52 protein-coding genes and 1 riboswitch (1 of these 53 running past the window's edge) are annotated in these 57,671 nt (G+C 47.0%); of the genes, 3 read left to right on the top strand and 49 right to left on the bottom strand.

All coding sequences use genetic code 11. From position 1 onward, the window contains the following. Positions 1 to 185: 185 nt before the first annotated feature. From KB186_RS21165 to KB186_RS21245, 17 genes are all read right to left on the bottom strand, one after another. Positions 186 to 1,496 carry a nucleobase:cation symporter-2 family protein gene (locus KB186_RS21165; RefSeq protein WP_173610792.1) on the bottom strand — a complete coding sequence of 437 codons (1,311 nt, stop codon included), beginning with the start codon at positions 1,494 to 1,496 and terminating at the stop codon, positions 186 to 188. 32 nt (positions 1,497 to 1,528) lie between these two features. Then, complete coding sequence (locus tag KB186_RS21170; RefSeq protein WP_015892653.1) at positions 1,529 to 2,119, bottom strand: xanthine phosphoribosyltransferase; 591 nt, start codon at positions 2,117 to 2,119, stop codon at positions 1,529 to 1,531. Positions 2,120 to 2,350: 231 nt separating this feature from the next. Next, a riboswitch (purine riboswitch) is annotated at positions 2,351 to 2,452 on the bottom strand. Between the two features lie 136 nt (positions 2,453 to 2,588). Beyond that, positions 2,589 to 3,674: a ribosome small subunit-dependent GTPase A gene (rsgA, locus tag KB186_RS21175; protein WP_221868043.1), complete on the bottom strand. Its 1,086-nt coding sequence runs from the start codon at positions 3,672 to 3,674 to the stop codon at positions 2,589 to 2,591. 243 nt (positions 3,675 to 3,917) lie between these two features. Further along, the gene (locus KB186_RS21180; RefSeq protein ID WP_221868042.1) at positions 3,918 to 4,184 is read right to left on the bottom strand and encodes a hypothetical protein; all 267 of its coding nucleotides are present in this window, start codon (positions 4,182 to 4,184) and stop codon (positions 3,918 to 3,920) included. A gap of 95 nt (positions 4,185 to 4,279) precedes the next feature. Continuing rightward, positions 4,280 to 4,501 carry a WYL domain-containing protein gene (locus KB186_RS21185; RefSeq protein ID WP_232774313.1) on the bottom strand — a complete coding sequence of 74 codons (222 nt, stop codon included), beginning with the start codon at positions 4,499 to 4,501 and terminating at the stop codon, positions 4,280 to 4,282. 166 nt (positions 4,502 to 4,667) lie between these two features. Further along, the gene (locus KB186_RS21190; protein ID WP_232774314.1) at positions 4,668 to 5,909 is read right to left on the bottom strand and encodes an MFS transporter; all 1,242 of its coding nucleotides are present in this window, start codon (positions 5,907 to 5,909) and stop codon (positions 4,668 to 4,670) included. A gap of 294 nt (positions 5,910 to 6,203) precedes the next feature. Next, positions 6,204 to 6,827, bottom strand: coding sequence for a YcnI family copper-binding membrane protein (locus KB186_RS21195; RefSeq protein WP_173610787.1), 624 nt, complete (start codon positions 6,825 to 6,827; stop codon positions 6,204 to 6,206). Between the two features lie 15 nt (positions 6,828 to 6,842). Beyond that, positions 6,843 to 8,129 carry a copper resistance CopC/CopD family protein gene (locus tag KB186_RS21200; protein ID WP_232774315.1) on the bottom strand — a complete coding sequence of 429 codons (1,287 nt, stop codon included), beginning with the start codon at positions 8,127 to 8,129 and terminating at the stop codon, positions 6,843 to 6,845. 152 nt (positions 8,130 to 8,281) lie between these two features. After that, entirely contained in the window at positions 8,282 to 9,115 is an 834-nt protein-coding gene (locus KB186_RS21205) for an alpha/beta fold hydrolase (protein ID WP_173610785.1), read from the bottom strand. A gap of 66 nt (positions 9,116 to 9,181) precedes the next feature. Continuing rightward, on the bottom strand, positions 9,182 to 10,285 hold the full coding sequence (locus tag KB186_RS21210) for a Ger(x)C family spore germination protein (protein ID WP_221868038.1): 1,104 nt from the start codon (positions 10,283 to 10,285) through the stop codon (positions 9,182 to 9,184). After that, positions 10,282 to 11,385, bottom strand: coding sequence for a GerAB/ArcD/ProY family transporter (locus tag KB186_RS21215; protein WP_173610783.1), 1,104 nt, complete (start codon positions 11,383 to 11,385; stop codon positions 10,282 to 10,284). The genes KB186_RS21210 and KB186_RS21215 overlap by 4 nt, the downstream gene beginning before the upstream one ends. Before the next feature lie 17 nt (positions 11,386 to 11,402). Next, the gene (locus tag KB186_RS21220) at positions 11,403 to 12,878 is read right to left on the bottom strand and encodes a spore germination protein (protein WP_221868037.1); all 1,476 of its coding nucleotides are present in this window, start codon (positions 12,876 to 12,878) and stop codon (positions 11,403 to 11,405) included. Positions 12,879 to 13,030: 152 nt separating this feature from the next. Further along, positions 13,031 to 14,086, bottom strand: coding sequence for an ABC transporter substrate-binding protein (locus KB186_RS21225; protein WP_173610781.1), 1,056 nt, complete (start codon positions 14,084 to 14,086; stop codon positions 13,031 to 13,033). A 61-nt stretch (positions 14,087 to 14,147) separates the two neighbouring features. Next, entirely contained in the window at positions 14,148 to 14,945 is a 798-nt protein-coding gene (locus KB186_RS21230; protein ID WP_173610780.1) for an ABC transporter permease, read from the bottom strand. Further along, positions 14,942 to 15,745 (bottom strand): ABC transporter permease, encoded by an 804-nt coding sequence (locus tag KB186_RS21235; protein WP_047072025.1) that lies wholly within the window; start codon positions 15,743 to 15,745, stop codon positions 14,942 to 14,944. Before KB186_RS21235 ends, KB186_RS21230 begins: the two co-directional genes overlap by 4 nt. Positions 15,746 to 15,789: 44 nt before the next feature. Beyond that, positions 15,790 to 16,776, bottom strand: coding sequence for an ABC transporter ATP-binding protein (locus KB186_RS21240; RefSeq protein WP_173610779.1), 987 nt, complete (start codon positions 16,774 to 16,776; stop codon positions 15,790 to 15,792). A gap of 153 nt (positions 16,777 to 16,929) precedes the next feature. Then, on the bottom strand, positions 16,930 to 17,877 hold the full coding sequence (locus KB186_RS21245) for a DMT family transporter (RefSeq protein WP_232774316.1): 948 nt from the start codon (positions 17,875 to 17,877) through the stop codon (positions 16,930 to 16,932). 136 nt (positions 17,878 to 18,013) lie between these two features. Between KB186_RS21245 and KB186_RS21250 the strand changes: the two genes are divergently transcribed. Both KB186_RS21250 and KB186_RS21255 read left to right on the top strand, forming a co-directional pair. Next, entirely contained in the window at positions 18,014 to 19,363 is a 1,350-nt protein-coding gene (locus tag KB186_RS21250) for an aminotransferase-like domain-containing protein (protein WP_232774317.1), read from the top strand. Between the two features lie 337 nt (positions 19,364 to 19,700). After that, complete coding sequence (locus KB186_RS21255; protein ID WP_232774318.1) at positions 19,701 to 20,324, top strand: YqaA family protein; 624 nt, start codon at positions 19,701 to 19,703, stop codon at positions 20,322 to 20,324. A gap of 57 nt (positions 20,325 to 20,381) precedes the next feature. Here the strand turns inward: KB186_RS21255 and KB186_RS21260 are convergent, their stop codons facing one another. The 5 genes from KB186_RS21260 to rbsK all read right to left on the bottom strand — a co-directional run bounded on the left by KB186_RS21260 (position 20,382) and on the right by rbsK (position 25,864). After that, on the bottom strand, positions 20,382 to 22,520 hold the full coding sequence (locus KB186_RS21260) for an ATP-dependent Clp protease ATP-binding subunit (RefSeq protein WP_221868033.1): 2,139 nt from the start codon (positions 22,518 to 22,520) through the stop codon (positions 20,382 to 20,384). A 118-nt stretch (positions 22,521 to 22,638) separates the two neighbouring features. Beyond that, complete coding sequence (locus KB186_RS21265; protein WP_232774319.1) at positions 22,639 to 23,778, bottom strand: MFS transporter; 1,140 nt, start codon at positions 23,776 to 23,778, stop codon at positions 22,639 to 22,641. A 65-nt stretch (positions 23,779 to 23,843) separates the two neighbouring features. Further along, positions 23,844 to 24,440 (bottom strand): TetR/AcrR family transcriptional regulator, encoded by a 597-nt coding sequence (locus KB186_RS21270; protein ID WP_173610773.1) that lies wholly within the window; start codon positions 24,438 to 24,440, stop codon positions 23,844 to 23,846. Positions 24,441 to 24,587: 147 nt separating this feature from the next. Next, complete coding sequence (locus KB186_RS21275; RefSeq protein ID WP_217367201.1) at positions 24,588 to 24,950, bottom strand: cupin domain-containing protein; 363 nt, start codon at positions 24,948 to 24,950, stop codon at positions 24,588 to 24,590. 11 nt (positions 24,951 to 24,961) lie between these two features. Further along, positions 24,962 to 25,864: a ribokinase gene (gene rbsK / locus KB186_RS21280; RefSeq protein WP_173610772.1), complete on the bottom strand. Its 903-nt coding sequence runs from the start codon at positions 25,862 to 25,864 to the stop codon at positions 24,962 to 24,964. Between the two features lie 166 nt (positions 25,865 to 26,030). On the opposite strand from rbsK, the gene nfi reads away from it, so the two are divergent. After that, positions 26,031 to 26,717: a deoxyribonuclease V gene (gene nfi / locus KB186_RS21285; RefSeq protein WP_221868031.1), complete on the top strand. Its 687-nt coding sequence runs from the start codon at positions 26,031 to 26,033 to the stop codon at positions 26,715 to 26,717. On the opposite strand, the gene KB186_RS21290 is transcribed toward nfi, so the two are convergent. The 27 genes from KB186_RS21290 to KB186_RS21420 all read right to left on the bottom strand — a co-directional run. After that, on the bottom strand, positions 26,714 to 27,352 hold the full coding sequence (locus tag KB186_RS21290; protein ID WP_173610770.1) for an immunity protein Imm33 domain-containing protein: 639 nt from the start codon (positions 27,350 to 27,352) through the stop codon (positions 26,714 to 26,716). The two genes, nfi and KB186_RS21290, sit on opposite strands and share 4 nt — an antisense overlap. 146 nt (positions 27,353 to 27,498) lie before the next feature. Further along, positions 27,499 to 27,774 (bottom strand): hypothetical protein, encoded by a 276-nt coding sequence (locus tag KB186_RS21295; protein WP_173610769.1) that lies wholly within the window; start codon positions 27,772 to 27,774, stop codon positions 27,499 to 27,501. 39 nt (positions 27,775 to 27,813) lie between these two features. Further along, positions 27,814 to 28,095, bottom strand: a complete 282-nt coding sequence (locus KB186_RS21300) for a hypothetical protein (RefSeq protein WP_229088133.1) — start codon at positions 28,093 to 28,095, stop codon at positions 27,814 to 27,816. 26 nt (positions 28,096 to 28,121) lie between these two features. Further along, a complete protein-coding gene (locus KB186_RS21305) occupies positions 28,122 to 28,751 on the bottom strand; it encodes a hypothetical protein (RefSeq protein WP_232774320.1) in 630 nt (209 codons plus the stop codon). After that, positions 28,748 to 29,269: an imm11 family protein gene (locus KB186_RS21310; RefSeq protein WP_173610766.1), complete on the bottom strand. Its 522-nt coding sequence runs from the start codon at positions 29,267 to 29,269 to the stop codon at positions 28,748 to 28,750. Before KB186_RS21310 ends, KB186_RS21305 begins: the two co-directional genes overlap by 4 nt. A 15-nt stretch (positions 29,270 to 29,284) precedes the next feature. Further along, positions 29,285 to 30,388: a pentapeptide repeat-containing protein gene (locus tag KB186_RS21315; RefSeq protein WP_232774321.1), complete on the bottom strand. Its 1,104-nt coding sequence runs from the start codon at positions 30,386 to 30,388 to the stop codon at positions 29,285 to 29,287. Positions 30,389 to 30,404: 16 nt separating this feature from the next. After that, entirely contained in the window at positions 30,405 to 31,874 is a 1,470-nt protein-coding gene (locus KB186_RS21320; protein ID WP_232774322.1) for a contractile injection system protein, VgrG/Pvc8 family, read from the bottom strand. Between the two features lie 228 nt (positions 31,875 to 32,102). Beyond that, positions 32,103 to 32,342: a DUF7660 family protein gene (locus tag KB186_RS21325; protein ID WP_173610763.1), complete on the bottom strand. Its 240-nt coding sequence runs from the start codon at positions 32,340 to 32,342 to the stop codon at positions 32,103 to 32,105. A gap of 185 nt (positions 32,343 to 32,527) precedes the next feature. After that, positions 32,528 to 33,223, bottom strand: coding sequence for a hypothetical protein (locus KB186_RS21330; protein ID WP_232774323.1), 696 nt, complete (start codon positions 33,221 to 33,223; stop codon positions 32,528 to 32,530). A 655-nt stretch (positions 33,224 to 33,878) separates the two neighbouring features. Next, positions 33,879 to 34,067 carry a hypothetical protein gene (locus KB186_RS21335; protein WP_221868027.1) on the bottom strand — a complete coding sequence of 63 codons (189 nt, stop codon included), beginning with the start codon at positions 34,065 to 34,067 and terminating at the stop codon, positions 33,879 to 33,881. 109 nt (positions 34,068 to 34,176) lie between these two features. Beyond that, the gene (locus KB186_RS21340) at positions 34,177 to 34,680 is read right to left on the bottom strand and encodes an SMI1/KNR4 family protein (RefSeq protein WP_173610762.1); all 504 of its coding nucleotides are present in this window, start codon (positions 34,678 to 34,680) and stop codon (positions 34,177 to 34,179) included. 1,006 nt (positions 34,681 to 35,686) lie between these two features. Then, positions 35,687 to 36,199, bottom strand: a complete 513-nt coding sequence (locus KB186_RS21345) for a hypothetical protein (RefSeq protein ID WP_173610761.1) — start codon at positions 36,197 to 36,199, stop codon at positions 35,687 to 35,689. A gap of 18 nt (positions 36,200 to 36,217) precedes the next feature. After that, positions 36,218 to 36,754 (bottom strand): hypothetical protein, encoded by a 537-nt coding sequence (locus KB186_RS21350; protein WP_232774324.1) that lies wholly within the window; start codon positions 36,752 to 36,754, stop codon positions 36,218 to 36,220. 55 nt (positions 36,755 to 36,809) lie between these two features. Further along, positions 36,810 to 40,433: a DUF6531 domain-containing protein gene (locus KB186_RS21355; RefSeq protein ID WP_232774325.1), complete on the bottom strand. Its 3,624-nt coding sequence runs from the start codon at positions 40,431 to 40,433 to the stop codon at positions 36,810 to 36,812. Positions 40,434 to 40,631: 198 nt separating this feature from the next. After that, positions 40,632 to 41,099, bottom strand: coding sequence for a DUF600 domain-containing protein (locus tag KB186_RS21360; RefSeq protein ID WP_173612575.1), 468 nt, complete (start codon positions 41,097 to 41,099; stop codon positions 40,632 to 40,634). A gap of 13 nt (positions 41,100 to 41,112) precedes the next feature. Then, positions 41,113 to 43,800 (bottom strand): DNA/RNA non-specific endonuclease, encoded by a 2,688-nt coding sequence (locus tag KB186_RS21365; RefSeq protein WP_232774326.1) that lies wholly within the window; start codon positions 43,798 to 43,800, stop codon positions 41,113 to 41,115. 13 nt (positions 43,801 to 43,813) lie between these two features. Continuing rightward, complete coding sequence (locus KB186_RS21370; RefSeq protein WP_232774327.1) at positions 43,814 to 44,236, bottom strand: DUF4280 domain-containing protein; 423 nt, start codon at positions 44,234 to 44,236, stop codon at positions 43,814 to 43,816. Then, positions 44,223 to 44,693 (bottom strand): imm11 family protein, encoded by a 471-nt coding sequence (locus KB186_RS28485; RefSeq protein WP_370646709.1) that lies wholly within the window; start codon positions 44,691 to 44,693, stop codon positions 44,223 to 44,225. Before KB186_RS28485 ends, KB186_RS21370 begins: the two co-directional genes overlap by 14 nt. Positions 44,694 to 44,870: 177 nt before the next feature. Further along, positions 44,871 to 45,401 (bottom strand): hypothetical protein, encoded by a 531-nt coding sequence (locus KB186_RS21380; RefSeq protein ID WP_219663817.1) that lies wholly within the window; start codon positions 45,399 to 45,401, stop codon positions 44,871 to 44,873. A gap of 5 nt (positions 45,402 to 45,406) precedes the next feature. Continuing rightward, positions 45,407 to 51,376, bottom strand: a complete 5,970-nt coding sequence (locus tag KB186_RS21385; protein ID WP_229088141.1) for an RHS repeat-associated core domain-containing protein — start codon at positions 51,374 to 51,376, stop codon at positions 45,407 to 45,409. Positions 51,377 to 51,389: 13 nt separating this feature from the next. Beyond that, positions 51,390 to 51,812, bottom strand: coding sequence for a DUF4280 domain-containing protein (locus KB186_RS21390; RefSeq protein WP_048034243.1), 423 nt, complete (start codon positions 51,810 to 51,812; stop codon positions 51,390 to 51,392). Next, positions 51,799 to 52,350: an imm11 family protein gene (locus KB186_RS21395; RefSeq protein ID WP_229088142.1), complete on the bottom strand. Its 552-nt coding sequence runs from the start codon at positions 52,348 to 52,350 to the stop codon at positions 51,799 to 51,801. Before KB186_RS21395 ends, KB186_RS21390 begins: the two co-directional genes overlap by 14 nt. Next, positions 52,347 to 53,492: a pentapeptide repeat-containing protein gene (locus tag KB186_RS21400; RefSeq protein WP_232774329.1), complete on the bottom strand. Its 1,146-nt coding sequence runs from the start codon at positions 53,490 to 53,492 to the stop codon at positions 52,347 to 52,349. Before KB186_RS21400 ends, KB186_RS21395 begins: the two co-directional genes overlap by 4 nt. A gap of 72 nt (positions 53,493 to 53,564) precedes the next feature. Continuing rightward, a complete protein-coding gene (locus tag KB186_RS21405) occupies positions 53,565 to 54,989 on the bottom strand; it encodes a contractile injection system protein, VgrG/Pvc8 family (RefSeq protein ID WP_173611961.1) in 1,425 nt (474 codons plus the stop codon). Continuing rightward, positions 54,986 to 55,654, bottom strand: a complete 669-nt coding sequence (locus KB186_RS21410) for a hypothetical protein (RefSeq protein ID WP_232774330.1) — start codon at positions 55,652 to 55,654, stop codon at positions 54,986 to 54,988. Before KB186_RS21410 ends, KB186_RS21405 begins: the two co-directional genes overlap by 4 nt. 14 nt (positions 55,655 to 55,668) lie before the next feature. Continuing rightward, positions 55,669 to 56,448, bottom strand: coding sequence for a DNA and RNA helicase (locus KB186_RS21415; protein ID WP_221869179.1), 780 nt, complete (start codon positions 56,446 to 56,448; stop codon positions 55,669 to 55,671). Positions 56,449 to 56,493: 45 nt separating this feature from the next. Then, on the bottom strand, positions 56,494 to 57,671 hold the 3' portion of the coding sequence (locus tag KB186_RS21420; protein WP_232774331.1) for an acetate and sugar kinases/Hsc70/actin family protein. Its footprint extends 1,495 nt past the window's final position; the window shows 1,178 of its 2,673 coding nt (coding positions 1,496-2,673); its start codon lies off the right edge, out of view; the stop codon is at positions 56,494 to 56,496.

Raw genomic sequence — 57,671 nt, forward strand, 5'->3', positions numbered from 1 at the left:
ACGTAGCGGCTACCACTTTTGCGTTTCCCCGCGAATCCCTTCGGAGCGGGCAGTCTCAGCCCTCAGCAGGACGGAGCCTGGAGCCTAGACTGGAAATATTCTTCTCCCCACCGCAGCCACATAATAAAAAACCACCACTCCCCTATCAAACCAGGAAATGGTGGTTGGTTCATTATCTAATGATGTTATGACGCTTCCGAAACAGTTACATTTGCCGGAGCAGTCTGAGATGCTTTTTTATTCGTGTGAACAAGCACGATATTCAAGATGACTGCCGTCAAAGAACCTGTCACAATACCATTTTGCAGCATCATTTTTGCCAAAGTAGGCAGTTGATCAAACATCGTCGGAACTGCAGCAGAGCCTAGACCCACAGCGATACTGCAAGCAGCGATCAGCAGATTCTCGTTTTTGCTCAGGTCAACCTGCGAGAGAATATTGATACCTGATGCAACAACCATCCCGAACATGGCGATCATCGCTCCACCCAATACCGCGTTTGGAATGACCGTTGTCAAAGCAGCCAGCTTCGGCAGTAATCCGAGAACGACAAGGATTCCACCGGCACCAATCATCACATCGCGCGATTTAATGCCAGTCAAGGAAACCAGACCGACATTTTGTGAAAAAGCCGTGTAAGGGAATGCATTGAAAATGCCACCCAGTACGATTGCGACCCCTTCTCCGCGCAAACCTTTGACAACGTCTTGATCCGTTACTTTTGTATCCGTCACTTTACCGAGTGCAAAGTAAACGCCTGTGGACTCAGCCATGCTGATGATGTTAACGAGAATCATGGTAACAATGGCCACAATACTGAACTGTGGTGTACCGAAGTAAAACGGTTCAACCACGCTAAACCAAGAAGCTTCCGCAACATTCGCGAAGCTGACCATCCCCATCATGTAAGCTACAGCCGTACCGACAATCAAGCCGAGCAATACGGAAATCGCACGAATAAATCCGGTAAAGAAACGATTAATAAGCAAAATGATAACCAACGTTCCTAAAGCCAAAAGCAAATTGTGCGGTTGCCCAAAGTCCGGCATACCTTGTCCACCAGCCGCGTTGTTCATCGCAACGGGAATGAGCGACAGTCCAATGATTGTAACAACTGAACCCTGTACCACGGTTGGGAAAAAGCGCAGCAGCTTGCCGAACAGTGGAGCTGCCAAAACAACGAATATACCCGATATGATGATGGCACCGTAAGCGGTCGCTAGATTACTCGTAGAAGCAATCGCAATGATCGGTCCTACTGCTGTAAACGTACAGCCTAGCACAACGGGAAGGCGAATCCCCGTATACCTTGTGCCAAGGACTTGCAAGAGCGTCGCGATTCCGCATGTGAAAAGGTCAGCAGCAATCAAATAAGCGATTTGCGTAGGAGTCAGATTCAAAGCACCACCGATAATCAACGGTACGACGACGGCTCCTGCATACATGGCAAGAATGTGCTGTAAGCCCAAAGTAACAATTTTATGTTTGGCTAGCATGAGTGAACCCTTACCTCCTATTGATTTTTTGATTATACGCGTGCAGGCTCTTCTTCAATAAAGTGAATGCCTTCTGGTGACATCGATTCAATACGTGCCAATGATTCGATTCGTACGCCAGCTTGCTCCAAGAGACCACGGCCTTCCTGGAAGCTTTTTTCAATAACAGCGCCAACCCCTACGAGATGAGCACCCGCATCTTTGACAATATTCGTAAGACCCACCAGAGCAGCTCCCGTAGCCAGGAAGTCATCGACAATCAATACGCGGTCTTCTTTGGACAAATACTGACGGGAAACACTGATTTGATACGTTTCCTGACGGGTAAAAGAATGAACAGGAGCAGAGTATACTTCCTCTGTCAACGTGACAGCTTTTTTCTTTTTCGCATAGATAAAGGGAACACCCAAAGCAAAGGAAGTCGCCATCGCAAAATGAATTCCACTTGCCTCAATCGTCACGACTTTTGTAATGTTTTCACCAGCGAACAACTCGGCAAAACGCTGTCCGATCTTCATCGTCAATTGTGGATCTACCTGGTGGTTCAAAAACGCATCCACCTTCAAAACGGATGCCGACAGTACCTTGCCGTCCTGTACGATGCGCTCTTGTAATTCTTTCATCAGTTCTTCCTCCTCGGATATGGTTCCGGCCACTTTTTACCTGCGGCCTGCTGAAAATATAGAAAGCCCAGAGTGGACAGTGTCACAAGCGGGCTACGTAATAAACCAACGCCAAGTGAAACTGTCCCTCTGGGCTTTTATCCCTTAGGTGTGACACATCATTCGTGCCTGCGTCGCTCGGACCAGCTTTCTTTCAACCTATGATTGGAATAGGAAAGAAAAAGACGGAACCCTAGACGCACTTTCACTCGTAGTCAGGTGATTTACGGTCACCTGGTAGAAACGGTTGGGCCTTATTCCCAAAATTATACGAGCTACCTATCTATTTTTTTCGAAGTGTAATAACGAGTATTGACCAAATCTATCATAACTCCCTCGTTGTGAGCAAGCGTTAATTTTTGAAAGGAAAAGGAAGCGCTTACTTGCTCAAACAAAGGAAAGAGCCCTGATTTCTCAAGGGCTCTCATACTTATCTCTTCGGTTTTTTCTGCCGCATTTGAACGTTGAGCTTCTTCCATTTATCCCTTTCAGCCGCTGCAAGCCTTGCATCTTCTTTACGCGCCAGATGTGCCAATTCGCGTTGAAGCTTCAGATAACTGTCAAAGCGTGCCTTTTCCAATGATCCAGCTTGGATGGCAACTTGAACAGCACAGCCAGGCTCGCGCATATGCTTACAATCATTGAAACGGCATGTTTCCGCAATGGACTCGATATCGTCAAAGGCACCGCGGAAGCCTTCATCTGCCTCCCAGAGCTGAAGTTCCCTCATGCCTGGTGTATCGATCATCAGAGCACCACTCGGCAAGCGGAACAATTCACGATGTGTCGTCGTATGGCGGCCACGGTCATCACCTTCACGAACGCCACTGACTTTTTGCATCTCCGCTCCGCTCAATTTATTAATCAACGTGGATTTGCCAACACCAGAGGAACCCATCAAGGCAATCGTCTGGCCCTCGCCCAGATACGGTGCGAGTTGATCCAGTCCTTCTCCCTGCTCAGCACTGACTACGTGAACAGGTACTCCGATCGCAACTGATTCTACCTCTGCCATGCATGCATCCAGATCGTCACACAAATCTGCTTTGGAAAGCACAATTACCGGATTGGCTCCACTTTCCCACGCGAGAATGAGATAGCGTTCTAACCTGCGCAAATTCAAATCATTATTCAAGGAATTCACGAGGAAAACGGTATCGACGTTCGCGGCCACAATCTGCTCTTCCACTGTATCCCCAGCTACTTTGCGGGAAAACTTGCTCTTACGTGGAAGAAGTCCGTGGATGGAGGCTTTCTTTTCCTCTGGGCGAGCACTGATCACTACCCAGTCCCCGACAGCCGGAAAATCTTCTCGCCCGATGGCTTCATAACGAAGCTTACCCGTTACTTCGCCCAAGAGCTCGCCATGCTCACTCCACAGACGATAAATACGTTTATGTTCGAGTGTGATACGTCCCACACTGTAGCCTTGCTCGGCATAAGGGGCAAAATGATTAGCAAAATACTCATTCCAGCCCATAGATTGCAATACTTGTTGATTGGTTAGTTGATTCACTGCGGATTCCCCCTGCAATTGGTTAAATATATGGCTATCAGCCAGAACCAGTCACAGTCGAATCCTCATTTGGTGAACGGTATTACTGTTCGCTTGAAAGGAGGATTCCTGTGACCCCGACTACGACACTCTGAACAAATTTGATGACTACCATAAAACATCTCTCCTTTAGCAAACCTACCATTCAGGTTTGGAATCATATTTCCCAATTATTGTACCATAATGAAACAAAATGCAACAGCGTCAATCTCCCCCGCCGCCGCCTCCACTATCTCCGCCACCACCGCTGTCTCCACCACTACCGCTATCACTTCCGCCGTCATAGCTATCCCAACGATCGTTTGAGTCGTGATTTCGATGATGATGATTGTGAGAGCTGTCTACAAAGAAGGCTCCGCCCCCGCTGTCTGAAGAGGAATGAGAGCGACTACTTCCGCCTTTTGCAGCTTTGGACGCCAAGACAAATACTACGATCAAAAACATGATGACGATGACAATGAAGAACTCCATTGTTGTCCCCGCCCTTCCTCTTTTTTGAAGTTGTTTCCTATTTAGTATAACATAGTGTAGCTGGAATAGGCTGGGGGCGTGGAGGATGATCCCTTTCATCCGGCAAAATGCCCTGACACGGGTACGATCGCCAAAATGTTTTCCAATACAAATACACGATACGCCTTCCTCATATAACAATATGCTTTTAAGCTCCCTTTGTTCTCATCAATCTGTACCAGACGGATCGTGCGCCTGCTAGTCTCTCCATCCTTCTTCAAATAAATGATCTCCACTGCTTGCTGCCGCGTTGCGTACCTTCTCAACTCCTGAATCATCAGGCTGTCACCACCACATAATGTGTCTTCTTGTTGTTGAGATCATCATATCAAAAGAGAACATTTGTTCGCAAGTTTTGTTTGCAATAACCAACGATTTCCACAACAAAAAGACATGCGCCCTAAAAATGGACACATGCCTTATACTTGTCACACTTTGTTTGACTCAGCGCCTTCTAAGCGCACGCCCGAACACAATCAGAATCGGTGCCAATAAAATAGCCGCCGCAACCAGCGAAGCACGAATCGAAAAACGGGTTCCGATCCACCCGACAGCCGGACCACCTGCCGTTTGTCCTAAGGCATTGGACTGGCCCATCATCGATAAAACCGTCGCTCGCACACTGCTCTCAATGTTTAGATTCAGCCACGTATCATACAGCGGACTGCTTAAAGACTGAATCACACCGATTAACAGCAATGCAACTAATGCCCAGCTAAAGCTAGGGGAAAAAGCAAAAGCAATCATCGCTGCAATTTTGAGTCCCGTCAACGTGAACATGCCCACAAGGACAACCCTCTCATTGTTCACATTCAGCCTTTTTTCCACAACGCCTACGACGATGAGGCCGAGTAAGCTTGCGAGTGCGGCAATGATCCCGAACCACATTGGCATTGAAATAGCCGCTAGCTCCGGAAAGCCAATTTCTGCGATCAAATGCGCTTCCCACAAACGGTCATACCCTTCAGAAGCTGCACCCGTAAATAGGGTCACGAACAAGATCAGCATGAGAACCGGCTGACTGCGAATCACTTGGGCACCCGAAGTCCACGTCTGAATCATTTCCTTCACGTGGGAAGCACCTTGCTCACGCTCACGAGGAATAAATCCGGTCTCCTTCATGAACAGAATCAGAAAGACACCAAGCCCCAGATACATAAAGCCACCTATGAGGAAAGGCAAATGGGGGGCGAGTGTTGACAAAGCCACACTAAGTGCAATCCCGAGCAGATTCCCAAACAAGGAATAGCGCTTAGCCTTCATGAAAATCGTACCGATCTTCTCTTCTCCAACCTCATCCACAATCCATGCAGTATCCGCTCCACTGATAAACGTATACCCGAGACCACTGATGACTTGCGAAAACAGGACCAAGCCGAAGACAGAAATCAACGGTATCCAAGCATCAAGCACGGGAACGATCCCCTGCATCGAAAATCCAATTCCCAGAAAAAACATCCCAATAATGACGGAGCGACGGCGACTGTACGTGTCCGCAACTACTCCTGTTATCCCTTCAAACACCAACACGGATAACTCCAATACCGTCCCGATCAATAGCAATTCAAACGGGTTAAAGCCCAGTGTCACAATATAGTAAAGCGCATAGGTCGTGAACATGGTTGTATTGGCCAGGGAAGTCAAAAAACTTTTGATCGTATATACTTTTGTCGCATTCATGAACATGGAAGCAGTATCCACCTTTTTTTAGGCAGATGACGCGTCCCGTTTTCACATACTGATCGCTACTCTACAATCCGCTACTGTGCAATCCGCTACTGTGCAAAATGCGTACGCGTCATGCTGCCGTTCCTATTTTTCCTTCCTGTGTACTTGCTTGCTCTGAATAGTGTTTTTAACATGTGATATACACCTCCGAAAGTAATTACAACTATTATAGAATGATTTTAATTGCCATACAATGGAAAAAGCTGTGCAGTATGATTAGACACACTGCACAGCTTAATTATGAAGAAGCACTTACGCTTTTTTTCTAAACAGACCTACGATGGAGATCAGCAACGCCAAACCGGAAAGTACCAATGGCAAGGTATTGTTGCTGCCTGCACCCGCTGCTTCCCCGGCAGGAGCAGTTGCCGGCTTTTGTTCTTGTCCATGCTCATGCCCTGCTTCACCTACACCAGCCTTAATGGTAGTGACAGACGCTGGCGTTTTGGAATCCTTGTCCCCTGTCCATTCCACAACCTCGCCATTTGCATAGGTCTGATAAGCCTTCCAAGCCAATTGACCCTCTTCTTTCGGGTTTGCCCCGACAAACGTGAATTCTTGGAACTCATGCGCCTTGATTCCGCCTTCTGTTGCTGTCCAGACAAGCGCTGTGTTCACACCGTCTTTATCTTTTTCGAACTCGTAGGACCAGCCCGGAATCGGTTGTACGGAATTTACCTTCACACCTGCCGGGAATTCCAGCTTCACTTTTGTCGTGTTGACGTCTTTTTCTACAGGGACACGCACGGTGTATTTTTCATAGGAGCCTGTAGTAGCCTCTTTCGGATATACGTTCACATGTGCTTGTGCTGCTGTCGCCAACGTCAAAACTGCACCTGCTACCAGTACACTGCTCATCCATTTTTTCATTTTCATATTATGAAATCCTCCCTAATTTGAATCTGTTTGAATCACGGCTTGATTATTTGTCGTCGCAGTCGGGTAGTTGATTTGGCTCATCCAAAGTCCTGCCAGAACCGAGATAATCCCGAATATGATTTCCCAACGCAAGTAAGCGGGCTGCAAAGAATTTTTCGTCCGCCAACGTCTGGTTTGCCTAAAGGCCAGAAGAAGCATGAGGCAGACACTTGCTATTTTTCCATATAACAGATAGCTCCATGTCGTTGCACTCTGGAAAATGCTCATGACATCCGTTTGCACGAAGAGCATGACAACGCCCGTCACGACGGCAAGCACTGCCGCCACCGCAACTGTTTGCAAAAAGAACCTCTTGAACGACTCCTGTCCTCGTTCAGCCGCTTTGACTGTAAGTAACAAGTAGACAAGTGCTCCCATCCACACAGCGACCGTCAATACATGCAACAGTCTCAGCAAAATGGACAGCCAGACAGGAGCAATGCCCCATGCATGACCGCCAAAAGCTTGCGCGCTGATCAAGAGAACCCAGATTCCCACATACCAGCCTGAAACCATATTGGGGATCGCGATCAATAACAGTAGGGCAAAGGACACCAGCAGCATGATCGCAAACGGAGACTGACTGAGCAAGTTCCCGTCCATCTGCCACAGTGCTTGCGTAAGGGATACAGCCGTTAACGATTCGTCATACAAGAACCACAAAAATATAAGTCCGATGATCGCCAAACTCCATCCGATTTGTCTGCCAATCCCGATGAGCTGGGCAAGCGAAGGCAATCCCTGACGTTGTGCTGCCCACGCTACCAGATACAAGCCGCCACCGACGAGAATAATTCCTTGCGCCAAATAGCGGTACATGATCAAGTAGCTTGAATCTGCTTTTTGCTCATTTGGCGGAACCACAACCGCACTTTTTTGTCCGATAGAAAACGTGAGCTTCTCTTCGATCGGATGTCCGTCCTCGGATACGACAGACACGATTACCGAATACGTCCCCTCAGCCAAATCGCTCGGCAGTTTCGCATTCAACTGCGAGGCATCACCCGGCTGCAATGTCGGCCGCTCCACTTTTATTTCCTTGCCATTCCAGTCAAATAAACGCACGTTAACAAGATCGGGCTCCAATGTTTCGGTAAACCGCGCAGATATTTGTCCCGGATTCGCCTTCAGTACCTCACCATCTTGCGGGGAGCTGCTCATCAAGCCAGCATGGGCGTAAGCAGTTGTCATACCCGTTGTCAGTACAAGTAAGAAGGCGAGCAAAAACACAACCGCATATTGTCTGATGTTGTATGTCACCCTATCACCTGCTTCCTTATTCCGTCCTTAATCCTATCAAAATAGTGCGAGAATCTATATGGCTCCATCGGGCTATCTGATGTGGCAAAGTGTTGAAAACAAAAAAAGGCATGTTCGGTAATTCTCTCCGATCCATGCCATTTCAAACTGCATTAGGATGATTTTACAGTGTTTTGTGCGAGAAATTCATGGACGAGCTTGTTGAATACCTCTGGTTGATCCATCGGTGGGATATGCGCTGAGTCAGGCAGGATGACTTTTTTTGCGCCGGATATCCGTTCAGTCAATACATCGGCGATCTGTAGAAAATCTGGATAATCCCTCGCTCCTGCAATAACGAGAGTCGGCGCTTTGATATGTTCCAAACGCTCGATTGGTGGGGGAGATAAAACCTCCAGTCCGGCTCCAAACTCCGGCAGCGAAAAGGCGTGTCTGTTTATTTCTTTAAAACGATTACGTGCTAGACGAGCTTGCTCATTTACCGGCTGACCAGGACCGTCAAACCACATTTGTGTCGTCATTTCCAACGCTTCCTCGGTCGTGCCACGCTGACATACTTGATTGAAACGTTCCACATCGTGCAGCCTCTGTTCACTTCTTGGGTGACCAAACAAGCCGGATGCGACCAGAATCAAGCTGTTCACCATCTGCGGGTAAGCAAGGGCGAATTCCTGCGCGACCATTCCCCCAAACGAAAGCCCGGCCACATGCGCCTTTTCGATCCCAAGCCCTTGCAGAACCGCTTTCACATCATCGTACAGCGTAAAAGGAACGTCAGTCGCCAGTGTTTTACCGAACCCGCGGATATCAAATCGAACGACCTTATACGTTTGTGCAAATGCTTGCAGCTGGGCATCCCATAGCCTTGTATCCAGATTGAAGCCGTGGATTAATAAGAGCGGTTCGCCTTCCCCTGCTACTTCATAGTAAATACGTGCACCATTTGCTTCGAGAAAGCCTGTCTGTACAGCTTGCCCGTTTTCCATCTTTTCTCACCTCGCCCTCACTATCTCACCCCGGCTTGTTGCTTGTCTATGTATTTTTTGTTCCGACTACCCAATGACGCCTGTACGCAAAATCATAATCTCGACATCTACATCAAATTTCGCCCTTTTCATGATTTCCCGACATTCCTCTTTACTCAATTTCTTTTTCCCACTCTTTTGACTGGCTATATTGTAGATTTCCCCAAATCCTACCGGGTCTACATCGTGCTTTCTTAACTTTTCCAGTAAATGTTCCGTCTCTTTTTTAACCGCCAGTTCGATTGCTTTTTGGACCTTTTTCAACTGCTCAGGCTTGGATAAATCAATTTTTTCAGCCATTTCCTGAATCTGCGCTGACATATTGACTTTCACAGAAAATCTTGGTTTCTCCAAATCTAAAACTTTTATTTGCTTTTTGCTTGAGATATGTTCAATGACAGTAAAAAGACGCTTTTTATCGAGGGAAATATTTATTTCCAATTCCCCCTTATTGTAACGCTCCCGTAATATCTTGAGGAAAAATCCATCCCTTGAAGTAATCTCTGCTACCAGTTTTTGATCTCGAAATAAACCAATTTGATTAATATGCAATTCATTCTTTACTCTTTCAATATAAGGCATCACGGGATCTCTCCCGATTGCATAATAATCTTTCATGAACTCATGAAGTTTCGAGGAAATCATATTCTCCCCTTCGACGTTCTGCCGTATGGCTTGATAGAGGTAAATGCCAATGTTGCTGTTCTCGGGGTAGCGATGTGTCAAAATATCATACGCCCGACCTTTCGCTACCGTTAAATAGACATTACTTCCTATGGAGGCATCACGCGTTAAGTTTTCCACAAGAGACAGGATCCCTTTACGCGCTAACTCATCGTGATAGACCACGACGCGAATTTGACCTCCTACAATTTTTTTGGAAGACTCCCTGTTCTGTGAAACGGTGAGTCCTTTGCTTGTATGTGCTGTGCCAGAAATGACAGTGACCAGCTCACGTGCCTCCGGGTCAATTTGATAAAATACCGTGGTACCCAACAGCTTTCCGTCTCTGCTAAGATCGTACCCCACCGCAACCGCCAGTCCCAATTTTTCTAATACATGTTGCTCCCCACAGCCGTTCAATAACACGACCACTAAAAGATAGTGTAAAAGCAAACGCAACCTTTTCATGTCCGGACCGGTCCCTTCCGAAACAGCCGAATTACTACATAAAGCACGATGGGATAAACAAAAATGATATAGAAGCCTACACCACCGAAAATATCCGTGATGAGATTAATCGACTGGCGTGTTTCCAAAAAATTGCTAGCCAAAAACATGACACCAACAATCCCGATAAGTGCCATTCTCTCCTTGAGCCCACTAATATGATGAACCCCTCGCATGGCTACCCACAGGTTCATCAGCAAATTATCCAGCATGATGAGCATCCACAGTGAGATGGACACAAACTCAAAACGCTCCAAAAACGGAAACTCTACAATTTTCATCATCATTAGCGTTGCCCAGATTAGATGCTGAAGCTGTTCTCCTTGAAAGTACAAGAGTGTAACCAGCATGACTACCACATACAAGCAGGTGGTCATAAACAATCCACCATGTACATACCGCGATAGCAATTCCTTTTCCTTTACAAACGGATAGATGAACAAAATGATCTCAAATCCGATGATGGAAAAGGACATCTTCTTCGCACCGTCCATCAGCTGTACAAGATCATGATGAAAGACTGGCTGCAACAGATGAAAATCAGCGTATTGCATGGGATAAACCAAGAGCAGTAGCTGCCATATCGTCAACCCTACAGAAAAAAAGCTAATTCCAGCCAACACCCGAATACCACCTGTTACTCCATAAATGGCCAGGCAAAGCAAGGAGGCATTTAATATCCAGGAAGGTACTTCCGGAAACATCCATGACTGAATAATCTCGATGTACCCTCTCAAGATCGTTAAGGCCGAGCCCATGATATATACGATAAAGATGAAATTAAGAACACGGGCAGGCCATTTCCCAAATACACGTTGATGAATGTCATACAAATCCATGTCTTTGTATTTCGCTAAGATTTTTAGCATGAACCACGCCGCAATATGGGTCATAATGCCTGCTATTATGACCGCAATCCAGGCGTCTTGTTGTACCCTATCATAAATAAAGCGTTGTACGCCCGCTATGCCGATTCCAACCTGATTGCTATGAACCATAAATAGCGCAAGCGATACGCTGATAGCCATATGGCTATTCCGACGAAAAATGGACCGTGACATTCACACTCAACACCTAACTACTGAACTGGTCTTTTTTTCTCGACTTTATCAGGCAAACGGGTATCGTCAGGAGAACGTGTCATAACCGGACGCTTGCCGAGAGAGTAAAAAGGAAACCGGATCAGACTGTTTTTAAAATCCTGCGAGCGAAAAGGAAAAAAGGGGAGAAAAAACGGGCGTCCCAGACTTGATTGACGCAGGATGTGTATCAATAAAAAAGACGCGCCTAGCATAATTCCAAAACCTCCCCAAATTCCAGCTAACAGGATAATCGGAAAGCGGAGGATGCGGACTGCCGTACTCATCATGTAGGAGGGAAAAGTAAATGAAGCTAGGGCACTGAGCGCCACAATCATGATCAATATGTTACTGGTAAAACCCGCTGCAACGGCTGCCTGTCCAATTACGATACCGCCCACGATCCCTATCGTTTGCCCAACTTTAAAAGGAAGTCTTGCTCCAGCCTCCCGCAAGAATTCAATAATCATTTCAAGTAACAAAGCTTCAAATAATGGGGGAAAAGGTACCTTGGATCGAGACTTTACGAGCGATACAAGGAGAGCAGATGGAATCATTTCATAATGAAATGTAAGCGCAGCCACATAAGTAGCTGTAAAAAACAGAGAGACAAAAAGAGCCGAGAAACGTAACAATCTTATAAAAGAAGCCATTTGCCACCGGATATAGAGATCTTCATTGGACTTAAAAAAGTCCACGAAGGAACTGGGGCCGACGATAGCAAACGGGCTCCCCTCGACAAATACGGCTACCTTTCCTTCCAACAGAGCTTCACTTACATGATCAGGTCGCTCTGTCAGGATTAGCTGCGGAAAAATAGAGAACGTATTGTCATCAATCAGTTGAACCAATTTTCCGCTGTCAATCACGCCGTCTATATCTAAATCGCGTAAACGCTGCATGACGGTTTGAATATTTTCAGGAGCCGCCAGTTCCTCCATGTAACATATTTCCACATTCGTCCTGCTACGTTTCCCAATCGTAATGGATACGTTGGTAAGCAAATCAGTCGACAGATACCCCTGTAGCACCCCTAAATTGGTTTCCAAGTCTTCAGTAAAAGAAACCTGGGGACCGAAAATCTGGGTTTCGACCTGAGCCTCTCCCAAAGAACGACTCGGTATTCTTGCTACGTAGAGAAGAAGCCCGCACGCCATTCCTTCTATTTGAAGGTAAATCCATCCCCTCACGAGATAATCGCTGACTTGACTGTAATCCATGGTTTTGGTGACATGAGCAACAGGAACATTCCCCAAAATCGTATCAGGATCGATCTTTTCGTCAGGTAACCTTTCGAAATAAGGAAGCAACACCTGCTGGAGAATGACCGTATCAACTAGATAGGGGAGATAGGCTAGCAACAAGCTATTGGTTCCACAAGAAAGGTTACGAAACACCATTCGCGGATTTCGCATCTGATCCCATAATTTTTCACGCGTCTCGCTAACGGATTCAGAAATCATGTTGGTTGTCATTTTATATTTACCCCAATATATGGTGTCCCCTTATTATTTTTCCAATGTCTTCGCTCTATTCCCCCCTTCCAGCCGAAGAGTAAGATCCCAGACAAAATGAACACAAAAAAAACCGAGACGGAAATACTCCATCTCGGTTTGTTTACCACTTTTTATCTGCCGCTCTTCATTTCAGTCCAGTAGCGGTCGTATTGCTGCAAGGTTTCTCCTACATCGACCAGCCACTCCGCACGGGCAATGTCTGCTGTATCCAGGAAGACCATCTTGTTGGAACGATATTCTTCACTGTGCAGTGGGTATGCTTTTTCGTTCGGGTTACTGTAGCCAATCGATTCGTAGTTTTTCACACTGACCTCTGGGTCCATCAGGTAGTTGATGAACTTCTCAGCCATTTCCTTGTTCTTAGCGCCTTTTGGAATCGCCAGCGTGTCTGCCCAGATCGTTGCGCCCTCTTTCGGAATAACGTACTCCACATCTGGATTTTGTGCGTGAATGAAAGCGGCGTCTCCGGACCAAACCGTTCCGATCCATGCTTCTTCCGCAATCATCTTTTGCTTGATGTTGTCTGTATCAAAAGCAACAACATTCGGTACTACTTTTTTCAAATCAGCAAAGGACTTTTCCAGTTCCTCTGTGTTCGTCGTGCTATTGGAGAAACCGTTCTTGATCAGTGCCATTCCCATAACCTCACGAGGATCGTTCAGCATGATGACACGGCCTTTGTAAGCTTCATTCCACAGATCGTTCCAGCTTGTCGGGGCTTCTTTTACATATTTCTTGTTGTAAGCGATCCCGGTAATTCCCCATGTATATACGAGTGAATACTTGTTTTCTTTGTCAAAAGGAGGTGTCTTGAACGTAGACACAATATTGCCCATGTTCGGGATGTTCGCTTTGTTCAACTCTTCCAGGAGACCCAGCTGAATCATAGTGCCTACCATGTAGTCGGAAGGTTGAATCAGGTCGTAACCGGATGCACCCGCTTGAATTTTTGCCAGCATTTCTTCGTTGCTGCCGTATACATCATAGTTGACCTTCACGTTGAATTTTTGCTCAAAATCTTTGATGACGTCTGGGTCGAAGTTGTCTGCCCAGCTATAAATATTCAATACTTGTTGCTCTTGCTCAGATGACGATGAGCAGCCTACAGCAGTCACCGCAAGTACGGCGGTCAAAGCGCCGATCATCAAGGACTTGAAACGTTTCATTTTTTCCTCTCAACCTCCAAATCAGTTATGGGATTGCCTTTATGAAAACTCCATGATGTTTCTAAAAGATGGATTGATTATTTTTTGAGTCTTTGCGGCGGAAAACCTCTGCCACCACAACCAACAGCACGGTACTCACGATCAAAAGCGTCGAGAGTGCATTCACTTCTGGCGAGACGCCTCGTTTGACCAACCCATAAATGTAGAGTGGCAATGTAGTCGAATTCGGACCAGCCACGAAGAACGAAATAATGAAATCGTCCAACGATAGGGTAAACGCCATCAGGAAGCCTGCGATGATCCCTGGCATAATCAGAGGCAACGTCACATAGCGCAATGTCTCCCAAGGAGTTGCTCCCAAATCTTGAGATGCTTCTTCCAGTTCCTTGCCCATATCAGCCAAACGTCCAGAGATAATGACCATCACATACGGCATGCTAAACGTGACATGCGCCAGAATCAGAGTCACTTTCCCCAGCTCCATCTGCACCTGGCTAAACAACACGAGCATAGCCAACCCCATCATGATCTCCGGGATGACGATCGGCAAGTACATCAGCCCGTTAAAGATATTGCTCCAACGAAGCGAATAGTGCTTGACGGCCAGAGCGGCAGCCGTACCCAAAACCGTTGCGATGACGCTGCTGATAACCCCAATCGTCAAACTGTTCATCAGCGCTTGCATGACCTGCCTGTTTTCAAACAAAGAAACGTACCACTTCCACGTAAAACCCGTCCACGTAGCGTTGATCCGTGAATCGTTGAACGAATAAAGGACAAGGATCAAAATTGGCAGATACAAAAAGACCAGCATCAGCCACGAGTATCCAGATAGTGCGTTTCGACGTAATGTTTTCATGCTGATCCCTCCTTTGTCTCGCTCGCTTTGGTAGCGCGGAAATAAAGAAGAATCAACAGCATGGACAATAGCATCAGCACGATGGACAAGGCAGAACCGAACGGCCAGTCACGCGCGGACAAAAATTGATTTTGAATGACGTTTCCGATCAGAGCCGATTTCGCTCCGCCCATCACATCCGGAACGACGAACATCCCGATGGAAGAAACAAAGACGAGGATCGATCCAGTGACGACACCTGTCTTGGTCATAGGCAGAGTCACGTGCCAAAAAGCCTTCCAAGGCGTTGCGCCCAGATCATACGCGGCTTCCAGCTTGCGGCGATCCATCTGCTCCAGTGACACATAAATCGGCAGTACCATGAACGGCATGAGTGTGTACACCATCCCGAGCAGGACCGAACCCGAATTGTACAAAAGCGGCAGCGGCTCCGAAATAATGCCCAGCGATTGCAGGAACGTATTGATTACGCCTTGCGAACGCAGGATGATTACCCACGCATAGGAACGGACCAAGAAGTTGATCCAAAACGGAATCATCACGAGCAAAAGCCATATTTGCTGAGTCGATTTTTCCAGCCGTGAAATGTAATACGCCAACGGATAGCCGCACAAAATCGAAAAGACAGTTGTTAAAACCGCTACGACCAGCGTATCCCCAAAAATTTGGCCATACAGCGGATCGAAAATACGGATGTAATTGTTCAGCGTAAACTCATAGACAACTTGCCCGTACGTGCCTCTTTTGAGGAAAGACAGTATGGCAATCATAAGCATAGGCAGGACGAAAAGCGCACCCATCCACAAAAGGGCGGGAAGCGCGAGCAGTTTTACCGGCTTCTTGTTTAACAAGGAAGAATCACCTCGTCCGTCTGTGCCCAGCCAATGGCCACTTGATCTCCCACCTGCCAGTCCAGACCGTCACCTGCGTACTGGTGTGCCATTACGGTCATATCCTGCCCCTCAAGGCGGATAAATACCTTGCGCAGATTGCCGAGGAACACCGCGTCAGCAATAGTACCCAGCTTCTTGTGCTTGTCCTTGTCAGAGTCAACCGGGTACAGCTTGATCTTTTCCGGACGTACCGCTGCATTCGTTCCGTTTTCCCGGAAAATGTTGTTTTCCCCAATAAAGGTAGCCACAAACAAGGTTTGCGGGGAGTTGTAAATCTCTGCTGGAGAAGCAATCTGTTCAATTCGTCCCTTGTTCATGACTGCGATTCGATCGGACATCGCCATCGCTTCTTCTTGGTCATGTGTGACGTAAATGAACGTTATCCCTAGGTTTTTCTGCAAGTTTTTCAATTCGAGCTGCAAGCTTTTTCGCAATTGATAGTCCAAAGCACCTAGAGGCTCGTCCAGAAGCAGAACGCGTGGGTTGTTAATAATCGCCCGTGCGATTGCTACGCGTTGCTGTTGTCCGCCAGACAGCTGCTTTGGCGTGCGCTTCCGCAATTCTGTCAGTTGGACATACTGAAGTACTTCCTCCAAACGCTTCTGTTGTTCGGCTGCGTTCACTTTTTTCATTTTCAAACCAAACAGGATGTTTTGTTCCACGGTCATGTGTGGAAACAAAGCATATTGCTGGAACACCATGTTCATATCGCGTTGATACGGCGGCACAGCGCTAAGTGGCTTTTCGTCCAGGAAAATTTCCCCGGTCGTTGGCTGCTCAAATCCAGCAATCATTCGCAGCAGTGTCGTTTTCCCACAGCCACTGGGGCCGAGTAACGTCAAAAACTCCCCTTCTTCAATGGAGAGAGAAAAAGAGGGGACGACGACAGTATCTGCAAATCTCTTTTCAATCGAATCCAGATGTATAATTTTTTTCATTCCGTCATCTCACCATATGTCATTATACTCACAATCTAGGTAACTATATCGTGTATGATACGATTTGTAAACAGTTTCACGAACGATTCCTCCACAAAAACAAACAGAGCCAATGAATAAACATTCGCTCTGTTGTGTATCCTTTTTCTTTTCTCACACAGACGTGGATTTCGGTTGAGACGTGTTCTTCTGTTTAAATTTTGCCCCCAGGAAGTTCGTCCCAATCACCCCGATAATAATCATCACTGCGCCAATGAGATGGTAGTATGCCAGTTGTTCCTGCAAAAAGATAACGCCTGCCACGATGGTAACCAGCGTAGACAAATTGTTAAACACGCTGAGTTTGGATGCCTCCATCTTGGACAAGGCAAAGTTGGTCATAAATGACGTCATGAGCGAGGACAGTATCCCCAAAAATACAATCGAGATGATAAAGGCCGAGCTGGCGAAAGGGGCAAAATACGTGGATAAAGTCCCCTCTGTACTATGGCGAATAACTGACCAGCCGTTAAAAAACACAAATCCGAGTAACGCCACCATATACGTCATGTCTATATAATGAAAGGACTTGGTCATTTTTCTCGCCAGAACACTATACCCCGCCAAAGAAAACGCGGATAACAGGATGAGAATGGTACCGATACTGCTCCCTGAGCCTGCGCTTACACCCAGCCCCTTCATTGCAAAAATGTACACGACACCTCCGACGGATAAAAGCGTGGACAGCTTTTGCAGCCACGTAGAAGACTCTCCCAAAAAGAATGCCGCCATGATCATGGTAAAAATCGGAACGGTTGCTTGAATAATTCCTGCTTCCGACGAAGTGGTATACACCAGTCCAAACGCCTGAAGGGTAAAGAACAGAATGGGGTACAGCATGGCGAGCGGTATAATCGTGAGCATGTCTTTTGGCTTGATGGACAGCTTGATCCACCCAAACACGATCGGGATGGATGCGGCGATAAATGCCACGGTAAAACGGTGTGCCAAAGTATCAACCGGATTGGTTACAGCAAGTGCCATTTTCAGAAACAAAAACGACAAGCCGGTAATCCCTGCATTCAGTAATGCCGCAAGAATCGCTTTTTGTTGGTCTTTCATCGCATGTATCTCTCCTACTGGGGACTTTTTACAGACGGCCGTCTTAGGTTAATAGTAATGGGGGAGCAATCGTGCTACAATGCAAAAAAGGAGTAACTGTACCGATACAAATTCGGCGTAAGGGAATGTTTTTTGGATGCACAAATATTTGCAGCTTCAAAATGAACTTGAAACGTTGATTGAAAGCCTCTCCTATCGAGACGGAGACCGACTTCCCTCCATTCGGGAGCTCGCCTCTCGCTACCAATGCAGCAAGAGTACTGTTATCCGCACCTTGGATGAGCTCGAAAAGCGTCATCTCATCTACTCGGTCGACCGAAGTGGCTACTACGTCGTGAAAAAGCAAAGGAAGATACAACCCGCAGATACGTCGACAATCGATTTTGCGACCTCTGCTCCCGATCCTGACCTCTTTCCTTACATCGACTTTCAACATTGCATCAATAAAGCGATTGAAACCTATAAAAACGATCTTTTCATATACGGAACCACCCAAGGCTTGCCATCGCTCATTGCTGTCGTTGCCAAGCTGCTTGGGAATCATCAGGTTTTTACGGACCCGGGCAATATTTTCATTACCTCCGGTGTCCAACAAGCTCTATCCTTGCTGTGCAGTCTTCCTTTTCCAAATGGCAAAGAAACGATTCTGATTGAGCAGCCCAGCTACCATCTTTTCATTGAAAGTTTGCAAGTACGCAAGCATCCTGTCGTCGGGATCAAGCGCACTGCCCAAGGAATCGATTTAGAAGAGCTGGAGTCTATTTTCCGCACGGGAGATATCAAGTTTTTCTACACGATGCCTCGCTATCATAGCCCTCTCGGTACGTCGTACAGCCGAAAGGATAAGCAGCGTATTGTGGAGCTTGCCCAGAAGTACGACGTCTATCTCGTGGAAGACGATTACATGGCAGACCTTGAGCATGACAGCAAAGCCGATCCCCTCTTTGCCTATGACCGCTTTTCTCGCACGATTTATGTAAAAAGCTATTCCAAGATTATTTTTCCCGGGCTCCGTCTGGGTGTAGCTGTTATACCGGATGTGCTAAAGGATTCCTTCAACCAACACAAACGACTCATGGATATCGACAGCTCCATGCTATCTCAAGCGGCGCTGGAAATTTACCTAAAAAGTGGAATGTTCGAGCGACACAAGCAAAAAATACGCAGTTCCTATCACCGGCGATCCAACCTGCTGATGGCGTCCTTGAACCATTTTGCGGCGAATGAAGATCATCTGTTCACCTTTCAGCCCCTTGCATACCCAGGGATTCATACGCACATTGTGTTGACCGATTCCATCCCGGTTCCTGCTGTTATCAGCCAGCTCAAAAAACGTTCGATCCTTGTGGATACTGCCGACAAAAATTATTTGGAGGGCTTTCCGCAAGAAAATATGTTGAAGCTGAATGTGTCCTATGCCAAGGAAGCAGTGATTGAGCAAGGGATTGACGTGTTGATGGATGTGTTACGTCGCATGCACCGTTAACCTGTCCGCCTTAAGTCGTAGATCAAATCCGACGAGAGTGCGTTTTTGGACAACAACGAAATCTCGATAATGAAGCTATTGAGTGCATTCAAAAAAACCAAGGCGAACGTGAAGAATTGTTGAGTAACCAGAAAACGATCTACATCGTATTATCAGATAGATACAGGAACATGGTTTACCGTTGCATAGTAAGTGAATCCCAATTCAAAAAAATTCGTTCCAAAGTCAGCCAGTTTGAAGTAGAATCGCATCTATACACATAAAATTTACCTGGTACGATCCGACTCGATTGAGTTGATGACTGGCAGTTAACGATAGAATGACAAAGGAGAAATAGATGTTTCAGAACATTTTAGATTTCTTAATGGAATACGGCTATTTGGGAATGTTCATTCATTCTTTTGCAGACGCAGTCATCTTCCCCGTTCCTGCCTTCTTTCTTCAAGTGCCACTCAGCCTCGTTGATCCTTCGCAGGCATTGTGGATTGCAACGGTAGGCTACATTGCTTGTCTCATAGGGACTCCCGTCGGTTATTTAATCGGTAAAGTACTAGGCAAATCCGTTCTGTACAAAATCCTCAAAAAGGAATGGATTGACTCTGCAACAGAGATGTTTCAAAAGAAGGGCGAAGTCGCGATCTTCATCGGTTCGTTTACACCGATTCCGTTTAAAGTATTTACAATCATGTCGGGTTGCTTGAAATTCCCGTTGTGGAAGTTGATCGGGTATGCCGCAATTGGACGGGCTGTCAAATTTTACGCAGTCGGATTCTTGTTTTATTTTTACGGTAAAATGGCGGAAAATATGGTCCATAACGTTTCTCTCTATATCTTTCTCACCGTGGTGCCGCTCATCTTGATCGGGTTATGGGTGAAGAAAATCGTCGCCAAGCGCCGCCAGCTGAAAATGGAAAGTGCTGGCATCAGAAATGGCATCAATGAGAAAGTCATGAATGAATAAATAAGACGATTTCAAAAAGCAAAGAAACCCCGATCGGGGTTTCTTTTTTTACGACTGTTATCCTTTTTTCACACGAATTACATTATCCTCGACATCAATGACCATAGCTGTCACATTGTCTTCTTCCATCACTAGGTCCGCAATGCCATCCTCGACGTATTGCTGAATCACGCGACGCAATGGACGTGCCCCAAAGGAAGGATTGTAGCCCAGCTCAGCCAGCTTTTCTTTTGCGGCATCTGTCACGCTGATCTCCATTCCTTGCTCAGACAGATTGCCCTTGACATCTTGCAGCAGCAGATCGACGATTTTGACCAAATCCTGTTTTTCCAGATGGGCAAAGGAGATGATCGAGTCGAAGCGGTTCAGGAACTCCGGCTTGAAGTACGCTCCCAGAGAATCCAGCACGGTGACAGGCTCAGGCGCCTGTGCTCCAAAGCCAACGGAGATTTTACGCTCGCTCACACCAGCATTGCTCGTCGCAATGATAACCGTCTCCTTAAAATTCACCGTACGGCCTTGACTGTCTGTCAGACGACCATCCTCCAGAATTTGCAGGAACATGTGCATCACGTCCGGGTGTGCTTTTTCAATCTCATCCAGCAGGATAATGCTGTACGGGTTGCGGCGTACACGCTCTGTCAATTGACCTGCTTCTTCATGACCGACGTAGCCAGGAGGAGAACCGATCAATTTGGATACCGAGTGCTTCTCCATGTACTCGCTCATATCGAGGCGGATCATCGAATCGCGGGTACCAAACAGCTCCTCTGCCAGCGCTTTGGACAGCTCTGTTTTCCCTACGCCAGTCGGACCGACGAACAGGAAGGAAGCAATCGGTCTGTTTTTCGGTTTCAGGCCTGCACGACTGCGTCGAATCGCCTTCGCTACTTGTGTGACTGCCTCGGATTGACCAATAACTTTTGCTTCCAAATGGGCCGCCAGGTTCTTCATTTTCATCTGCTCATCACTTTGCAGCTTGGTTACCGGAATCCCGGTCTTTTGCTCGATCAAGGCTTGGATGTCTGTGACGTCAACCTGGACGCGTTGCTCCGTGCCTTCGATTTGATCCAGCTTCTCTAAAATACCCGCTTCCTCGTCTCTCAAACGGGCAGCTCGTTCGTATGCTTCTTGCTCCGTCGCTTCTTTTTTCTCCTGATTGATTTGCGCCAGCCGCTCATGCAGCTCTGTCGTATCAACCGTCGAGGATCTCAGATTCAAGCGCGAGCCCACTTCATCCATGAGATCAATCGCCTTGTCAGGCAAGAATCGATCCTGGATGTAACGATGGGAGTATTCCACGGAGGCACGGATGACATCATCCGAGTAAGCGACTTGGTGGAATGCTTCGTATTTCGGACGCAATCCTTTTAAAATCTCGATGGCTTGTTCTACGGTTGGTTCCTTGACCATAACTGGCTGCAGGCGGCGCTCCAGAGCAGCGTCTTTTTCAATGACGCGATACTCTTTTAGCGTAGTTGCCCCAATCAATTGCAACTCACCGCGAGCCAGTGCAGGCTTCAGGATGTTCCCTGCATCCATGGAGCCTTCCGCAGAGCCTGCTCCCACCAAGAGATGAATCTCATCCACAAACAGGATGACGTTTTTGCGTTTCTGCAGCTCGGCAATTACTTGCTTCATTTTTTCCTCGAACTGTCCACGTATTCCCGTCCCTGCCACCAGAGAGGCGACATCTAAAATGTACACCTGCTTGTTTTTCAACTTGGTCGGTACTTGCCCTTCCGTAATGCGCAGAGCCAGGCCTTCCGCAATCGCCGTCTTCCCGACGCCTGGCTCCCCGATCAGAACTGGATTGTTTTTGTTACGTCGGTTCAAAATCTCAATCACACGCTCGATTTCTTGTTCGCGTCCAATCACAGGGTCAATCAGTCCGGCACGTGCCGCATCGTTTAGATTACGGCCCAGGTCATCGAGGATGCCTCCACCGCGCTCTGGTGATTGTTGCTGCGGTTGGCCTGAAGACTTGCCTGGATTCACCCGACCTTGGGCAAAGCCTTGCAGGAACTCATCCAGTCCAGAGAAGGAGGAGAAAGGACTAAAGCCCATGCCCACTCCCATTTTATTAGTTAGCTTTGTTTTGCAATCCTGGCACAGATCGTACTTTTGTTGCTGATTTTGTACACGTATATGAACAGTCACAGTTGCTTCACGTTGTTTGCAGATTTCACAATGCATATTCAATCCCCCCAAAAGCTTTGTTTTGGAATTCAGAAGATCTTTGACCTTTTCTGACCTTCGTTGACTTTATTATAGTTTGACCTTCTTTGACTTTCAAGAGGGATTGTATGGTTTTTTAAACTTTGCTCTTTTTCAGGTAGGGAACGATTGAAAGTAACCCGATTACAGCTAAACAAGCACCTACCCACAATGGTGAAACAAGTCCATAGCCACTGCTGATTCCGATCCCACCTAAAGAAGAACCAATGGCAACTCCCAATGTAATAAAGGAAGTATGTACCGTGTTTACCATCGTCCCACTGCCTGCTGTTTTCATAACGCGTGCAATCATGGCCGGATTCATCGCTACGCCCGTCAACCCAATCAGAACAATGGACAGCACTGCGATCCATTTATTTTCGGCACCTACCGCAAACAGAACCAATGCCCCTAGGAGTATGCTTAATCCCGTTACAAGGATTCGCATGGTAAAACGATCGGCAAGTCTGCCAATCACGCTATTTCCGATCACGGTCGCGATACCGTAAAGGGCAAGCAAATACGGGATACTCGCATCCGAAAATGCCGTTACACCGGTAAGAATCGGAGTAAAATAACTAAACGCTGCGAACGTACCACCAATGATCAGCATACTCGTTGCATACGCGGCCCAAAGGTGTGGATTTTGAAAACTGGCAAGCTCATCCTTTCCATTCATCTGGTCTCTTTGTGCAGAGGAAGGGAGCATCCATTGAATCAAGATCCCTGATAATAATACGGCTACCGCAACAGCCCAAAAGCTCATTCTCCAGCCGAAATATTGTGCAATCACGGTTGTCAGAGGGAGCCCGATGACAGTAGCAATCATTAAGCCTGCCAAGACAATCGAAGCAGCCTTTCCCCGTGAATGAGGGGGAACCAAGCTGGCTGAAATACTGACGGAGATACCAAACGCTGCGGATGAAGCGATACCCGTTAGGATACGAGCAAGCATCATCGACTCGTAATTCCAAGCTATTGCCCCTAACGCTTGACCAATAAAGAAGACGGCAACCAAAGAAAGCAGCGCTTGTTTTCGGCGAATATGCAAGAGAGTTGCTGTCAGGACGGGACCTCCTATCACCATTGCCCCCGCATACGCCGTAATGAAATACCCGATGGATGGGATCGACACGCCAAAATCATCGGCAAGTTCATTCATCATCCCAGCCACCATAAATTCAGAAGTCGTCATCGCAAAAATCGCTACCGCTAACAAATAAATAATCGACGGCATTAAGGAACACTCCTTATCTAATTATTGTAACAATCGGTACAAAAATCACTCAAAAAAAGAGCGCATTACGCGCCGAAGATAGATTCTATCGTGCCATTCATGATTTGTTCAGCCAATGTCCGATTCTGTGTGGATGTATTCAACACACGAAAGCCGTAGTAACTGCTTAAAAATAAGCTTGCCAAATCCACCGCAGATCGTTTTTTGGAGATTTCGCCCGTTCGCAAGCCTTCCTCCATCACTTTTTCCATGGTCTGCTTCAGAAGTTCAACATGTCTGGAGACAATTTCTTCAATCTTGGGATCTTCTTTTGCCCGTTCCAATCCCGCATTGATCAGCAAACACCCCTTTGGATTCGTAGATTCAAAGTCTTCCACCAATGCCCAAGCCAAAAAATTTTGCAACCGTTCTTTCACAGAACCCGGACTCTCCAATAATGCCCGCTGTTCACGAAGCCCGGTATCGTGATAGTGTTCCACCACTGCGAGATACAGGTCCTGTTTGCTGCCAAACGTATTGTACAAGCTGCCTTTCCCCAGTCCAGTATCACTGCATAAATCATGTGTAGAACAACCATTGTAGCCTTTTGACCAAAATGTTTTCATAGCCACATCTACGATGGACGCGTAATCAAAATCACGAGGTCTGCCGCGTTTGCTCACCGGAATCCTCCTTTCGTTTCCAACTGTTATGGAAATCTTACACATTTTGTACCGCTCGGTCAACAAATGAACTATCCGCAACTGTAACTACGCATAAAGAAAAAACCTATTTTGAAAATCATTTCTCAAAATAGGCTTGCTCATTGATTATATTCTCTCTAAATCAGTTACTGTTTTTTCGTTTACTTGATCTCCAGTATTCAGCGTCGACTTTGGTTCAAGCAATAATACATGAACCTCTTCCTCTGCAACTGGCATATGCTCTACCCCTTTTGGAACAATGACAAATTCCCCTTCGTTTAACCAAATATCTTTATCCCGAAACTTGATAAGCAGTTTCCCTTTCACTACTAAAAACATTTCATCCTCATTTTCATGCTGATGCCAGACAAACTCTCCTTTTAATTTGACTAGCTTTACATAGGAGTCATTGATTTCTCCTGCAATTTTGGGACTCCAATGCTCATCGAATAACGAAAATTTTTCAGCTAAATTGACCTTTTCCACCATTTTCCCCTCCATTAAAAAGAGTATGCCTGTACTTCATCAAAAGTAGGCAGGGATGGCTGCGCACCATTCCTTGTAACGACAATCGCTGCGACTTTGCTGGCGAAAGTGGCCGCTTCGGTTTCGGTCATTCCTTGTGTGATCCCAACCGCAAAAGCTGCCGTAAATGAATCGCCTGCCGCAGTTGTATCCACTGGCTCTACGCGGAAAGCAGGGATATGGGTCGCCTTATCGGCGGTGACTAAGAGAGCGCCCTTTTCCCCCAACGTCACGATGACGCGCTTTGGTCCACCAGACAAAAGCTTTTTGGCAGCAGCATGCACTTCGTCTATCGTGGATACAGGCATTCCTGTGAGAATAGAAAGCTCTGTTTCATTTGGGGTTAAGGTATGTACATGAGTTAATAGCTCGCTGGATAGCTTGCGTGCAGGTGCCGGATTTAAAATGACCAGCTTGCCGAGTCGAGCCGCCTCTTTGACTGTATATTCCACGACAGGCATCGGGATTTCCAATTGGAGCAATACGACGTCGCTGTCCTTTAAAATAGACAAATGGTCTGCAATATGCTCTGTGCTGACGAGCGCATTCGCTCCTGGAACAAGCACGATGTTATTTTCCCCATCGTCACTTACATTGATAAAAGCCATGCCTGTCGTACCTGAGCATTTGATCCCCTCTATGTGAACGTGCGCATCTGTTAGCCCTCCCAGCATAACTCGGCCGTTCTCATCCTCTCCTACCATTCCAATCATGGAGACATGCCCACCCAGGCGAGACGCTGCTACCGCCTGATTCGCTCCCTTTCCACCCGGGATCAGCTCGAAGTGATGGCTTGCGATCGTTTCTCCTGCTTTGGGTAAATGATGTACATGGGTTACGAGATCCATATTGATGCTTCCTACTACTGCGATTTTCACGACGAGCCCTCCTAGCTAATCTCGAACATGATGATTCGGTCGGTTACAAAATAGTGCTTTTCATTCAAGAAGTCAACGTATTTTCTCGGGATTGTTCCTAAGACTTGGAGCATAGCACATCTATTCGATATAATGAACCAATCTTCTATCATCCGGAGGTAACCAGATGGAGCCGATTATCCAACATCCTTGGAACATTGATGAGCAAGAGGCCATCAACTTACAACGACAGCTAGCCCAGCAAGTAAAAAAAGAAGATCAACTCGCGGACGTACGCTTTATCGCCGGGGTAGATGTCGCTTATCATGCCGAGTCTGATTTGTTAGTTGCTGGTGTCGTGATCCTCGACGCCACTTCCCTGCAAGTCGTCGAGTCTGTCGTCATTCAAGACACCGTCGAATTCCCGTATATTCCCGGCTTATTCTCTTTTCGAGAGCTGCCTCCGTTGGTACGTGCATTCAAGGGGCTCAAAACAACACCGCAGCTCGTCGTCTGCGATGGGCAAGGAATCGCTCACCCGCGAAGATTCGGACTCGCCAGTCATTTGGGCGTCCTGTTTGACATTCCTACCATTGGCTGTGGAAAAACGAGACTGCTAGGAGAATACGAAGAACCAGCACAGGTAAGAGGTGCGTATTCCCCTTTGCTCGATCAGGGTGAAATCATCGGCGGAGTCTTGCGCACACAACCGAATATCAAACCGATATTCGTCTCAATCGGGCACGGAATCTCTTTGCCAACCGCATGCGCATGGATCACCACGCTCTCACCCAAATATCGTTTGCCCGCAACCACACGCCAAGCGGATCAACTCGTGAATAAAGTATCAGCGGAGTTAAATAGCAGCCGCTAATGGAGTGTCGGCCATACATTCACATCGTGCTCGTCCAGAACTGCTTCAATCTGATCTCCTTGGAAAACGACAATGTAGCCTCGTGGCAGAGCCATCGCCTGCAAAAGAGAGGGACGTAGCTCTAGCAGTTGGTAAACGTAGTATGACTTTAGCTGGTCACTGTCTACTTCGCCTTCCACAGGCCCAAGATACCACCCGGAGTCACCTTTTCGAACATCCTCTGCACGCTGCAAATAGACGTGTTCTTGTTCAAATGCACCTTTTGCCACCACAATTTTATCTTGGAACAAAGCAGCTTCCCCTTCTGCTCGCACCGTTTGCAAGCAGTTGTTTTGCGCCATTTGCACGACCAAGGACACAGTCAGGTCAGAAGTTGTTTCGGAAAAAGGGTTCGCCCCGTAGTCGGGTGCCATGATCTCCATACACCCATCCCGTTCGAAAACCAGCAGGATGGTCCATCCTACCTGAATTTTCGCACCGTTCTTGATCGGACCCATCTCGTCTTCTACATCAGAGAATACGTCCAACAGAAAGTCTGCTTGCTTCACCAAAAAATCTTGGCAGGTCACGACAAATGTACGGTTATGAATCTGTTTGGAGCGTTGGCAGAGTCGGGTCTCTTTCTCAACTGACATGTACCTCTCCCTTTCTGCATGATCGGAATTGCTACTATCTTCAGGATAACACGAATAGGAGAAAACCTCCGTGTAAAAAAACAAGGCATGTTCCTCCTCGGTGATTCGAGTTGGAATATGCCTTGTAGTGGCCTTTGTATCGTCCCTTATTGCCCTTCCATGCCGATTAAAATAAACGTGATAATTGCGGTTATCGTACCAAATACGAAATATAAACCAAAAAGAATCGCCATTAACAACAAGCCGGCTTTTGCCCAGTTTTTACGATTCAGATTCCCATCTGAACCAAAAGCCCACACAAATAACAAAACAATATTCGCGATCGGAATCATCATGAACAACGAGACGATTATCCAATCTTTCATCGTCATGACCTTTTCGTTTTCCGCTACGCTTCCTTCCACATGCGTTTGGTGATCCATTCTATACCCTCCAGATTTTTTGCCAATCCACCGTTCTCGCTATTGTTCAACCGATGCTCCAATGAATGCCAAGATCAGAATAAAAAAGAATACGCATAAGTACAACCCGATGCAAACGCCCATAATCAGCAAGTTCGCTTTTGCCCAGTTCTTTCTGTTTAGATTGCCTTCACTGCCAAATGCCCAAACGAAATACATCACGAGATTGACCACGGGCACCATCATAATTAAAAAAGTAATCAACCATTCCTTGACCGACATGACCCGCTCATTTTCAGGCACGCTCACTTGCATTTGCTGTTGATGTTGCTGCTGTTCCAATTGGAAACCTCCCTGTTCTGTCATGATCAAACGTTCTCTACCCGCAGCGTGCGAATCAGCGCATGGGCCAAAGGCTGCCACACGAGCACTTCCTCAGACTCAAAATGAAAACTCCCGAGAAGTGCCCGCCCGTTTACTGATGTCGCGAACAAGATTTGATAGTAGGTTTTGTCCTCGACCGGGATAATGAATTCGCTGCAGGCAACTCTGCATCCATCCAGCTCGATCAGCTCATGATGTACAACCTGCAAGCCTGCCTGCGCCTTTTTGACTTGTGCTGTCATCGCCTGCACAAACGGTTCTACGCCGCTCATCGTCAACGGATGTGCCATATGATTCATGCCGAGCATGACCGCGCTCTCTTCCTCTTTATAGGAAATCTGCTCGTGCTGAGAATTCCCGCCGCTATTTGACCCGCGTCCCCTCGGCATGAGCTGCATCGAACGGGGCAGCTGAATGCCAACCTGCCCGTCAAAGAGGAGATTCTCCGCGAATTCGAATCTGCGTCCTTCGTACTCCAGGCAGCCTTTTCGCACGCCATCCAGACACTCGGCAAGCGTCAATTTCACCTGCTGTTCTTCCATTTCAGCGAGTTGACGCCGTGCCTGGATACTGTTCCATACATCCAAAATCTTTTCATCCCAGTAGATCGTCATAGCTCCCTCCGCAGTGCCTGCTCTACTTTTTGCAAAACAAATCCGTTCAAGCTTCTGCGAAGGAAGCTTTCCGCAGCATCCAGACTCACCACGATATACGGCTCCAAGATCCCTTGAACTTTAAAGAAATGATGTGCCTTTATCTTATCGGTATCTAATACAAGTCTCTTTACCGTTCCATTCAAATGAAACGCAGTCTCCATGGAAAGGCAATCTACAGCAGGTACTTGCATGACCCAGTAGACGTTTCGCAGGTTGGTTTCACTGTCAATCAAATCGACGCGCTTCCATTGTACGCTCGGATTGTATTTGGCAGTAATGGTTTTCATCCGCTCCGAAATCATCGGCAGTGGCTTTTCCAACCAATCTGTGTAGGCGTGGGTACCATCCGCGTTGACCTCAAGAACGGATATCGGCGGGAGTTGCTCGAAGGTGTTTTCCTTTTGCAGCCCCAGACCCGCTGGTACAACCTTTTGAGCGATTCGACTGTCATCTGCTAGCAAATAATAATCGCGCATGTCATCCCGCCTCCTTTATTCCGTTTTCCACTCAATCTGCTGCATCTGTGCTTCACTCAACGCAAAACGCCCACGATCCTTTTCGAAAAAAACGGTATTTTGCATATTCGCTCCATGAAAATTCGCATGATACAGACGAGAATGGCGAAAATCCGCTCCTTGCAAATCAGCATAGGCAAATTGAACACCGAGTAAGCCCGGTACACGATGCAGCTCGTCCGCACTGACTCCTTGTCCTTCGGCATAAGAGAAGATGGCTCCACTCAAGTCAGCATGACGAAAATCGGCATCACAAAGAAGCGAATGACTGAAATCTGTGCGTTGAAGCTTGCTCTTTACCCATCTTGTTCCGAATAGGACACACTCACGGAACTGACTGTCTGCAAAATTACTGCCGCTAAAATCGCAATAGCGCAAATCTAATGCTTCTACCATGCTTCGCGGCAAATCCATGTAGGCGAATGTTTCATGGGTGCAAAACGTTCCTTTCGGTTGCCCAAGCAAGCTTCTGCTCTCCTTCTCCTCCCGCTTGTTCCGCTCATCTACGTACACCACTTCACTGATGTCTTTGAATTCCCCCACTCGTATGTACAAACGATCTGCTTTCCTAATCTGTTGGTACTCAGGCAGCTTAATGAGCTCCGGAATCGCTACTCGGGCAAGCGCTGTGACAAACTGACCGAATAGCTCCATTTCCTTTAGCACCATATACTCCACATCAGCAGCGTGTATGATCCCCATGTACATTTTTCGGCGTTCGTCCAGTAGCGAAATGAGCTTGGAAGCCTCTTGCAAAGCCCATGCAGCATTGTAACGTGCATAACATTCTACTGGCTCCCAGTACCATTGCTCCGTATAAGCCTCTATCAAAAGTGTGTACGTGCCATCCAATACGGTTGTCCGCAGCAATGAATAGTGAATAAAACCGACAGGGGGTAGCTCCTCGTTGCTCTGCATGAACTCAATATGCAGGAGCATTTGCCGAAAAGACTCCACGAACTCCCGGACGAGCTGGTCCTTGTTTTGTTGGAAATAGCGCTCGAGTGCCGCTACGCTTTCAGCCAATGCTGGTAGAAAGGTGTTATCGTTCAAATGCTGGAGCGCTTCCTCTTTTTTCATCGATGCAAGTGCCCCCCTAGTTCATCTTGATTTCCGAACCTTTCAGCTCGATCTTGTCTTCCAGTTTGATCGTATTTCCTTTTCCACTCAGCTCTATTTTATCCGCACTAATATGAAGAGAAGCAGCTGATAGCTTCATGTCCTTATCCGCCGTTATATTCACGTTCTGGCTACTCTTGATATCGATTCCATTCGTATCACTGATCGTGATCGACATATCTCCTGTCGTGATCACAATTTTGTCAGGAGCCAGCACGATTTCCTTGCCATATTTGGTACGAAACGTCTTTACAGCAGGGTCCTTCATCCGGTCTCCACCACCACCTGCACCTGCGTTGCTTTTCGGTGTGGCTTTCTTTTTGGGAGCTGGCTTGTCGTCCTCCGGGATTTCCTTGAGAACAGAGCTGATCGCGATACCGTCCTCTTCTTTTTTGCTCGGGAAATAAATCCGAATCTGGTCATTCAGCTCTGGCATGACGTACCATCCGGTTTGATCCTCGGAGGCATAAATGGTGGAGTAAGGGAACCAGTATGCCGTACTCTGATCCTGCTGATCATCCATGTCCAGCTTGGCCCGCACATTGTCTTTCTGGACTTGCAGCACCCGGCCTTGGATGGACGCCCCGATGATCGCATGGTTATACTGTTTTTTTCGCGCCAGACCTAGCCGCGGATAAAGCTTGTATGTGTGCGTGACAATGCCTTCCTTCATCTCTGTGACCGCTTCTCCGACGACAAGTGGTCTGGATTTGAAATTCACCTCATTGCCTACCTCCAGCACTCGTTCGCTCTGCACTTCATACACGGTATAGTCCTGGTCATCGATTCCCGGAACCTTGTTCTCCGCATCACTCTGATAATCCCCGACACGCTTGTGCACCGTATAATGACTAACGGCCAGCTTTCCTTTATCTTGACCTTTTGGCAAACCGAAATAAAACTTGGGAATGTCAAAAGCCGTTGTCGGGATCAAACCTGTATAAAAACGCGATGCCATCCTCTTCAGAAACTGCCAATCGGTTTCCTCATACTGCATCACAAAAGTATTCAAAGCTTTGCCGTTCGTAACTGAGTCAATAAAGTCAGCTTTTCCGTACCCGGACAGCACCGTTTTCACGAGCCCCGCATAAGTCATCGCCGGGTTTTGAAACGAACGTTTTCTCGTTTTGACATCCAACAAATACGTATGAGAAATAGCCTCCAGCGACAAGTAATAAATATCGCGAACCGCTTTGACATGGACGCGCAGAACGATGCCCTGGAACCATGTTTTCGGTTTGCCCGATTCATCAGCCAGTGCCACGCTGATCAGTGTTTGCGCATTTGTCTGGTTCACGTAGCTATCTTTTCGCTCTTCAGAAATGATCCCCGTGAGTGTCAGTCGTGCATGCTCGTTCATCTTTTTCACGACTTTTATCGTTTGCAAATGCGTAAACTCATAGGGCGAAACTTGTATATCTCCATAAGTGAGTGTTCGATTGCTCATGGTATCCCCTCCCTGCCAGATGAATCCCCCTCCTCCGATGCTCCTAGGGAAATGGATTCATCTTTCCAAATAAGACCATTATTTTACATACAATCTTACAATCGGTATTATTTGGGATTTTTTGAATGGGTCGTTAGTCCTGAATGATATGATTTTGAGGCAAGGAGAGGGGCTTTGTACCTTTAATATCCCTTAAAATCGTCGCAGACCCTTGAATTCGTTTCCTATTTATTCATAACGGCTTCCTGCAATTAAAATGGTAGCAAACAAATTCCAATCTACACCTTCAAGATCAGCTAACATATTATCACAATCCTCAATCCATGATTCCATCCCACTTAGGAACTCTTCAAGGGACATATTCGCCCACTCTTTTTTATTTTGCTGATAATCCTTAATCAAATGAGAAATGAATTGAACCATATCCTCTCTACTCTCAACCGTACTCGCTCTCTCAAGAATATCCATGTGAAACTCCTCCCACCCCATGTCTTTATCTTCCATTTTATTATAGATGTTTTAACGGAGCTTGAAGAATTGGGGAATGAAAAAAGCCCGCTGGCGTGCAACGGACTTTCTGTCTCTTATGTGAAGGGGAACATCTGTCTAGTCAATAACAGGATTCGGGCTGTCACTATTCTCGTAGACGTTCCTTATTGAATAATCTCGGAAATTGCTTGCTTTTGCTCCAAAATCTCGCTTTGTACCTGTATCAGTTCTTTCAACAGATTAGCAGCCTCTTTCAAGGATGTCGCTGCTGGCTCCTTGTCACCAGCCTTGAATGCTTCTTTTGCTTCTTTCACTGTGTTTTTCTCATTTGCTTTCAATTCTTTTGCTTGCTCTTTGTTCTCTTTCTTTTCAGTGCGGATTGGCTTCAATTGTTGATTCATCTCTTTGAAGGACGCTTTTTTCTCTTTTACCTGGGTCAACTCTGTTTGGATATGCGCCAGTTTTTCTTCGATGGCGGTATGGTTTGCGGCGATTTCTGCCTTGATGCTCGCTACCTTTTCTTTATTCTTTGCTTTCTTCGCTTCTTTCAATTCAGCAGACAGCGCCTTGTTCTCTTCGCGGAGTGGCTTTGTCTCTGCCAGCGCGCTTTTCACGGTTTCACGTACTTCTGGCGTCACATCGCCCCAAAGAATGTCCCATGCTTGTTTGTTAGTCTGGGTTTGAGCCTCTAGTTTATCTTGGAGAGCTTTTTGCTCTACTTGCAGTGCTTTTAGCGCTTGAACTTCAGGCAGGCTGCTCCACCCTGCTCCTTTTCCTTCTTTCTCCGCCGCAAAAGCTCCTACCGCACTCGTTGCCAACAAGCACGCTGCGACTACAGATACGGAAAGCATTTTTTTCATGTGTGAACACTCCCTGTCTCCTATTGTTTCTTGCAAATAAATCGTACCGTACGAGCGTCAGGAATGTTCGGGATAACCTCGTGAAAAGTAAGGGGAAAGTGTGGGATTTGGGGAAAACGCAAAAAACCCAGGGAAGGCCTGGGCCGATCCGAATCGTCAATCAGAGAAAACTATTTGATATAACTGTTCTTGGTGTAATCTGGTTCCACTTGCAAAATGACATCTCCAAATTCAAATTCTTTCAAAGATGGCAGCAATATCAGCTTCATTATCGGAATCAAATGAAATAAACTGTGTACAATCAAACGTTACATATGACATAGCCTCACCTCATACTGCTCGATTAAAATGATGAAAAGTTCACGCTATTCTTGATGATTTTATCTAAAAACTGATCAAGCGAAGATGCAATTTGTTCAACTTCTTCAAATTCAGGTTCAGAACCGCATACTATTGAACCAAATTCAATTGCGAGATCTATTGCAAAAAAGGTATAACCATTTCTTACAGATAAAGCTATGGGCAAATACCTGTCCCAAAATTTTGTAATTTCTTGTTTCCATGAGTCATCGTCTCACGCCGATTCTAAACTTATTTTCTCAAACTCATCCCAACTAAACGCTAGTTCTACTTCTCGGTTAAAATTGTTTACACATTAAAACCAAGATTTTTCGTCTTCTGCTACACAAGTATCTACCAGTTTAAGAAATTGAATAAATTGTTCGGATATTACTGGATATCGATTAACGATTTCATTCGTCAATGTTAGTTCACCATTGATCCGCTTTTGAACTTCCCATCCTTTTTCTTCAGCCCACGTGAGAAATTCTATTATTTTTTCCATTCTTATTGCCTCCTGATTATGATAGTGGAGCATAAAAAAAGAAACCCAAGACGAGCTGACAATATTACTCGCTTGAGGTATAGGTAGTACTTAGTCCACTATCTCATTGTTAATCTAAATCGGTACCATCATATGCATCTCCAAGAGACTCAAAATCATCTTCATACCAATACCATGTTGTGCCTTCACCTTTTGACTCTATAAGTCTATTCAGTAAGTCCGTAAACGAGTTGGCTATAATCGCACAACTACCTGCAATAGCATGACAATCCCAATGACTGTCATAACATTTACCTAATCTATCTTTATGAAGATCAATTGTTAGATAGTCTCCATTTCTATCATCGGCTATGATAAACCAATTAGAAGAGATATCAGATTCACATAACTCTTTTACTATAACGGGATTTGCTAATTCGAATTTTTTTGGAGATACAATGTCTACACCAAAATCTTCATCTTTAAATAATTCAATTCCCCCGCAAAGTTCATAGAACTCTTTCACGTCATCTGGTAATATGTGTGGGTATTCAATCTTAGGTAAACCTAGAGATGGATGTATAATGCAATTATCAAAACCTTTTATTTCGTCGATAATTTCTTTGATATTCATTCATTACTCCCTCCATTTCCATTAGTCGACCACATTTCGTGTCGTCATACCATTCTAGGTCGGTGAGGTGTCCCCTAATCACCTACCTTGGTGTTGGTGGTTCCTTAGTTCCTTCATTAGGAAGGTCGTTATTTCTCGGCCTCATTGTAAGACCTCTAAAACTTCAATATCTTTTTCAATTCTCACTTTGATCTTCTCGGCTTTAGTTTTTACTGCAACATACAAACGGCTATTACCATCTCTAGCGACAAGTTGACCTTTAACATTTACTACACTAATTGGTGGGAAATTTTCACCTGATCTGGCCCTTGTTTTACAACTTTGGTAATTGGGACCTTACCGTTCGAGGTGTCAAATGACTTGTTTATTGATTCTTGTGCAAAATTTACCATTTTAGGGTTAACCTCAATTATGTTATCCCCACGGATAACGTCCCGGTCGAGGTAAATGCTTTAGCCCGGGAGTGTAATACGGTACCCACATGTAATACAAACCATTCGGGTCGGCTATTACTCCATCGAGACGATTATAACTAAACGGCTACTTGTGCCATCCCTCGTTCTTTTCCGCTTAATATCCTCGGATAATGTCCGTCCTTATGGTCAACCAACTGGTCAAACCTCTTAACCCTCTCGAGTAACATCCCGATATCTGTTGCTACCTATTATGTCACTGCAAGAGCATCTCAACTCTGCCGCCTGTTACCGTAACTCTCGTACTCCTAGCAATAGTCAATGACATCCTCGTAACCGATAATACTGTGCTCATGCCTGAGTAATTAAACCTACTTTATTCTGCACTTGTTTTAGCCATATACTTTTCTTATTTTAACTTGGATATGAAAAAAGCTCATTCCTTCTAAATGTTCAAGTTGGAATAAGCTTTCTAAGTTTATTAAGTTTAGTGTATGGTTTGAGGGCTTTATTGTACTGCCTTTGTTGTTATTTGATAGAGATTTAGAATAAATCCCATGTGCCTAAAAACTATTACCCGAGATCAATAAATTTTACCATTCTACCTCCTTCCATTCAAAAGAATATGCTAACACATCAATGCAAGAATCATGACCACGCAATACCCAATGCTTTACTCTAGGGGATATGAAACCAAAAGTTTCTTTTAAGTTCGATTCAACAACTTCATAAAATCCTGGATTTGGGCAAATATCGGTTTTGTTCCACTCATCACCTATAGACAAACCTCCATAATAGTAAGAGTCAAATATGCTGAAATCATATCTCTCATAACCATCCATTTTTCCATATATATTAAAAAGACATATTGGAGTAAATTTAATTTCGATGATTACACTTCCAGCTTTATTATATTCTTCGTCTGGTATGTCACCTCCGTATTTCAACTCTAGGTTAGCAATAACCTTATCATAGTGTTTAGTATTATATCCGCACATAACTTGTACACTTACTTCGCGATTTTCATAACCAATAAAACTAGCAAAATCATGAGATGGACTTATCATCCATGGCACCTTAACAGGTACAACTTTCATTTTGATCATATATTTACCTCCGCATCTCTATGGAAGTCTTACAATATCTAGTATTTCCAAATTGTTCGGTCCAACAGTTACTGGAATTGCTCTCCCAGGCATATTAAATGTCTCTCCACGATGCTTTATTGGTTTATTTTCCAACAAGCTTGGGTCCAATAGATTTAAAACATCTTGGCTAGGTATTATTTCTTTTGTTTTAGTTGGTTTTAATCCTGCCATACTTAATACTGCAAGAGTTCTATTACTTTCAGCTACTTTTTGTCCACTGTTAGGGTAAATGAAATATTTAACCTCAAATTGATCAGGATGTAAATTACCAGACTTCAAATCTGCCGCTACATCTGCCAATTTCCGTCCCTCAATATAATCTGGTGCACCACTGTTAATCCTAAATGTATCGGATATACGCCTTTGTCCGAAGAGTATTTCCTGAGTATCACCTGTCCCCTTTTTCGCAGGTGCCCATTTACCTGTTTTATTATTGTAATCATAGGTTCTTTGTTGCTTACGTTTATAATATCCACCATAAGCATCAACACCCGTCTCCTCTTTACACTTCATCAACCCCAACGGATCAATGAACCCAATCGGATCCCCATTTACATAAGCAAAACGGTTAAACCGTCTGCCCGTCCGTCATATCCCCTTGGAGCACATCTCGATTCAGGAACCGCTTCAATCCGGGATGGTAATACCGTGCCCGCATGTAGTACAACCCATTCGGATCGGTCATGACTCCATCCCGGCCGTTATAGCAAAACGGCTGTTTCGTCCTGCCCTCGTGTACTTCCAGTTCCCCATACAATCCGTAGGTATAACGGTCTGTGACTCGACCATGCTCGTCGGTCAACAGGGTCGTGCTTCCGCGCGTATCCGCGTGATAGGACAAATAGTCGCCTTGCGCATCCTCACGGCCAATGAGCCCCAGTCCATATACATAATACGCTTTGGCTGCTCCATTTTCCTCCAGCTCCATAAGAACCTGAGTCAGGTCAGCGTTTTGATCGACCACATACCGTGTCGTCTTACCGTTCCAAGTCATGGAGGTACGGACGTATTCGGCATCATAGGTGTAGCGAGCTTGTCCGGCACGGACGAGACGATTGCGGGCATCGTATGCATACGTTTCTGACTGTTGCTTGTCCGGGAACAACAGCAGATTACCGTCCTCGTCATACTGAACCGTTTGACCATCTACGGTGACCAGTCGGTTGTCCTTGGCGTATGTCATCGCCGTAGCAAGACTCGAACCTGAATCTCCAATAGCGGTAATATTCCCGCCCTGGTCATAGGTATAGAGAATCTTGCGTCCTGCCATAGCTCCGCTCGTCAGACGCCGCAGGGCATCATAGGTGTACTGCTTTTCTTCCTCTTGGATGATCTGCCCGAGCTCGTTGTACACAAACCGATATTGCTGGAGCATGACGCCTTGCGCATTTTGATCCCAAAGACGCAAAAGCTGTCCGGCTGTGTCATAGTGACGTTGCTCTACCGTACCGTTCGGTCGCTCTGTGCGGATGAGGCGGTAATTTTCATCGTACGTGTACCTTGTGACACGACCTGCCCAGTCTGTGACCGTGGTCAATTGACCTGCGAGATCGTAGGTATAGCGAACCGACTTGCCGTCTGGATAGACGAGCGTTGCCAGTCTGCCTCCCGCATCGTAGGTGTACTGGAGCGTATTCCCATACTGATCTGTACTGGAGACGATTCGTCCCAAAAGATCGTAGGTACGGCGCTTAGTGTCTTTTCCATCTTCTTTGACACTTACCACGCGACCCTCGGCGTCGAAAGTCCTGCGAACAGTCCCCGCTTCGTCCTGCTGCTCAATGAGCTGTCCAGCTGCATCGAAGCGGTAATGCGTTTCCTGACCGCGCGCATTGGTCTTGTCGGTCAGCCATCCGCGCTTGTCATAGCGGTAGGTCGTTCCTTCTCCGGTTGCGTTGCGTTCAGCTAGAAGCAAACCACTGGCATCGTAGGAGAGGGTGGTGGCATTGCCATTGGCATCCGTATAGCTCGTTAGACGGCCTTCACCGTCGTATTGCTGCTTGTATATGGCTGCTTCATTTTCCAATACCTCTGTCAGTCGTGCGGCTGCATCGTAGGAGAATTTGTTTTTTTGTCCAGCCGCATTCGTCTTAGCTATGACTTGATGAAGCTTGTTGAATTGGTATTGGGTTGTTCGTCCGAGACCGTCAATATGGGCAAGAATATTGCCTGCGCCATCATAGGTGAGCCCACTCACCTTCTGTCCGGATGCATCATAGACAGCCGTTAAGCGCCCGGCAGCATCGTATTCATAGCGCTGGGTGTTCCCCAAAGGGTCGATGACTGATGTCACTCTGCCCATGGCATCGCGTTCGAGACTGGTCTTCGCCCCGGTTGGGTCTACCACCCCAATGATTTGCCACTCTTTGTCATACTCATAACGAGTGACTTCACCGTAGACGTTCATTATGGATTCTACTTTTTCTGTAATCGTGTATCCGATCTTCGTCGATACTCCGGTCGGTGTTGTTTCCTCCACGCGACAATCCTGTGTATCGTACGTAAAGGAATGCATCCTTCCAAGAGGGTCTGTGACACCAACAAGATTATCGTTGGCATCGAATACCTGACGCAGCGAACCCCCATAAGCATCTGTAAAGGTTGTCATCCTGCCTGTAGGGTCGAAGCCAACACGGAAGATGCGGCCTTCTGGGTCCTGAGCGGAAACAAGCATTCCCTGTCCATCGTAATGATAAGTGGTTTTTGCTCCTGTAAAATCAATATAAGTGCTTCTTTGCCCGTGCTCGTTATACCCGATGGAAGAGGTGCAGCCGTCTGGTCGTGTAATGCTAACCAGCCGATCGTGCTCATCATAGGCGTAAGTCGTGACTCCGCCTTCCGCGTCTTCTTCTGCTATCAGTAGGTCATTCTCGTTGTACGTATACGTCGTTATATTGCCAAGAGGATCTGTCTCTTTTACCAGATTCCCGCGAAGGTCATACGTGTAAGTGGTTGTTTCGCCCGCTCCGTTTGTTTCAGATGTCGTTTGTCCCCACTCATTATAGGAGTATTTAGTGACCGTACCATCCTTCTCAGTCTTTTCCAGCAACTGGCCATTGTCGTCATGGACCATGACCTCGACATGCCCATTGCCGTCTGTGAAGGTCGTGACCATCATGCCCGGGCGGCTCTCGGTATCGTAGTGAATATAACCAGGGATGCCTGCTGCGTCTGTCTGGCAGATGATGCGTCCTTCTTCGTCAAACGTATTCGTGTAGACGATGACGCCATCGGATGCCAGAGATTCCAGTTGGTCATTTCCTGTATAGGACAAGTCAGTGACAACACCATTAGGATTGGTGTAGCGAGTCATCCTACGTTCGGCATCATACAAAAAGCGAAGGGAACGAGTCCCATCAGACAATGCTGACACCAAACCATCCGCCCCATACTCCAGTGAAAACGCTCGACGACTCCGCTCTTCTGTCAAGTGATTCAGCCTGCCATGCTGATCATAGCTAAAGAGCAGAGACATTCCGGCAGCTACCGTATGGCGAAGTGCTTGTCCATTTCTGGCAAAATCGTACGTCTCTCTCGTTTCCTTGACCCACAGCGTATAGCCGTCTTGTCTTTCCCGCAGTTCGTCAAAAAAGACATCCGCATCGCTGGACCGGTATAAGCCGCCTTGACTACGAGTAAAGGTATTGGCGCGGCCAGCATTCCACCACACCGTAATTTCTTCGCGTGTCTCATCCACGAATTCCAGGCGCATTTCGTAATTGTGCGTCCATGCTTTACCCAGTGCTCCCTCTTGCAAAAGCAATGAGTTGTAATGCAGCTCAAACGTCCACGTCTCCGCTGCGTACAGCTTGAGGGCAGGATGAACAATAAACTGCGCTCCGGTACCACCATGAACCGGGTCTTTGATGCAGCTTTTCGGTTTTACTTTTTTGACGTTCATCTTTCTTACCTTGCCTGGTTTCTTGTGCTTCCCTTTGATTCTTTTCCGAGCCCAGGCCATTCCCGTTACGGTCGAGAAGACACCATCCGTCGCATAATCTAATGCCTCAGATCCGGCTTCCTTGATCACTTCTTTCACAACAGGTTTCTGCATGAACTTGCCGACCATGCTCTTCTTCAGCTTCTGCACAGCGGCAAGCTTGTCCATGCTCTCCTGAATGTTCCGCGCAGCAGTGACGACCTTGCCTTTCACTGCGCTTGCTGCATTGGCCGTCGCTTTTGTTGCCTTCACTGCTTTCGTCGTCAGCTTGGCGCAGTCACTGCCGTACCCGCACCTTCGCTCATTTGATTTTGAACATGCAAAAAAGGCTGACTCCATCTTATTGTTGAAAGATGGAATCAACCTTTGAAAGTTTATCATGTGATAGTAATGTTACTTATTGTACGTGCTTTTTATTGTAATGTACGGTTCTTTTTTAGTATATTGTCCTTATATTTTTCCACCCATTTCTTCGAACCAATCATTGAATATATGACTAGGTAATTTTTCAGGATCATTAGTATACTTTATCTCGTAACTGTATTGAGCTTTTAATTTGTTCTCAGATACGTTATAAACCAATTTCATCTCTGTGGGCATTTCCCTGTTATTTTTCTTACATAAATCACTAATTTCACGTAAGTTTTTATTAAGAATATTGAGTAAAGTTACTTGTCTCTCTTTTGATATATCATAGCTAGGTCTTGAATTACTATTAGTGTCTAATACTGCATCATTAACCTTGTGTTTTTTTACAATAGCTTTGTTAATTTGATAAAATACATCTGTACTAAATTGTCCATATTCATTCGAGGCATATATATATATCATATCAGCTTTATTATTTACATACTCAAGACAAATGGAGACCATATCTGCCTGTAGTTCTGAAAAATAATCTTCAAATACTTTTGTCATAGTCCAATCTCCTTTAATTTACTAAATCAAAAACTTTTAGCTCACCATCTATTATGTAACTTACATTAAAACTAGACGGTCTAAGCGAATCCCCCTCATAATTTACTTTTACATCAACAGACACTTGTTTAGGCGGATTCTCTTTTAAAGCTCTTGCCCATTCATTTTCAATTTTCTTATAAGTACTGAGATTAACCTTACTTGACTGGGATACAAGGTTATCGATATCTGGTGAACCACCAAACCTATCACCTGCCAAATGCCCTGCATGGTCTCCAGGTTCCTTACCTGGCGTATTTGATTCATGTGGTAATCGTTCATCTCTTGCAGTTAATTTTAGATCATCTGTTTTAAAGCTTTCAATTCTGCCTAGATGATCAGTTTCATAGTCATATTTGTGTTCACCTGCTTTGTACTGCACATTCGGTTTAAGTTTTCCTGTTTCATCAAATGGATTATCAACAAATGTTTTATTAGGACCATTTCCGGATCCATCAATTTCAGGCGGCTTCTCCGGCGGCTTTTGATTCGGCTTCTGCCCATTCGGTCCCCCGTATGTTTCGCGCCACTTCAGTTGGTTCTCTGTAGGGGCAAGCTCCACTACATCTTTTTTATTCGAGAATTTTATTGGAAACCCTTCCGCCGATTGTAACTGAGGGCCTAAACTATCCGCTAAATTCTGCAAGCCTTCTTGCATATCATCGCGCAGCTTCCTAACCTTTTGCTTGAGCTGTTCCTTCATCTGTGTTGCCTTGGCTATGACAGCATCTTTTGCAGCCATGACGCTAGCGTACAACTGCTCCTTGATTCGCTGGACGGCTTGCATCACATCCATCTCGTCTAGTGTTTTGCGGGCAGCCGTCCAGACCTTCCCGACGGTGCTTTCGACGGCATTTGCTACCGTCTTCACTACATCCGCCGCTGAGTCTGCTACCTCAAGCACTTTCTGTCCCGCTTTCGTTCCCTTTAGTGCTTTATGCGCCTTTGCTCCCAGCTTGGCTCCGGTTGCCGCCCAGCCTGCAAAAGGGATACACGCCGCCAAAGATAGCGCCGCTCCTGCATAGTCTCCTCGTGCGAGCGAGATTCCCGCATTCGCTAAGTCCGCTATTTCTCCCAAACCCGGAATGAGTCCCACAACATCCAGCGCTAACTGTACACCATCCAGAAATCCACCCCAGCCAGACTCTTCCTCTTCCTGCTGCTCCTCTTCCTCCTCTTCCTCCTCCTGCGGCAAATCCTCTACAACCACAGGCGCCTTCGTCAGCCCGACCATCTCAATCTTCGGCGCTTGAAGATCCACTTCCCCGTCCAAAATCATGCTGCTGGTGCTGCACATGAGGTAGATCGCTTCCTTGGCCTTGATCTCGACCTTCGTATCTGACGTAATCTCCATATCCTTTTCCGAGGAAAATACGATCGGGTGCATACTGTGAATCTCGATACCGTCCTCTTCATGCAGCTTGATAAAAATATTGCCTTCCTTGCTCTCCTTTGCAGTGAGAACGAGCTCTTTGCCGCCCATCATCAGCTCTTTGCCAAAGTTGGTTCCCCAGTACTTGATGCAGGGATTGCCTGTCTTTGGGGTGCTGCCTCCACCTTTTCGCACGGAGCTGACTGCCATGGCGCCTTCTTCATCTGATGTGGAGAAGTACAGCTTGACGGAGTCACCCATTTGCGGCATGCAGTGAAAACCGCTGTTGCCCTCTGCTGAATAGACCGTAGCATACGGAAACCAGCTCGCCTCTGCCTTGGACTGCTTCGGATCAATGTCGAGGTGGATTTTGACGGTGTCCTTCTGGATGTCGATAATCTTGCCTTCCAGCGCGGCGCCGCATATGTCGTCATTGCGGATGGGATTTTGCCGGATGCCTGCTTCTGGCATGAGCTGATAGGTGTGAATGAGCAAGGCATGGTCGATCCTCGTTGTGGACCCGGCGACGACCAAGTCTTTACCTTGGTAGTTCACGCGATCTCCGAGCTGGAGGACCTGTCCGCTTTCTACTTCATAGGTGAGAAAATCGTTTTCCGACATACCTGCCGCATAGCCGTTTTCTGTCGTTTCCATATAGGGAGAAAGCCTTTTGCTGATGGTGTAGCTGGCGTCTGTCAGTTGAGCAGTGCGTCCCTCGGGCAACCCGAACCAGAACTTGGGCGTATCCGCGACAGCCTCGGCGACGAGAATGGAACCAAAGCGAGAGGCTAGTCGCTTTAAAAACTGCCAATCTGTCTCCTGATACTGGATGGCAATGGTCCCAAGCGGCGCTCCGTTCGAAGCATGGTCCAAATAATCCGAGCCGGGGTAGTCCTTCGTGATTTCATCCAGCAGACTGGCATACGTCATTTGTTTATACTGAAAAGAGCGCATCTTGCGCTGTCCGTCCATTCGCTGCGTGTGCGAGACCGCTTCCAGCTCCAAATGGTACACGCCGTGAACAAAGTTGACACTGACGGAATCCACGAGTCCTTTGAACAGTGTCTTTGTAAGTGAACCGTTTTCCACCAAATTCAGCGCGACTGTATCCTCACTCGTCGCCATCTCAATGTAGCGGTCGCTTTTTTCCTCCGGGATGATACCGGTGACGAACAGTCTGGCGTGCTCATTGACTTTCTTCACGATTCTGACATCCTGCAGGCTTTGGATTTCAAAGGGTGAGACCAACTGAATATTCTCGTATCCAGCCAGCTTCTCTGTCGTATTCATACAATCCCCCTCACTATTGCTCCTGTCCGTCGTCTTCGATGCGTATGCAGCCTCCATATATGCACATGTTCGTGCTGGTGTTTAACAGGGCGGGATGGTTTTCCACGAGTACATCTGCTTTGCCATCGATCCAGGGCATGGTGACTACAGGAACGCATGGCATCGGCTTGAGTACGCCGTTGTTGGCAGCAGTAGCAGCCGCAACGGTTGGATTTTTCTCACATTTGCATTTGCCAAACGGCATGATATTTACTTGCGGCATATAGTCATTCACGTTCATCTGTGCCTGGTTGCGAATGTACACACCATGACTAAACGGCGTTTTCAGCTTGTTCTTCTGGCTCCCGTAATCGCACGAGAGAATCGCTCCTGCCACAACGTAGCTTTTCTTCGGAGCGGACGACGGTACAACATCGACATCTTCAATCATGGGCATGACTTATTCTCCTCCTTGCTTGCTCTACTTTTTTCAAGCGGATACCGAAAAAGTCCCTGCGCAGCAAAGCTTCCGCCAGCCGCAAATCGATGATGATATACGGTTCGCGAATCCCTTCGATTTGAAAGATCGTATGGCGTCCAATCTTTTCTGGATCGAGAACCAGCCTTTTGAGTGAGCCGTCCCTGTGAAACTCGCTTTGCTCGGACAGACAGTTCACGCGCGGCAGGATCATCAGCCAGTACAAATCCTGCTTGATCCGCTCCCTGTCTACCAGCACGACGGATTTGACGAACAGCTTTGGCGCGAACTTATGGATGATTGTCTTTAAGCGGTTGGAATAGAGCGGGATCGGTCTGTCGAGATAATCCAGGTAGTCGTTTTCTCGCTTTTGTTTAATGTCGAACTGGATGATTGCCTCGTCCAGCTCTTCCTGATATTCTGGGAGAGCAAACAGCTACTTGATTTTGTGCATGCAAAAAAGGCTGATTCCACCTCATTGTTAAAAGATGGAAATCAGCCTTTGGAAGTTTGTCAATTGATAGTTAAGCTGCTTATTTTTTCGTTTATTGATTGTACGTTCTTGTTTTTTGGGGATTACATGGATTTACACAAAAATCTTGCCAGATCCTTACTATGTTAACAAACCATTCTCTTCTAACACTTTATACCATTCATCCTCTTTTGAACCAACGGTATCTATACTTCCTCCAGATTCAACAAACTTCAATCCAATTTCTCCATATTGTTCTCCTAGAAAATAGTTAAGTAAGAAGTTATTGAAGTCTCCATATGACTCCAAAACATAATTTTGATCTAATGGATCTCCAAATAAACACGTTACTTGGCCATTTTCCTTATTAATAAACAGGGGATACATTTCAATTTTTCCTATACAAATCCAGTCACCATCAAACCTTTGCATTTCCTCTACATAAAACTGATTTTCGGCAACTTTCCGTTGACCAAAAATATTGATAACTCCTCCAATTAATCTTTCATATCGATTTGTAATCAAGTAATAATCTTTTAAATTACTATTCTGGGAATTTGTGAATTGTTCTTCATTAGTATTTTTAACAATGTCCGCAAAGATCAGACTTAATGGATCGTCACTTAATATTTCACTAATTTTATCTATTTTTCCGATTACTATTTCGATCATATTCCTCACCTTTCTATTTTTATTTTTATTCTAGAACCATACGGAACATCTTTTAATTGTACTCCTAATACTCCACCTAATCTTCTATTTGTAAATTGATCCATAAGTTTTAAATTCCGTTTAACATCTGGTCCATCTAGTCCTAAATCCCACATATGATCCGGATCCAAATCATCTCTAACTTTGTCTATTAACTTTTTAGCTAATTCTTTATCCCTATGATAATAATGTTTAATTATTTTCTTAATTACAGCAGCTTTGTATTTCTTTGTTAACTCTTGATCTCTTACCGGCTTTACTTTCCTTAATAAATTCGCATCGCTCAATTTTTGCAAATATTTAACTTTCCGATTAAAATCTCTTCGGTTCATATCACGATACTCGTCACCCCATTTTACGTTCGTTTCAAAACGTATTGTTGTCTCGTAATATTCCCCTAGCTCATCTACTTTCTTTGTTGCTGGTGTTACTTTCTTTTTAGCCGTTTCATCCTTACACTTCATCAACCCCAACGGATCAATGAACCCAATCGGATCCCCATTCACATAAGCAAAACGGTTAAACGTCTGCCCGTCCGTCATGTCCCCTTGGAGCACATCTCGATTCAGGAACCGCTTCAATCCCGGATGGTAATACCGCGCCCGCATGTAGTACAACCCATTCGGATCGGTCATGACTCCATCTCGGCCGTTATAGCAAAACGGCTGTTTTGTCCTGCCCTCGTGTACTTCCAGTTCCCCGTACAATCCATAGGTATAACGGTCTGTGACTCGACCATGCTCGTCAGTCAACAGGGTCGTGCTTCCGCGCGTATCCGCGTGATAGGACAAATAATCGCCTTGCGCATCCTCACGACCAATGAGGCCCAGTCCATATACATAATACGCTCTGGCGGTTCCACTTTCCTCCAGCTCCATAAGAACCTGAGTCAAATCGGCGTTTTGGTCAACCACATACCGTGTCGTCTTACCGTTCCAGGTCATGGAGGTGCGGACGTATTCAGCATCGTAGGTGTAGCGAGCTTGTCCGGCACGGACGAGACGATTGCGGGCATCGTATGCATACGTTTCTGACTGATGCTTGCCCGGAAGTAACAGAAGGTTGCCGTCCTCATCATACTGAACGGGTTTACCATCTACGGTGTCCAGTCGGTTGTCCTTGGCGTACGTCATCGCCGTAGCAAGACTCGAACCTGAATCCCCGATCGCGGTAATATTCCCGCCCTTGTCATAGGTATAGAGAATCTTACGTCCTGCCATGGCTCCACTTGTCAGGCGCCGCAGGGAATCATAGGTGTACTGTTTTTCTTCCTCTTGGATGATCTGCCCGAGCTCGTTATATACAAACCGATATTGCTGGAGCATGACCCCTTGCGCATTCTGATCCCAAAGACGCAAAAGCTGTCCGGCTGCGTCATAGTGACGCTGCTCTACCGTACCGTTCGGTCGCTCTGTACGGATGAGGCGGTAATTTTCATCGTACGTGTACCTTGTAACACGACCTGCCCAGTCTGTGACCGTGGTCAATTGACCTGCGAGATCGTAGGAATAGTGAACCTTCTTGCCATCTGGATAGACGAGCGTTGCCAGTCTGCCTCCCGCATCGTAGGTGTACTGTAGCGTATTCCCATACTGATCTGTACTAGAGACGATTCGTCCCAAAAGATCGTAGGTACGACGCTTGGTGTCTTTTCCATCTTCTTTGACACTTACCACGCGACCCTCGGCGTCGAAAGTCCTGCGAACAGTCCCCGCTTCGTCCTGCTGTTCAATGAGCTGTCCGGCTGCATCGTAGCGGTAGTGCGTTTCCTGACCGCGCGCATTGGTCTTGTCGGTCAGCCATCCGCGCTTGTCATAGCGGTAGGTCGTTCCTTCTCCGGTAGCATTGCGTTCAGCTAAAAGCAAACCACTGGCATCGTAGGAGAGCATGGTGGCATTGCCATTGGCATCCGTATAGCTCGTTAGGCGGCCTTCTGCGTCGTATTGCTGCTTGTAGACGGCTGATTCGTTTTCCAATACCTCTGTCAGTCGTGCGGCTGCATCGTAGGAGAACTTATTCTTTTGTCCAGCCGCATTTGTTGTGGTAATGACTTGATGAAGCTTGTTGAATTGGTATTGGGTTGTTCGTCCGAGTCCGTCAATATGGGCAAGAATATTGCCTGCGCCATCATAGGTAAGACCGCTCACTTTCTGTCCGGTTGCATCATAGATAGCCAGTAAACGTCCCGCTGCATCGTATTCATAGCGCTGGGTGTTCCCCAAAGGATCGGTGACAGACGTCACTCTGCCCATGGCATCGCGTTCGAGACTGGTCTTCGCTCCGGTTGGATCTACCACCCCAACGATCTGCCATTCCTTGTCATATTCATAACGAGTGACTTCACCATAGACGTTCGTGATGGATTCTACTTTTTCTGTAATCGTATATCCGATCTTCGTCGATACTCCGCTCGGCGTAGTCTCCTCTACCCGACAATCCTGTGTATCGTAGGTGAAGGAATGCATCCTTCCAAGAGGATCTATGACACCAACAAGATTATCATTGGCATCGAATACCTGACGCAGCGCCCCCCCAAAAGCATCTGTAAAGGTTGTCATCCTACCTGTAGGGTCGAAGCCAACACGGAAGATACGCCCTTCTGGGTCTTGAGCGGAAACGAGCATTCCCTGTCCATCGTAATGATAAGTAGTTTTTGCTCCCGTAAAATCAATATAAGTGCTTCTTTGCCCGTGCTCGTTATACCCGATGGAAGAGGTGCAGCCATCTGGTCGAGTAATACTGACCAGCCGCTCGTGTTCATCATAGGCGTAGGTCGTGACTCCGCCTTCCGCGTCTTCTTCTGCTACCATGAGGTCATTTTCGTTGTACGTATAGGTCGTTGTATTGCCAAGAGGATCTGTCTCTTTTACCAGATTCCCACGATGGTCATACGTGTAAGTGGTTGTTTCGCCCGCTCCGTTTGTTTCAGAAGTCGTTTGTCCCCACTCATTATAGGAGTATTTGGTGACCGTTCCATCCTTCTCGGTTTTCTCCAGCAATTGGCCATTGTCGTCATGGACCATAACCTCGACATGCCCATTTCCGTCTGTGAAGGTCGTGACCATCATGTCCGGGCGGCTCTCGGTATCATAGTGAATATAACCTGGGATGCCTGCCGCGTCTGTTTGGCAGATGATGCGTCCTTCCTCGTCAAACGTATTCGTATAGACGATGACGCCATCGGATGCCAGAGATTCCAGTTGGTCATTTCCTGTATAGGACAAGTCAGTGACAACACCATTGGGATTGGTGTAGCGAGTCATCCTGCGGTCGGCATCATACGAAAAGCGAAGGGAACGAGTCCCATCGGACAATGCTGACACCAAGCCATCCGCCCCATATTCCAGTGAAAACGCTCGACGACTCCGTTCTTCTGTCAAGCGATTCAGCCTGCCATGCTGGTCATAGCTAAAGAGCAGCGACATCCCGGCAGCTACCGTATGGCGAAGTGCTTGTCCATTTCTTGCAAAATCGTACGTCTCTCTCGTTTCCTTGACCCACAGCGTATAGCCGTCTTGTCTTTCCCGCAGTTCGTCAAAAAAGACGTCCGCATCACTGGACCGGTATAAGCCGTCCTGAACACGAGTAAAGGTATTGGCGCGGCCAGCATTCCACCAAACCGTAATTTCTTCGCGTGTCTCATCCAAGAATTCCAGACGCATTTCGTAATTGTGTGTCCATGCTTTTCCCAGTGCTCCCTCTTGCAAAAGCAGGGAGTTGTAATGCAGCTCAAACGTCCACGTCTCGGCTCCATACAGCTTGAGGGCAGGATGAACGATAAATTGCGCTCCGGTGCCTCCGTGGATAGGGTCTCGAAGGCAACTTTTCAGCTTCGCTTTTTTGATGTTCCGCTTTTTCAGCCTATCAGTGTTCTTATAAGTCACACGAACTTTTTTACGGCGCCCGGCAATTCCCGTTACGGTTGAGAAGACACCATCCGTCGCATAATCTAATACCTCAGATCCCGCCTCTTTTAGCACTTCCTTCACAATAGGTTTCTGCATGAACTTGCCGACCATGCTCTTCTTCAGCTTCTGCACAGCGGCAAGCTTGTCCATACTCTCCTGAATGTTCCGCGCAGCAGTAATGACCTTGCCTTTCACTGCGCTTGCTGCATTGGCCGTCGCCTTTACCGCTTTAGATACACCCAGTGCTTTGTCTGCTGCCTTTACCGCTTTCGTTGCCTTGGTCATCGCTTTTGTTGCCTTCACTGCTTTCGTCGTCAGCTTTGCCGCAGTCACTGCCGTACCCGCACCTGGAATCGCAGCTGCAAGGGACATAGCGGCACCCGCATAATCGCCACGCGCGACAGATATCCCCGCATTGACGACGTCTGCTACTTCCCCGATGACAGGGATCATCCCCACGATATCGAGTCCAAGCTGTAAGCTATCGAGGAAGCCCCATCCAGAATCCTCTTCCTCCTGCTCCTCTTCAACGACTTCCTCTTCTTCCTCCTCCTGCGGCAAATCCTCCACAACCACAGGCGCCTTCGTCAGCCCAACCATCTCAATCTTCGGTGCTTGAAGATCCACTTCCCCGTCCAAAATCATGCTGCTGGTGCTGCACATGAGGTAGATCGCTTCTTTGGCCTTAATCTCAACCTTGGTGTCTGACGTAATCTCCATATCCTTTTCCGAGGAAAATACGATCGGATGCATGCTGTGAATCTCGATACCGTCCTCTTCATGCAGCTTGATAAAAATATTGCCTTCCTTGCTCTCCTTTGCAGTAAGAACGAGCTCCTTGCCGCCCATCATCAGCTCTTTGCCAAAGTTGGTTCCCCAGTACTTGATGCCGGGATTGCCCGTCTTCGCCGTGCTGCCTCCACCTTTTCGCACGGAGCTGACTGCCATGGCGCCTTCTTCATCTGGTGTGGAGAAGTACAGCTTGACGGAGTCACCCATTTGCGGCATGCAGTGAAAGCCGCTGTTGCCCTCTGCCGAATAGACCGTAGCATACGGGAACCAACTCGCCTCTGCCTTGGGCTGCTTCGGATCGATGTCGAGGTGGATTTTGACGGTGTCCTTCTGGATGTCGATGATCTTGCCTTCCAGAGCAGCGCCGCATATGTCATCGTTGCGGATAGGGTTTTGACGAATGCCTGCTTCGGGCATGAGCTGATAGGTGTGAATGAGAAGGGCATGGTCGATCCTTGTTGTTGATCCCGCGACGACCAGCTCTTTGCCTTGGTAGTTCACGCGGTCTCCGAGTTGGAGGACCTGTCCGCTTTCTACTTCATAGGTGAGAAAATCGTTTTCCGACATACCTGCCGCGTAGCCGTTTTCTGTCGTTTCCATATAGGGAGACAGCCTTTTGCTAATGGTGTAGCTGGCGTCTGTCAGTTGAGCAGTACGTCCCTCGGGCAAGCCGAACCAGAACTTGGGCGTATCTGCCACTGCCTCAGCGACGAGAATGGAACCAAAGCGAGAGGCCAATCGCTTTAAAAACTGCCAATCTGTCTCCTGATACTGGATGGCAATGGTCCCAAGCGGCGCTCCGTTCGAAGCATGGTCCAAATAATCCGAGCCGGGATAGTCCTTCGTGATTTCATCCAGCAGACTGACATACGTCATTTGTTTATGCTGAAAAGAGCGCATCTTGCGCTGTCCGTCCATTCGCTGCGTGTGCGAGACCGCTTCGAGCTCCAAATGGTACACGCCGTGAACAAAGTTGACACTGACGGAATCCACGAGTCCTTTGAACAGCGTCTTTGTAAGCGAACCGTTTTCCACCAAATTTAGCGCGACTGTATCCTCACTCGTCGCCATCTCAATGTAGCGGTCGCTTTTTTCCTCCGGGATGATACCGGTGACGAACAGTCTCGCGTGCTCATTGACTTTCTTCACGATTCTGACATCTTGTAGGCTTTGGATTTCAAAGGGTGAGACCAACTGAATATTCTCGTATCCAGCCAGCTTCTCTGTCGTATTCATACAATCCCCCTCACTATTGCTCCTGTCCGTCGTCTTCGATGCGAATGCAGCCTCCATATATGCACATGTTCGTGCTGGTGTTTAACAGGGCGGGATGATTTTCCACGAGTACATCTGCCTTGCCATCGATCCAGGGCATGGTGACTACTGGAACGCATGGCATCGGCTTGAGTACACCGTTGTTAGCAGCAGTTGCAGCTGCAACGGTTGGATTTTTCTCGCATTTGCATTTGCCGAACGGCATGATGTTCACTTGCGGCATATAGTCATTCACGTTCATCTGTGCCTGATTGCGAATGTACACGCCATGACTAAACGGTGTTTTCAGCTTGTTCTTCTGGCTCCCGTAGTCGCACGTGAGAATTGCTCCTGCCACGACGTAGCTTTTCTTTGGAGCCGACGACGGTACAACATCGACATCTTCAATCATGGGCATGACTTATTCTCCTCCTTGCTTGCTCTACTTTTTTCAAGCGGATACCGAAAAAGTCCCTGCGCAGCAAAGCTTCCGCCAGCCGCAAATCGATGATGATATACGGTTCGCGAATCCCTTCGATTTGAAAGATCGTATGGCGTCCAATCTTTTCTGGATCGAGAACCAACCTTTTGAGTGAGCCGTCCCTGTGAAACTCGCTTTTCTCGGACAGGCAGTTCACGCGCGGCAGGATCATCAGCCAGTACAAATCCTGCTTGATCCGCTCCCTGTCTACCAGCACGACAGATTTGACGAACAGCTTCGGCGCGAACTTGTGGATGATTGTCTTTAAGCGGTTGGAATAGAGCGGGATCGGTCTGTCGAGAAAATCCAGATAGTCATTTTCTTTCTTTTGCTTGATGTCGAACTGGATGACGGCCTCGTCTAGCTCCTCCTGATATTCTGTGGTGAGCCACTCCTGCCGGATGGCGTCAAAAACGCCCGTTGGCTCTACTGCACTCGCGATTCGCTCGTCCTGTGACAAGATGAAATAATTCATGTCTGACTCCCCTCTCGCCAAATGACATGTCGCTCCTGAAGCTCATCCAACAGAATAGAATCCCTGGCCTCCTCCGAGAATACGGCTCTCTCCAGAAGCGCGCCGCTAAAATTCGCTCCGGTCAAAATCGCATCTGTAAAGTCTGCGCCGCGCAGATCGGCTCCAGTAAAATCAGTCCCGGTCAAGTCCGCCCCGACGAACAAGACACCATCAAAGCCGGGTGTCTCCCACGCATCTGGTTCCAACAACCCCCTTGGCCCGGATGCTTCACGAAAGCTCGCGCCTAGCAGATTCGCTCCAGTAAAATCCGCTCCATGAATGAGACTTTCTCCGAAATCAACCGCTTTTAGCTGGGCACGATGCCATCTCGTTCCGACCAAAACACTTTCGCGAAGGGTCGCTTTCGTTAGCTGACTGTCAGAGAGGTCCGAATAACGAAGATCAAGACCATCGAATTGTCCTTGTCCCAAATCGAGGCCAGCCAAAACCTTGTAGCCGTATTCCAGCTCTTGCTTTTCTTCCAGCCAAGTACGGATCATCCCGGAATCTTTGTGGCGAGTGTCCAGACAATACACGATCTCGCTTTGATCGAGATATTCTCCGACACGCACCTCCAGCTCCGGCTCCTTGTCCACCTGTTGAAAGACTTCCAGCTGAACAGCCTGCACCATGGCATAACGGATTAAGTGAACGACATATTGATGAAACTTCTCTGCTTCCACGAGCTTGATCCGTTCGATATCGGGAAGTCTTACGTGTCCGGCATACGCTCTGGCAGCCTCGTTCCATTCGTCTACAAGCTGATCCAAAAAGTGGAATGCCCATCTCGCATCATAGCTGGTTTGACACTCTACCGGATCGAAAAACCAACTGCTGTCCGTAGCTTCCAGCAAATAATGACTGCTTCCAAGAAGAAGCTCCGTCCGCAGCATGGAATAGGTCAAGTGCGCCAGCTTGCGTTTTTCCCCTCGCTCCTGCATGTCAACGACTCGTCGGCAAATCTCTTCAAATGAACGGAGAAATTCTTTTGCAAGCCTCTCTTTATTCGCCTGATAGTAAGCATCCAAGGCATGCAGGCTGGCAATGGTTCTCTTCGGCACCTCGTGCTCCTTGAAATGCTGCAAGGCTTCCTCTCTCTCCATGCCAATCCCCCCTTCTTCTCACCGTTTTTGCATACACCAAACACACGGTTACCCGCGTGGCAACCATGTGTGTCAATTGGTTTTGAGCTCCTGCCCGACGATGCTTGTATTTCCGTCCATTTTGATGTTGCTCTCTTTGCAGGTGAGACTGATCTCCTCTTTCGCCGAGATAATCACCTTCGTGGCAGAGTCCATCAGGATGTCCTTTTCGGAGACTACCTTGATATTTTTCTTGCTGAAAATCTGGATGCCGTCCGCGTCGGTCATGCGTATGAGGATTTCCCCATCCTTTGCGCTAAGCAATACCTCCGACGGGCTGAACATCAGTTCTTTCCCGTTGGCCGTACGGAAGTATTTGATATCGGGATTCCCGAGCTTGTTCGTTTCGCCCTCGTCTGAATTTTTCCGGACAGAGCTGATCGCAATCCCGTCACTCTCCTTGTTGCTCGGAAAATAGACACGGACGTAGTCATCGAGCTCCGGCATACAATACCAACCGCTGTTTCCTTCGGCCGTATAAACCGAGGAATACGGGAACCAGTGCGCTTCGCTCTTGCTTTGGCTCTCATCAATATCGAGGTGGATTTTGACGTTGTCTTTTGAGACCTCAATGACTTTCCCCTGCACCGATGCCCCTACGATGAGCGAATTGTGGAGCGGCTTTTGGCTCATTCCTTTTTTGGACGCGAGCAAATACTTGTGCTTGAGCAAGCCTTTCTTCATCTCGGTATGGGCCTCATACACATACAGGCTCTTCCCTTTAAAATCCACTCCGTTGCCCAAATCAAGTACGCGATCCGTCTCTACCTCGTAAAAGATGTAGTCATTTTCATCCACGCCCTTGACCCCGTTTTCCGAGGAGTGGCGGTATTCATTCAAATTTTTGCGCACCCGATAGTGAAAATCGTCCAGCTTGCCTTTTGATGCACCCTCTGGCACACCAAAGCTGAATTTCGGCTTTTCAAAAACGGATGCCGGCATCAGTCCAGTCTGAAAACGCGAAGCCAGCCGCTTGAGAAATTGCCAATCCGTCTCCTGATACTGCATGGTAAAGGAGCCCAGTTTCCCTCCATTGGAGGCCATGTCCATAATGTCCATGCCTGGGTATTCTCCTGCAATTGTTTTCAAAAGGGCACCGTAGGTCATCGCTTTGTTTTGAAACGAACGGCTCTTGCGCTTCACGTCGAGATTGTACGTAGGCGAGACAGCTTCGACGTACAAATAATAGACGTCCCGTACGGCTTTGATGCCTATCTCCAGAACGATCCCTGCAAAAAGCGGTGTGGCATTGCCTTCGTTATCCACCTGACTGATTTCGATGGGGGTCTGTGCTTCTGTCATTTCTACATAGCTGTCCTTCAATTCTTCTGGTACGATCCCCGTAAATGTCAGGCGGGCATGCTCATTGATCTTTTTCGTAATCGTCAGTTCTACCAGATGCGTTAATTGATAAGGAGAGATTTGCAAATTGTTGTAGGCAATGACAGGAAGACTCATATTTTCCCTTCTCCCTTCCCATTTTCATCTGAATTGGTGGATACGAGCGACAGGGAATCCATGATCCCCCAGCCTACTAGCTTCCAATCTGACAGTTCCTGCTCCGTGCAATTGAACGTGCAGAGAAGAGCGCGTCCCTGTAGGGAGACAAAGCTGATCAGGTTGTAAATGTCTGTATCCAATGCTGGTGCAACAAATTCGAAAAATCCGACACTGGTCCCAGCAATCTCACGTATTCCTTCCTCCTGCCAACGAGCGAGCGGCTGTGTTCTCCGCAAAACCTGCTTCATGACATCCATGAAGGCTTTCAGTTGTGCAGGAGAATCCGTCAGCTTGCTCTCGGTATAGGTAAAAGCCAGGTTAATCGACGCTGTTTCATTTGTAAAAATCAGGGAAGGCCTACGTTCCGAGGGATACTTCAGAGCTGCTACTTCTGGACTCATGATGGAAAATGTCTTCGGGAGTCGAATCTGTACGAGATCGTCGAGGACGTGTTTGTCCTCCATGGGGATTCTCTCTTCACCGACTGTAATGAATGATTTGTTCACCACATCCAGTCGATTTTTGCCCTTTGGACCAAAACGTATTGCTGCTGGCTGTGCATCCTCACCGGAAAGCTCATTCAACATGCCGATAATGCTTTCATCCATGCGCGCCATTTCCATTCACCATCCTCTCGTTAATCAACAATAACCCGCTGACGCCCGCCTGTTTTCCACTCCGTTTTTGAGGACCTTCCGCCGCTCTTGGCGTCATCCAATATACGTGCGAGGTATTTGAGAATCTGCAGGTTCGTGTACTCGCGGTAACCCGTCCCAAGTCTATTGCCTATATAATGAAGAATGAGCCCCCGCTCTACTCTGTCCGCATTCAAGCACTGCATGGCAAAGGTGAGATCATACGGGTGATTGGTGACCGTTTTCAGCATTTCATTCGCAAAATACCGCAGGATGTAGGGGGCAAGCGTTGGCTCGTTTCTCCCGGCATGTTCGACATGCACGATATTCCACGTATTGAATTCGGTCGCCATATCGGATAAGTCCTGATAATCACCGCGAAGCCTTGCTCCTTGCTTGAGCTTGAAGCGCCCCAACTCCCTTTCATCAGGGCGTGACTCTAGCTCCTGATCGAGAACATACGACGTCTCGTAAACATAATAGTCGGTCAGCGAAGTCTCCTCGTGAAAGCGAATCTTGAGCACCGTCTCTATACCTGTGGCCTCATAAGGGACACGCTCTTCGCGTTCAAACAAGTAAATCCGTCCTTGATGCTTGATGATCCCTCTGCCGACAGTGAGGTGCCCTTCGCCTATCGTTACATCCATCCCGGAAATAATGCCGTCTGTATAATCCTGAAAGTATAAATCTACAAAATGCCGCGGGTAATCACGCAGATTCTCAAGCATCTCTCGCTTGAGAATTCGCCCTTTATGAAAATTGGGATAGAGATGGGAAAACACCGCTGTTCCCCCTTCCTGTTCATTTAAGCTGCCTGGTTATTTTGATCATTTCATCCCGTCAAAGAAATCCAGCTCGGACAAGTCACTCTCAAAGGCAAAGAAAACCTTTTTCCCCAAAGCAAGCTGTTCATTCAGACGAGCTACTGGCACGACATGGAATCCCCACTCACTGCCGCTTGCAAAAACGAAGTATTTCGACTCGCCATTTTGAATCGAGTCCGTCTCATCCTGCGGGATATGTGTCCCATACTTGCTCGCGATGTCCTCATACAACACGGTTTTGTATTGAGCGGGATCATCTATGTACAAGTACCGCTGGCGCAGCTGTCCGTCATTTTCCTTGAGATAAAATTCAACCTCGCTCACGCCGTAAGGACGCGAGATGGAGCCATGCACGAGACTCAGCTTTTCCTGACTGTGAATGAGTACCCTCTCTTGCTTGTTATGCGTGAAGGCAGTCACGGAATACGGGACGATCGGTGCATGATTCGTAATGCTCGCTTCGATGAAACCCGCCTTTTTGGCACTTTGATAGCGCAGTGCACCACGCAAGCAAGACAGCTTCAGGTCTGGCACCTTGCCCGCATCCTCCGACTTTTGCCGGAACTCGATACTGCGTCCAGGGACGAACTCTTTGAGCGCTTCACGGAATACATCAATCCGGCACGACTGCCCAGTCAGCTTGATAATCGAGAAGTCAGCCAGCCTTCCCTGTTGGTAAAAATCATCCAAAAAAACGCGCAAAATCTCGTAAATATCCGCCTTGATCAGGTGATTGATCTCTTTGGCGTTGAAAACGACATCTGGAAAATCAAACACATCCCGGAAGCGACCATCCTCCCGTATCGACAACACCCATCGCTCGACTGCCGTCAGCTTTAGATCAGGCTCTTGACGATTTTCCGTATCGGATGTGAAGCGATTGCGTAGTATGCCAGTTTGGCGGAAAAACTCTTTTTTCATGTGGTCAGCGAGGTCCCACAAAAAGTGGAAATTGTTGCGGACACGCTGATACTCGTCCCGGCTCTTGTTCTCGTACTCCTTGTAGCGAGTCGGCAAAATCGCCTCAGCTTCCCGATATCTCCCCTCGAAGCGTTCATAGATGGAGTCGACGCCGTATTCATCCACGTACCGGAATATTTCCGATCCAGGGATGTCGATGATCTGGTCGATGTCGGTTACTTGCCGCCCTTTTCCGTAATAGTCCGCGAAGACGATTTTCA

It is taken from the genome of Brevibacillus sp. AF8, from assembly GCF_021270385.1.
GTDB lineage: Bacteria > Bacillota > Bacilli > Brevibacillales > Brevibacillaceae > Brevibacillus.

Coding starts and splice junctions, on each gene's coding strand:
- KB186_RS21180 (WP_221868042.1), bottom strand. CDS start 4,184: ATGGAGTTCTTCATTGTCATCGTCATCATGTTTTTGATCGTAGTATTT.
- KB186_RS21215 (WP_173610783.1), bottom strand. CDS start 11,385: ATGTCACGGTCCATTTTTCGTCGGAATAGCCATATGGCTATCAGCGTA.
- KB186_RS21305 (WP_232774320.1), bottom strand. CDS start 28,751: ATGACGATCTACTGGGATGAAAAGATTTTGGATGTATGGAACAGTATC.
- KB186_RS21170 (WP_015892653.1), bottom strand. CDS start 2,119: ATGAAAGAATTACAAGAGCGCATCGTACAGGACGGCAAGGTACTGTCG.
- KB186_RS21395 (WP_229088142.1), bottom strand. CDS start 52,350: ATGAATTATTTCATCTTGTCACAGGACGAGCGAATCGCGAGTGCAGTA.
- KB186_RS21275 (WP_217367201.1), bottom strand. CDS start 24,950: ATGGTGGAAAAGGTCAATTTAGCTGAAAAATTTTCGTTATTCGATGAG.
- KB186_RS21240 (WP_173610779.1), bottom strand. CDS start 16,776: ATGAAAAAAATTATACATCTGGATTCGATTGAAAAGAGATTTGCAGAT.
- KB186_RS21235 (WP_047072025.1), bottom strand. CDS start 15,745: ATGGGTGCGCTTTTCGTCCTGCCTATGCTTATGATTGCCATACTGTCT.
- KB186_RS21325 (WP_173610763.1), bottom strand. CDS start 32,342: ATGGATATTCTTGAGAGAGCGAGTACGGTTGAGAGTAGAGAGGATATG.
- KB186_RS21220 (WP_221868037.1), bottom strand. CDS start 12,878: ATGACAACCAACATGATTTCTGAATCCGTTAGCGAGACGCGTGAAAAA.
- KB186_RS21265 (WP_232774319.1), bottom strand. CDS start 23,778: ATGCCGTCGATTATTTATTTGTTAGCGGTAGCGATTTTTGCGATGACG.
- KB186_RS21230 (WP_173610780.1), bottom strand. CDS start 14,945: ATGAAAACATTACGTCGAAACGCACTATCTGGATACTCGTGGCTGATG.
- KB186_RS21295 (WP_173610769.1), bottom strand. CDS start 27,774: ATGGATCACCAAACGCATGTGGAAGGAAGCGTAGCGGAAAACGAAAAG.
- KB186_RS21245 (WP_232774316.1), bottom strand. CDS start 17,877: ATGAAAGACCAACAAAAAGCGATTCTTGCGGCATTACTGAATGCAGGG.
- KB186_RS21345 (WP_173610761.1), bottom strand. CDS start 36,199: ATGATCAAAATGAAAGTTGTACCTGTTAAGGTGCCATGGATGATAAGT.
- KB186_RS21340 (WP_173610762.1), bottom strand. CDS start 34,680: ATGAATATCAAAGAAATTATCGACGAAATAAAAGGTTTTGATAATTGC.
- KB186_RS21370 (WP_232774327.1), bottom strand. CDS start 44,236: ATGCCCATGATTGAAGATGTCGATGTTGTACCGTCGTCCGCTCCGAAG.
- KB186_RS21320 (WP_232774322.1), bottom strand. CDS start 31,874: ATGAGCAATCGAACACTCACTTATGGAGATATACAAGTTTCGCCCTAT.
- KB186_RS21195 (WP_173610787.1), bottom strand. CDS start 6,827: ATGAAAATGAAAAAATGGATGAGCAGTGTACTGGTAGCAGGTGCAGTT.
- KB186_RS21290 (WP_173610770.1), bottom strand. CDS start 27,352: ATGTCAGTTGAGAAAGAGACCCGACTCTGCCAACGCTCCAAACAGATT.
- KB186_RS21225 (WP_173610781.1), bottom strand. CDS start 14,086: ATGAAACGTTTCAAGTCCTTGATGATCGGCGCTTTGACCGCCGTACTT.
- KB186_RS21260 (WP_221868033.1), bottom strand. CDS start 22,520: ATGCATTGTGAAATCTGCAAACAACGTGAAGCAACTGTGACTGTTCAT.
- KB186_RS21205 (WP_173610785.1), bottom strand. CDS start 9,115: ATGGAAAACGGGCAAGCTGTACAGACAGGCTTTCTCGAAGCAAATGGT.
- KB186_RS21315 (WP_232774321.1), bottom strand. CDS start 30,388: ATGAAAAAAGAGGAAGCGCTCCAGCATTTGAACGATAACACCTTTCTA.
- KB186_RS21210 (WP_221868038.1), bottom strand. CDS start 10,285: ATGAAAAGGTTGCGTTTGCTTTTACACTATCTTTTAGTGGTCGTGTTA.
- KB186_RS21255 (WP_232774318.1), top strand. CDS start 19,701: ATGTTTCAGAACATTTTAGATTTCTTAATGGAATACGGCTATTTGGGA.
- KB186_RS21405 (WP_173611961.1), bottom strand. CDS start 54,989: ATGAGTCTTCCTGTCATTGCCTACAACAATTTGCAAATCTCTCCTTAT.
- KB186_RS21190 (WP_232774314.1), bottom strand. CDS start 5,909: ATGTTCATGAATGCGACAAAAGTATATACGATCAAAAGTTTTTTGACT.
- KB186_RS21335 (WP_221868027.1), bottom strand. CDS start 34,067: ATGGAAAAAATAATAGAATTTCTCACGTGGGCTGAAGAAAAAGGATGG.
- KB186_RS21380 (WP_219663817.1), bottom strand. CDS start 45,401: ATGATCGAAATAGTAATCGGAAAAATAGATAAAATTAGTGAAATATTA.
- nfi (WP_221868031.1), top strand. CDS start 26,031: ATGGAGCCGATTATCCAACATCCTTGGAACATTGATGAGCAAGAGGCC.
- KB186_RS21400 (WP_232774329.1), bottom strand. CDS start 53,492: ATGGAGAGAGAGGAAGCCTTGCAGCATTTCAAGGAGCACGAGGTGCCG.
- KB186_RS21385 (WP_229088141.1), bottom strand. CDS start 51,376: ATGAATACGACAGAGAAGCTGGCTGGATACGAGAATATTCAGTTGGTC.
- KB186_RS21250 (WP_232774317.1), top strand. CDS start 18,014: ATGCACAAATATTTGCAGCTTCAAAATGAACTTGAAACGTTGATTGAA.
- KB186_RS21360 (WP_173612575.1), bottom strand. CDS start 41,099: ATGACAAAAGTATTTGAAGATTATTTTTCAGAACTACAGGCAGATATG.
- KB186_RS21365 (WP_232774326.1), bottom strand. CDS start 43,800: ATGAATACGACAGAGAAGCTGGCTGGATACGAGAATATTCAGTTGGTC.
- KB186_RS21330 (WP_232774323.1), bottom strand. CDS start 33,223: ATGAAAAAAATGCTTTCCGTATCTGTAGTCGCAGCGTGCTTGTTGGCA.
- KB186_RS21390 (WP_048034243.1), bottom strand. CDS start 51,812: ATGCCCATGATTGAAGATGTCGATGTTGTACCGTCGTCGGCTCCAAAG.
- KB186_RS21165 (WP_173610792.1), bottom strand. CDS start 1,496: ATGCTAGCCAAACATAAAATTGTTACTTTGGGCTTACAGCACATTCTT.
- KB186_RS21350 (WP_232774324.1), bottom strand. CDS start 36,754: ATGAAGTGTAAAGAGGAGACGGGTGTTGATGCTTATGGTGGATATTAT.
- KB186_RS21310 (WP_173610766.1), bottom strand. CDS start 29,269: ATGCGCGATTATTATTTGCTAGCAGATGACAGTCGAATCGCTCAAAAG.
- KB186_RS21185 (WP_232774313.1), bottom strand. CDS start 4,501: ATGATTCAGGAGTTGAGAAGGTACGCAACGCGGCAGCAAGCAGTGGAG.
- KB186_RS21410 (WP_232774330.1), bottom strand. CDS start 55,654: ATGGAAATGGCGCGCATGGATGAAAGCATTATCGGCATGTTGAATGAG.